Below are 57,671 nucleotides of genomic sequence, written 5' to 3' on the forward strand. Positions count from 1 at the left end.
GAACTGCACCACGCCGGCGTGGTTGGTGGTCGACGAGACCTGTCCGAGCACGATGCCGCGGTGCGTCCACGGTCCCATCGGGTTGGTCGCGGTGGCGTAGCGCTGGCACGCGTAGCTCGACGAGGTGACGCAGCCGCCGGTGTCGTTGGCCGCGTAGATCATGTAGTAGAGGCCGTTGCGCTTGAACATGAACGGCGCTTCCCAGTAGTTCGTCAGGCCCACCGGGGTCTCGACATTGCCGACCGTGTTGATCATGTCGGACGCGAGCCGCACCGCGCGCGGGCTCCAGTAGCCGCCCCAGTACATGTAGGCCTGGCCGTCGTCGTCGACGAACACCGTCGGGTCGATGTTGAGACCCGACGAGTTGGGCGTGCTGTCGCTGATGATCGGGCCGCCCTTGGCGTCGGTGAACGGGCCGAGCGGGCTGTTGCCGACCGCGACGCCGATGTTCATCCAGCCGGCGCCGTTCCCGTTGACCGACGTGTACCAGTAGTACCTCCCGTTTCGCGGTTCGACCTCGCTGGCCCACGCGTCGGCGCCGGCCCACGGGAACGTGCCGATGCTGGCGCGGGCGCCGCTGTCGGTCCAGTTCGCCGCGTCGGTCGACGAGAGGACCCGCCACTCGCGCATGACGAAGTTCTGCTGGCTGGTGGACGCCTCGTCGCGTCCGGCGTAGATGTACATGGTGTTGCCGACGACGAGCGGCGCCGGGTCGGCGGTGTAGATGGTGGTGACAATGGGATTGGCGGCCTGTGCGTCCGATGGAGCAAGCAGAGTCACGAACGGCGCCGCGACTACCGCGAGCAGAGCGACGAGGAGTCGTTTCATCGGCCCTCTCCGTGGATGGTGGTGACTTCGGTGGCGGTGAGTGCCCGGCTGTAGACCCGGAAGCCGTCGACGGCGCCGTCGAGGTACGGGTCGCCGGCGTACTGGGACCGGCCGATCCAGGTGGCGGTGGTGTTCGCCGGACGGTTGGTCAGCGCGGTGTTGCGGGCGACCTCGACGCCGTTGACGTACAGCACGCCGAGGGTGCCGGTCGAGGTGACGGCGACATGCGTCCACGCGCCGGTCGGCAGCGCCGCCGGTGCGTCGATGCGTTGCTCCGCACCGGATCCGGATGTGGTGATCGCGAACCGGGCGGTGCCGGCCGACGAGCGCGGGGTGAGGAACAGGTACGCGCTCGTGCCGGTGCCGAAGTCGAAGATCCGGGACCAGGTGGTGAGCGTGTCGATACGGACCCAGGTGGTGATGCTGAAAGCCGTTGCGCCGGCGAGGATCCCGCTGGGGAGGCTCACGTAGCCACCGTTCAGGTCCACGGTGCCGCCGGAGAACAGCGCGCCGCCGGCGAGCGTCGCGGTGCGGCCGTTGCCGGTGGCGTCGGCCGCGGTGGTGCCGCCGGTCTCGTTGAAGAGGTAGTGCGCGACGAACGCGGGCAGCGGGGGAGTGCTGCCGACCGTCCAGTAGACCGTGTACCGCTGCCCGTGCATGCGGTAGAACGGCAGCAGCCGCACCGATCCGGTCGTGTACTCCAGGGGCGTGGTGGTCGGCGCGATCGTGGCCGGATTCAGGGTGGGCAGCGCCGACAGGTTCGTGGTGCCGTACGCACCGGCGAGCACGACGGGCCCGACGAGCACCGCCTGCGTGGTCGCACTGTCCGGTGTGGACTCCCGGCGCACGGCCATCGGCAGGCTGACGTCGACGACGTCACCGGATGTCCAGGTGCGGTTCAGCACCGCGAAGGCGCCCGCGGCGACGGTTTGCGCCGCGCCGTTGACCGCCACCTGCGCACCCGTTGCCCAGGACGGGATCCGGATTCTGAGATCGATCTGACCCGACCCCGTGATCGTGAACCGCGTCGACGCGGCCGACGGGTAGGTCGTGTCCTGCCGGACCGTGATGCCGCGCCCCGGCCAGGTGAGCACCGACGGGATGAACAGGTTGACGTACAACGTGTTTCCACCGTTGTGGAAGTAGATGCTCTCGCCGTACTTGGTGTTGCTCTCCATGCCGGTGCCGTGACAGCAGACGAAGCTGTTGTAGTCGTTGCTGTAGGTCTTGATGCCGCCGGCCCGCAACGGCACGTAGTAGCACTGGAAACCGTGCGTGGAACTCGGGTTCTGCGAGGCGAGGATGTGGTTGTAGAGCGTCCGCTCGTAGTAGTCGAGGTAGTCGACGCGGGTGGGGTCGGTGAAGAACAGCTGCCGGGTCAGCTTGAGCATGTTGTAGCTGTTGCAGCACTCGGCCGTGGTGTCGCTCAGCTCCGACGCGATCCGGCGCGGCGCCTTGAAGTACTCGCCGTTGGAGTTGCCGCCGATCACGTACGTGTGGTCGCGCGTCACGATGGTCCAGAAGTTGGACGCGATCGTGCGGTACCGGGTGGTGCCGGTGGCGTGGTACTCGCGGATCGCGCCGATCGCCTTCGGCACCTGCGTGTTGGCGTGGTAGTTGTTCAGCGCGTCGGTTCCGGCGGCGAGCGGGTCGAAGATCTCGGCGTGGTCGAAGTGCTGGGCGGCGGCGAGGTGGTTCGGGTCGCCGGTCACCTGGTACAGGTTCGTCAGCACCTCGTTCATGCCGCCGAACTCGGTGTCGAGCATGTTCTGCCGCTGGGTCAACGTGAGCCGGTCGTTGCGGAACCTGCTCCACGCCGCCATGCCGGTGAGCACCGTGAGCGCCTGTGCGTTTCCGGCCAGCAGGTGCATGTCGAGCAGCCCGGCCATGATCTTGTGGAGCGTGTAGTACGGCGCCCACACCGACTGCCGCGCCTCGACCCGGTCGATGAAGCTCTCCGGGAACGCGCTCAGGTACCCGGTGTTGAAGCCCGCCGTGCCGGCCCGGGCCTGGCACTGCGCCAGGACCGTGACGATCGCGTCCCCCTTGGTTCTGAACGACGCGTCGCCGGTGCTGGCGTAGGCCTGGGCCAGGGCGCTCAGCCAGTGGCCGGTGGAGTGCCCGCGCAGTTCGGTGGTCGGCGACTCCCAGCCACCGCACGGCGTCGCCGCCGACGACAGCCCGACGTTGACCCGGAACATGTGCAGCATCCGGTCGATGTCGAGGAAGCTGATGTAGGCGTGCGTGCGCGCCTGGTTCTCGGCGAACGGGCTACCGGTCAGCAGCCGGACGGCCGTCAGGGGAAAGGCATAGGCGGAGACGCCGATGTCGGCGCGTGCCGCGACAGCGGGCGCACCGGGAGTGGTGGCCGCGACGGAACCCGCCGCGACGGCGGCGCCGGTCCGGAGCAACGTGCGACGCGATACAGGCATGGTGAAACCCCTTCACGGATACCGGTGAAAGAGAAGGGCGCGGGGAGGGCGCCGGGCGCGCCCTCCCCGCACGACTCACGGCCCGTAGGCCTTGACCTCGAGCAGCCCGACGGAGCCGGCACCGCTCTGCAGCACCACGCGCAACCGCGTCGTGGAGACCTGGGTGTACGTCACCCGGTTGTACTGGTTCAACCCGATCGGGTACCCGGCGGCGGACACGTCCACATAGGACGATCCATTCCAGTACTGCAGCCGGTACGACGCCGGCACCCGCACGCCCCCGTTGTCGTCGAAGAAGTACACGTCGGCCGCGTTGAGCGTCTGCGCCGACGACCACGTCAGCTCGGCCCACTGCTCACCGGTGTTCGGCCAGGTGCCCCAGCGCCGGTTCACCGTGTCGTTCGACGACGGCGGGTCGATGCCGTCGTTCAGCGCCAGCACTGACTCCCACGACGAGGTGTAGGACGCCGACGGGGTCGCCGATCCCGCCTTGTTGACCGGTTGCGGATCCGGGTCGGGATCCGGGTCCGGGCCACCGCCGCGGCCGTACGCCTGCACCTCCGTCAACCCCGTCTTGAACCCGGACGCGTGCGTCACCTGCACCCGGATCCGTTGCGTGCTCACCGACGCGAACCGCACCAGGTTGTAGTTCGCCCGTGGCGAGCCGGGCGTCTTCACCTGCGATCCGGCGTTGACGAACGCGCTCCCGTTCCAGTACTGGATGTTGTAGGACGCCGGTTGCCGGTACCGGTTGGTCGCCCGGTCGTTGCGGAAGTACAGCCGCAGTTCGTCCACCGTGCGCGCCTGGCCGAAGTTCACCTCCAGCCAGTCGGTGGCGTTCGGCGACTGGTAGGTGCCCCAGATCGGTTCGTTGATCGGGTACCCGTCGACGGCGTTGGCGCCGGCCGTCCCGGACGCCGTGTACGAGGCGGTGGTGGTGACGCCGCGCGCGTAGTTCGGCAGCGTCGACGTGAGGTCGGTGCCCGCCTTCGCGAACATGTCGACCATGCGCGGGCTGTCCTGCACCACCTGGGTCGGCGCGCGCATCCCGGCGATCGCCGTGCTGAACGTCGTGGTGCCGCCGGCCGGCAGCGACACGGCGCCGGTGGCCGGGTTGTAGACCACGCGGGTCAGCCGGTCGACGGTGAACGCGCGGGTGCCGTTGACGTACACCGAGTAGCCCTGCGGCACGCCGCTGTAGCGCGTCACGCCGTCGGCCGGATCGTCCCAGACCACCGACAGGTCGGCGCCGCGGTACCGGATGTTGTTGGCCGCGAAGTGCGTCCACCCGATGTTGATCGGCGAGAGCTCGATCTGCGCGTCGTTGCGCGGACGCAGGCCCATCACGTCCTCGATGACTGTCCAGTTGCTGCTGCCGAGGATGTTGTGGTGGATCCAGGACCGGTACGTGATCGCGGATCCGTTCCAGTCGGCCCAGAACTCGTTGGCGTCGGGCCACTGCGTGTTCCCGCCGACGTACTGCGCCCAGGCGTTCCAGTACAGCAGCTTCTTGTAGTCGTCGTTCGTCATCCACTGGTTCGGGTAGTTGCGCAGCACGTTCGAGTAGAGGCGGAACTGCACCGTGGAGTTGATCGTCGAGAAGTTGTTGCTGCCGGGCTGGCCGGCCGCCGCGGCCGCCGCCTTGTCGACCTGGTTGGCCGTGTAGAACGGGAAGATCGGGTACTGGGCCGGGTCGGCGAACAGGCGCAGCGCCTGCTTGTACTGGTCGGTGTTCGGGATCGCGCCGACGGAGAACGGGTAGTAGTTGTTGATCTCCTTCCACGGCACGAACGCGTTCGTCGACACGTGGCGGTGCTCGAACAGTTGCCGCGACGGGTTCCAGAGGACGTTGACGATCGCGCTTCGCACCCGCTCGGCGATCTGACGCATCTCGGCGGCCTTGGCGGTGTTGCCGACCGCGTCGTACGCCTGTGCCGCGGCGAGCGCCCCGCTGTAGACGTAGGCCGACTCGGCGCGGTCGAGGTTGCCGGCCCGCCAGTGGAACGAGACGGCGTCGGCGTCGTTGCCCGTCAGCGCGCCCCAGTCGTACTCGATGAGCCCGTTGTTGTCGTGGTCGTAGAACGCCAGCTGGCCCTTCACGTCGCCCTCGGCGTACCGCGCGAGGTTGCCGGCGATCGCGGGCTGCCCGCCGTGGATCTGGTACGCCCGCCAGGCGGCCTCGGCGATGTACTGGGTGTAGCTGTTCGACCAGTTCTCCGGGTCACCCGGGTTGTCCATGAACCGCGCGCCCTTCGACACCTGGCCCACCGACACCCACGGCCCGTACGAGTACTCCGGGTTGCGCAGGTACTTGAGGTCGTCGATGTGCATCGGCTGCGTCAGCACGATCGCGTTGTTGTAGCCCAGCGCGCCCTCGACCGAGATCGGGAACTGGTAGTCCTGGCCGGGGATGTCGACGTCGAGGTAGTTGAAGCGCATCAACCACCAGCGGTAGTAGAGGTTCTTCTTGATGGCCGGTTCCGGCACGTCGAGGTAGGGCACGTTCTGCGCCCACCACCGGTTGTACTCGCGAACGTGGGTGCTGAACGCCGTCGACGCGGAGAAACCCTTGTAGGAGTTGTACTCCGTCAGCGAGTCGGGCAGTTCGTTGGCGACGAAGCCCATCACGACCTTGGTGGTGACGGTCGCGCCGGCCGTCACGGTGATCGACCGGTTGAGGCCGCCGCTCGTCACCGTGAACCCGTCCGCGGACAGCCGCGGGAAGAGGGTCGTCAGGTTGTTCTTGACGTTCACCTGGCCGGTGAGTTCGTTGCCGCTGCCGGAGGTGGCGTACGGCGACGTCACCCGCAACGACACCGTGGTCGAGGCGCTGCCGTTGTTCGTCACCGCGAGGTTCGCGACCGCGACGTTGTTGTGGGTGATGAACTTCGTCTGGTCGATGCGCACGGAACCGCTGGTGTGCACCGACTTCCAGTGGCTGGGCGCCTGCCACCGCTGGTTCACCTGCTCGGTGAACGTCCCCGGCGAGGCCGCGACGGTGAACGCGCTCTGGTTGTTGATGCTCTCCCAGTACGCCACCTGGCCGGCGAACCCGAGCGTGCCTGGCGTGTGGGTCTTCATGAACAGGCCGCGGCCGCGCGACATCAGCCAGGTTCCGGCGGGGTCGTTTCCGGGACGCGCGAGCAGGCGGTCCATCCAGTAGTCGGTGCCGCCGCTCTCCGCGTCGAAGATGGCCTGCATCGTGTTGCCGGTGCTGAAGCCGACGGGGGGTGCGGGTACGGACGGGCCGTTGAACGTCGGGAAGCCGATCGTCTGTGCGGCCTGTGCGGGGAGAGTGGGCACTGTGGACAGTGCCACGGCGAGGACGGTTGTCAGGGCGAATGCCAGGCGGCGGGATGGCATCGCGTCACCTCCGGTTCAGGGTGGGGTGGTGGGGAGCCACACCCGCATGGTGGTGGGGCCGCGGCGGGCCCAGCGGTGGTAGGGAATGAGGGGGACCACGCGTGGCGAACGCGGTCCGCTCTCGAACTCGGATCCGTAGGGCCACGGCCGGTCGGCCGATGGGATGAACCAGCCCTTCACCGCGCCGTCCTCGGGGGCGACCGAGGTGTCGACGGCGAGGCTGTCGAGGTCGGCGGACGGCGTCTCCAGGTCGACGGACTCCGCGCACATCACCAGCGGGCCCGCCTCCACGGCGACGCAGCCGCGCACGGCGTCGATGCGCGGGTCCGGGAACGTCCACCGTGGACGGACGGGGAGGTCGAGGCGGAGCGTCTCGCCGGGCGTGAACCGCCGGGCGACGCGCACCTGGCCGGGGTGAACGGGTCGGGTTGACCCGTTCTCGGTGAGCGTCGCGCCGGCGGCCCAGGCCGGTACGCGCAGCGTGAGCTCGCGTGCCGGAGAAGATGACCCAGCCGGGCCCGGGTCGGTGACCGTGATCGTCACCGAGCCTTCGTCCGGGTAGTAGGTGCGCATTTCCAGACCGAGACCACCGGCGGTGACGTCGAGGTCGGCGTACTGGTGCACCTGCGCGCCGGCGTCGTTCTCGGTCACCAGGTACGTCTCCAGGCTGGCGAGCAGCCGGCCGACGTTCGGCAGGCAGCAGGACACCTCGAACCAGGGCGCGCGCGGGCCGCCGCCGAAGCGCAGTTGCGGCCGGTCGGTCGGCACGATGACGGTGGGCGTGCGCTGGTGCAGCGTGTTGGCGTAGAAGAAGCTGCGACCGTCGTCGGCGACCGCGGTGGCGATCACGTTGAACAGCACCCGTTCCACGATGTCGCCGTAGCGCGTCTCGCCGGTGGCCAGCAGCAGCCGGTGCGCCAGCATCACGGTCGCGACGCCCGCGCACGTCTCCACGTAGGAGCGGTCGGCGGGCAGCACGAAGTCGTCGCCGAAGGACTCGTCGAGGTGCCGCGAGCCCATCCCGCCGGTGAGATAGGTGCGCCTGCTGAGCGTCCGATCGAATTGCCTTTGCACGGCGGAGAGCAACTCGCCGTCGCCGGTCTCGACCGCGACGTCGACCGCGCCCATGGCCAGATACAGCGCGCGGACGGCGTGCCCGCGGAACACCTCGGCCTTGCGCACCGGAACGTCGTCCTGGAAGTAGGCCCAGCCGAACTCGTGCTCGGGAAGGCTGCGGTGGCCGCGCCGCTCGACGAACCGGCGGGCCTGGTCGAGGTAGCGCTCCTCGCCGGTGACCCGGTACAGCTCGACGAGACCGGGCTCGATCTCGGGATGGCCGCAGACGCCCGGGTTCCCGCCGTCGGCGAATTCGGTGCAGATGTGGTCGGCGGCCCGCCGGGCCACGTCCACCAGTTCGGGGGACGCGCCGGTGCGCGCCGCCGCGGCCGCGGCCTGGAGCAGGTGACCGGCGCAGTAGAGCTCGTGGCCGAAGTTCAGGTCGTGGTAGCGGGGCGGCTGGCCGGGGCGGCCGTACGCGGTGGACAGGTAGCCGTCGGGCGCCTGCGCCGATCTCGCCAGCCCGGCCAGTTCGGCGATCTCGGCGGTGTGGTCGTTGCGAACCGAGTCCCAGCACAGCGCCTCCGTGAGCTTGTAGATCTCGGAGTCGGCGAACTCGCGGCCGCGGCGCTCCGTGGGGGACGCGGTGAAGTTGCCGGCCCAGCCCTCCCGGCGCATCCAGGCGAAGCAGTGCGCGAGCGTGTCGGTGCTGTTCACGGCCTGCCGGCGGCCCCAGAATCCGCCGGTGAGGCGGGCGGCGGTGAGCGGGACGGGCCGAAGGGTGCCACTGGTCGGAACGACCGGCCCGACGGAATCGATCATATGCACTCCTCCGAGCGTGAGTCCGACCTCCGGCTGCCGCCCTCCGGCTGCCGCCGAAACGACCGAAAACCTTTTCGGAATGTTCGCATCGATGTGCGTAAGTGTCAACGGCTCGCCGCGCGAGCGGCTGTCGGAATGGTTGATCGGAAACTGTGCATGCGCGGCTATGCTGGCCGAAACGTTTTCGGCCAGGGGCAGGCCGTGGTGCGGGTGGGGGCGCGGATGGCGCGGCAGTGGTCCGGTGTGACGTTGTCCGACGTCGCCAAGCGCGCCGGTGTCTCGGTGGCGACGGCGTCGAAGGCGCTCAACGCGCGCGACGAGGTGGCACCGGCCACCCGGCAGCGCGTCCTGCAGGCCGCCGACGAGCTGGCGTTCCAGCCCAACGTGCTGGCCCGGGGGCTGATCTCCGGCAACACCCGCACGATCGGGCTGCTCACCGACGAGCTGGCGGCCGCCCGGTTCACCATCCCGGTGCTGCTCGGCGCCGAGAACGCGCTGGGCAACGAGCAGATGAGCGTGCTGCTGTGCGACGCCCGCGGCGACGCGATCCGCCGCCGCCACTACATCCGCACCCTGCTCGCGCGGCAGGTCGACGGGTTCATCGTGGTCGGCGACCGCAACGACGTGCGGGCGTCGCTCACCCGCGACATCCCGGTGCCGGTCGTCTACGTGTACTGCGAGTCCGACGATCCGGACGACCTGTCGATCATCGCCGACGACGAGGGCGGCGCGCGGCTGGCCGCCGAGCACCTGGTGTCGCTGGGCCGCCGCCGGATCGCCCACATCACCGGTGACCCGGCCTACCGGGCCGCCCGCGACCGGGCGTCGGCGGCGCGCGCCGTGCTCGACGAGGCCGGGTTGGAGCCGGCCGGCGAGCCGCTGTTCGGCCAGTGGTCGCAGCGGTGGGGCCGGCACGCCGTGGGCGCCCTGCTCACCGCGCAACCCGACGTCGACGCGATCTTCTGCGGCAGCGACCAGGTCGCCTACGGCGTCCTCGAGGGCCTGCGCGACTTCGGGCGGGCCGTCCCCGACGACGTGGCCGTGGTCGGGTACGACAACTGGGAACTGCTCGCCACCGAGTCGCGCCCGCCGCTCACCACCGTCGACGTGAACCTGGAGCAGTTGGGCGCCGCTGCCGTGCGTCACCTCTTCGCCGCCCTCGACGGCCAGGCCGCGACCGGCGTCATCCGCCACCCGGGCCGCCTGATCGTCCGCGAGTCCACCGGCGTCGCCCTACCGCCCGGGCCGTATTCGTAAAGATCACTGAGCGCTAGGCTCGGCGCCATGGACGAGCCACTGCTGAGCCTGCGCAGCTTCATCGACGCGGTCGACTCCTTCGGCGAGCTGAAGCGGGTGCCGGGCGCCCACTGGGAACTGGAAATCGGTGCCATCGCGGAACTGAGTTACCGCGCCCGGAAGCCGCACGCGTTGCTGTTCACCGACATCGAGGGTTACCCCGGCGGCGGCCGGGTGCTCACCGGCAGCACGGGTTCGGCCCGCCGGCTCGGGCACACGCTGCGGCTCGGCGACGACCTCGACAACGCCGGCGTGGTCGCCGCGCTGCGCGGCAAGCCGTCGCAGTGGGCCGCCGGCGCGAAAAACTTCCCGATGCTGCCGGTCGACGACGCGCCGCTGCTGGCCAACGAGGTCACCGGCGAGAAGGTCGACCTGCTGTCGTTCCCCGTGCCGCGCTGGCACGGCAACGACGGCGGCCGGTTCATCGGCACCGGCTGCCTGGTGATCACCAGCGATCCCGACACCGGCGTGCACAACGGCGGCTGCTACCGCATGGAGGTGCAGGACGACGGGCGCAGCACCACGATCGCGGCCGTACCCGGCAAGCACGGTGCCCAGCACATCCAGAAGTGGTTCGACAAGCACGGCCGGGCCCCGGTGACCGTCTCGTTCGGGCACGATCCGCTGCTGCTGGCGCTCGGCGGCACCGAGGTGCCGGGCGGCGTCTCGGAACTGGAGTACGCCGGTGCCGTCCTCGGCGAGCGGGTGCCGGTGGTGATCGGCCCCGACACCGGGCTGCCGATCCCGGCCGGCAGCGAGATCGCCATCGAGGGCTGGCTGCGTCCGGACCTCAAGCGCGACGAGGGTCCGTTCGGCGAGTGGACCGGTTACTACTCCGGCAAGCGCCGTCCGTGCCTCACGATGGAGATCACCCGCCTCTACCACCGGGACGACCCGATCCTGCTCGGCGCGCCCCCCGGCCGCCCGCCGCACGACTACTCGTACATGCGCACCGTGATGAAGTCCGCGATGATCGAGGACGAGCTCGTGAGCTCCGGCGTGCAGGGGGTCCGCGGCGCGTGGGCGCACGAGGCGGGCGGCGGCCGGCTCTTCGTGGCGGTGTCGGTGGAGCAGAAGTACCCGGGCCACTCCCGTCAGGTCGGCTACCTCACGGCGCAGGGCCCGGCCGCCGCGTACATGAACCGGTACGTGGTGGTCGTCGACCACGACATCGACCCGTCGAACCTCGAAGAGGTCGTGTGGGCCATGTCGACCCGCAGCGACCCGGCCACCGACATCGAGGTGATGAAGCGCAGCTGGGCCAGCCGCCTCGACCCGATGCTCCCCGAGGACGCCCCGGCGACGTTCAACAGCCGCGCGGTGATCGACGCCTGCCGCCCGTTCGAACGCCTGAAGACCTTCCCCAAGGTCGCCGAAAGCCCCCCGGAGTACCTGGCCGAGATCCGCGCGAAGTGGGCCTCCGCCCTGGACTGAGCCTGCCCCCGGCGTGGATCTTGGACTCCCTGCGGTGCTGGAGGCCCTCAGGGAGTCCAAGATCCACGAACTGGGGTCACGTCACCGAGAGGGGGTTGTCGGAAGGACGGTAGCGATATATCGTTACTGCCATGAGAGATATCTTTGGAGACCCGCGTCAGCGGGATCCACGCGAAGGATGGGCGCGGTTCCCGCGTCGCCATCACCACCACGAGTTCCCCGAGCACCCGGCGCGACGTCTGCGCGAGGTGCACAGGGAAATGCGCCGTCACCGCGGTAGGGGCAGGGTGCCCCGCGGCGATGTCCGCGCCGCCGTGCTCCTGTTGCTCAACGACGGGCCGATGCACGGCTACCAGCTCATGCAGGCGATCGCCGACCGCACCCAGGGGCGCTGGCAGCCCAGCCCGGGCGCGATCTACCCGACGATCAGCCAGCTCGAGGACGAGGGCCTGCTGACGCTGCTGGCCAGCGCCGGACGCAAGCTCGCGACGCTCACCGACGCCGGTCGCGAGTACGTCGCCGACAACTCCAGCAGCTGGGCCGACCCGTTCGCCCCGTTCACCGGGGAGGAGCAGACGGTCGACCTGCGCGAGGGGCTGGAGCAGTTGCACGCGGCCGCGCGTCAGGTGGCCCGCACCGGAACGGCCGCGCAGGTCGAGGCGGCCGGCAAGGTGCTCGCCGACGCCCGGCGGGCGCTGTACCTGCTGCTCGCCGGCGAAGCCAGCGAAACCGCCGGCGAACCCGCCGAGCCCGAACAGGAGACGAACAGGGACGAGACCGCCGGCTGATCACGGCCGGCGGCCCCGCCCCCGACTCAACCCCGGTGCGACCCGACCGGCTCGGGCTTCGCCAGGCTCGTCGGCGCCGGCCGCTCCAGTGCCGCGCCCTCCACGTCGAGCACCGGCAGCCACCGCAACCACGACGGCAGCCACCACGCGGCCCGGCCGAGCAGGCTCAACGCCGCCGGCACCGCGATCATCCGGACCACCACGGCGTCGAACAGGATGCCGACGGCCAGCGCGAACGCGATCGGCTTGATCGTGGCGTTGCCGTCCGGAACGAAGCCCGCGAACACCGCGAACATGATCGTCGCCGCGGCCAGCACGACCGGCGCGGCCTGCCGGAAGCCGGTGACGACGGCGTCGCGCGGAGACGCGCCGTGCGCGTGCGCCTCGTGCATCCGGGATACCAGGAACACCTGGTAGTCCATCGCGAGGCCGAACAGGATGCCGATCACGATGATCGGGGCCAGGCTCAGCAGCGGTCCGGTCGTCTCCGCGTTGACCACGGCCGTGAGCCAGCCCCACTGGAACACCGCCGTGGTCGCGCCGAGCGCCGCGCCGATGGTCAGCAGGAAGCCGAGCACACCGGTCACCGGCACCAGGATCGAGCGGAACACCAGCACCAGCAGGACCAGTGCCAGCCCGACCACCAGCACCAGGTAGCGGGGGAGGGCCCGGTCGAGGGTCTGCGCGACGTCGACGCTGACGGCGGTCTGGCCGGTCACGTAGACGCCGTCGGCGTCCTCGAACGTGTCGCGCAGCGCGTGCACGAGGTTCACGGTCTCCTCGCTGTCGGGCCCCGATTTCGGGATCACCGTGACCAGCGCGGCGGTGTCGTCGGCGTTCGGCCGCGGCGGCGACACCACCGCGACGTCGGCCAGGCCACGCGCCTGGTCCGCGACGGTCGCGGCCCGTCCGGCGGCGTCGGCGCCATCGACCAAGATCAATAGTGGACCCGCGAAGCCCGGCCCGAAGTTCGCCGAGATGATCTCCTCGGCGCGGGCCTGGGTGCTGCCCTCGGGTGTCGGCTGGATCAGCGAGGTGCGCATGTCGAGCACCGGGATCGCGACGACGGCCAGCGCCACCACCGCCACCAGCAGGCTCGCCCAGCGCCAGTGCGTCACCACGCCGGCCCAGCGCCGGTAGATCTTCCGCTGGGTGTCCTCCTCGGTGAACGCCGTCGGGTCCTTGCGCATGCGGCGCGGCAGCGCGCGCGTCCCGATGAAGGCCAGTACCGACGGGACCAGCGTGACCGCGACCAGCACCGCGACCACGATGGTGGCCGCCGCCGCCATACCCATCTCGGCCAGGAACGGGATGCCGGCGATGGCGAGCCCGGCCAGCGCGATCACCACGGTCAACCCGGCGGTGACCACCGCGGACCCGGCCGTGCCGACCGCCATCGCGGCCGCCTCCTCCCGGGGCCGCCCACGCAGCAGCTCGTGCCGGTACCGCGTGACGATGAACAGCGTGTAGTCGATGCCGACGGCGAGCCCGAGCATGATCGCGAGGATCGGCGTGGTCGACTGCAGGTCGACGAACCCGGTGAGCGTGGTGATGCCGAGCGCGCCGATCGCGACGCCGGCGAGCGCGGTGAGCAGGTTCATGCCGGCGGCCACGAGGCTGCCGTACGTGACGGCCAGCACCAGCAGCGCCACCACCACGCCGATCGCCTCGGCCGGGCCGCCGATGTCGGCGCCGCTCTCCTGCGACGCCTCGCCGGTCACCTCGACGGTGAGGCCGTCGGCGGACGCCGCCGCCAGCAGCGCGTCGCGCTCCTCGGGCGTGATGTCGGGCGGCTGCACCGCGTACGTCACCGTGCTGAACGCGGCCCGCTGGTCCTGCGACACCGTGGGCGCGGCCGGGTCGAGCGGGTTCGACGCGTCGGTGACGCCGGGCAGCGACTTCAGCTTCTCCACGAGCTGCGCGACCCGGGCGGCGCGGTCCGGGTCGGTGACCTTCGTGCCCTCGGGCGCGAGCATCACCACGCGGGCGGTGGCGCCGCTGCTGCCCGCGCCGAAGCGCTCGTCGATGAGGTCGAGCGCCGTCGTCGACTCCTGGCCCGGGATGCTGAAGCTGTTGACGGTCTTGCCGGACAGGGCGTACGCGCCCACGCCGAGCCCGACCAGCGCCAGCAGCCAGATCGCCAGCACGATCGCCCGGTGCCGGAACGACGCCCGGCCGAGGCGGTAGAGAACGGTTGCCACTTCAGGGTCTCCTTGCGGTTGTCAGCCCTTGCGGGCTGACGGGATCTGCGCGTGCTGCGCGTGGCCGAGGGTGTCGTAGGCCGCGGCGATCAGGTGGTCGCGCACGTCCTCGGGGGGCGCGTCGCGCAGCGCGATGCCGGCGACGGCCAGCGCGCCGAGCGCGCCCACCACGCGGACCCGCCGGGGCAGCGCGGCCGGTGACGGCGGTTCGGGGGTCAGCGGCCCGTCGCCGAACGCGCCGATCACCGATTCGCCGATGTCGAGCAGCAGCGGGGTGTCCTCGACCCGGTCGATCGTGCTGAACACGCTGAGCAGGAGCGCCACGACGCCGGGGCGGCGCAGGGTGAGGTCGACCAGGGCGGTGAGCACCGCCCGGTCCCGGTCGGGCCCGACCGGCAGCGCGGCGACGTCGTCGGCGATCTGCCGGCACAGGCCGACGCAGTGCTCGACCACGGCCGCCCAGATGGCCTCCTTGCTGGGGAAACGGTGCAGCAGGCCGGTCTTCGAGTAGCCGGCCGCGTCGGCGATGCTCTGCACCGACGTCTCCTTGAACCCGTGCCGGGCGAAGAGGGTCGACGCCTGCTCGACGATCTCGTCGTCGATCTGCTGTTTCGTGGGCCGGGGCACCGGACCATCTTAGTCCGCTGCGGACCACCTCGGTCCAATGCGGACCATCGTGGTCCTCGTCACGCCGGGTCGAACCGGACGAACGCGCGCAGCGTTCCGGCACCGAGATCGCGGGTCTCCGCGTAACCGAGGCTCTCGTAGAAGGCGCGCTGGCCGGGGTCGTCGTCGGTGAGCAGCACCTTCTGGCGGACGCCCGCGTACCGGTCCAGCACGGCGGTGGCCAGGGCGCGGCCGACCCCGGTGCGGTGCTCGTCGGGCCGCACCAGGATGTCCTGGAGGTAGCAGATCGTCGCGCCGTCGGAGACCGCCCGCGCCAGCCCGACGAGCCGGCCGCCCCGGCGCGCCGTCACCACGAACGAGGACCCGGCGACGGCGGCGCGGAGCACGTCGGGTTCCGCGGTGTACGCCGTCCAGCCGACCGATCCGTAGAGGTCGAGCAGCTCGTCGAGCGGCACGTCGGTGGTCTGTTCCACGGTCAACTCATTCATCAGACGGGCTCCGCGCGGGGTGGGACGGGTGAGCGGGCGGCGGTGGCGTCGGTCACCGGGACGGCGCCCTCCGTGAAGCGGTCCAGGGCGGCGCCGTGCACCACGCGGGCCGGGAACACGTCGCGGGCGGCCGACACCCCGAGGTCCACCGCGGGCAGGTCGGCACCGGCGAGCAGCACCACGTTGCCGAAGCGCCGTCCGCGCAGCACCGCCGGTTCGGCGATCAGGAGTACGTCGGGGAACGCGGTGCGCAGCGTCGCCACCTGGTCGCGCACGTACGTGAGCTGCCCGCCGTCGGACAGGTTGGTGGCGTACCAGCCGCCGGGGCGCAGCACCCGCGCGAACGCCGCCGCGGCCGTCACCGGGCTCAGGCTGGCCGGGACGCTGGCGCCGTCGTACACGTCGGCGACCAGCAGGTCGAAGGCGGCCGCGGGCAGGTCGTCGAGGGCGGCGCGGGCGTCGGCGGTGTGTACCCGGATGTCGGCGCCGGCCGGCAGCGGCAGCACCCGGCGGACCAGGCCGGTGAGCGTCGCGTCCCGTTCGATCACGAGCTGGGCCGAGCCGGGCCGCGTCGCGGCGACGTAGCGCGGCAGGGTGAACGCGCCGCCACCGAGATGAAGGGCGTCGATGGGACGCCCGCGGGGCGCGACGACGTCGACGACGTCGCCCAGCCGCCGCATGTACTCGAACTCCAGCCGCGTGGGGTCGGCGGTGTCCACATGGGACTGTTGCGTGCCGTCGATGAACAAAGTCCACCCGGTGGGGTCGTCGACGTCGGGAACCAGCGCGGCGAGGCCGAACTCCACCCGCTCCGCGTGCCCGACCGGTTCGAGCGGCGGGTCGGCGCGGTTCTCGATCACCGCCCGGCCAGCTCGACGGCCGCGGCGACCATCGCGGCGGTCGCGGCGTCGTCGCGCATCCACAGCGGGACGGCGCGCACGGGCACCCCGTCGACCACGGTGCCCGCGTCGACGGTGTCGACCAGCCAGCCGTCCAGCAGTCCCCCCGACGACCGGGCGCCGTACAGGCCGCCGACGCCGGCGGCGCTGCACTCGACGCCCACCGCGCGCAGGCAGCGGTCGGCCATGCCGAGCACGGGCGCGTCGCCGATGATCCCGGACACGCCGATCACCGGCGCCGGCGATTTCACGATCGCGTCGCGCACGCCCGGCACCGCCAGGATCGGCCCGATGCTCACCACCGGGTTGCTCGGCCCGATCAGCACCAGGTCGGCGCCGGCTATCGCCGCCAGCACGCCGGACGCGGCGGTCGCGGTGGCGGCGCCGTCGAACTCGAAGCGGACGACGCCGGGCGCGCCCCGGTGCCGCACCCACCACTCCTGGAAGTGCATCGTGCCGTCGTTCTCCGTGACGACGTGCGTCTCGAAGTGGTCGTCGCTCGCCGGGAGCAGCTCGACGCCGAGGTCCCAGCGGCGGCACAGCTCGGCGGTTGCCTCCGACAGCGTGCGGCCGGCGGCCAGCATCCCGGTGCGGACGAGGTGCGTGGCCAGGTCGCGGTCGCCCAACCCGAACCAGCTCTGCGGGCTGCCGTAGGCGGCGAGCTCCTCCTTGACCACCCAGGTCTCGCCGGCCCGGCCCCAGCCGCGCTGGCGGTCGTTGCCGCCGCCGAGCGTGTACATCACCGTGTCGAGGTCGGGGCAGATCGTCAACCCGTGCATGGTGACGTTGTCACCCACATTGACGACCGCGGTGACCGACCCGCCCGGCCCGGCCCAGGCCTTGACGCCGGACAGGAAACGGGCACCGCCGACACCCCCGGCCAGCACGACAATCCGCATGCGGACCATCCTCGCGGATGTCGCGACCGGCGATCGTCGAAGGGGTGCCGATGGGCGTGACGATCCTCCACCGGTGATGAAGACGGAGCGGAATGTAACCGCTGAATATCAGTGTGGCGATACCCGCAACCGGGGATGGATCCTTGAGCGTCAAGCGGGTACATGTGGATACAACGTGACGAGCCGCCCATGCCCCGGGCACTCGTCACCGGCACGACAAAGGCGGTGGCTCGGGGATGCGTAGACGAAGCCGCAGGCGTCGTGACCGGAACGTGTTCGTGAATCTCATCGCGCTGGTGCTGTGCAGTGCGCTCGCCGGTGTCATCGTGGCCGCCCTGGTGTTCCCGGTGGTGGCGATGGGCGGCCTCACCGCGCGCAGCGCCACCGACGCGTTCGAGGAGCTGCCCACCGACATCAACGTCCTGCCGTCGCCGCAGGTCAGCTACGCGTACGCCAGCGACGGGAAGACGTTGCTGGCCCGCTTCTACGACGAGAACCGGCAGGACGTGCCGATCACCGCCGTGGCACCGGTGATGCGGCAGGCGGTGGTGGCGGCCGAGGACGCCCGGTTCTACCAGCACAACGGCGTCGACCTGAAGGGCATCGCGCGCGCGTTCGTCAACAACCAGCGGGGCGGCGACACGCAGGGCGCGTCGACGTTGACGATGCAGCTGGTGCGGCAGATCTTCTCGTACTCGGCGAAGACCCCGAAGGAGGTCATCGCCGCGACCGAGGACACGCCCGAGCGCAAGCTCGCCGAGATCAAGCGGGCGCTGGCCCTGGAGAAGACGCTCACCAAGGAGCAGATCCTCGAGCGGTACATGAACATCGCCGCGTTCGGCAACGGCGCGTACGGCGTCTACGCCGCGAGCCTGGTCTACTTCGGCAAGGCGCCCGCCGACCTGACGCTCGGCGAGGCGGCGCTGCTGGCCGGCCTGCCGAAGGCGCCGGGTTCCTACAACCTCGCCAACCCGAAGGGGCTCACCGCGGCGCTGGCCCGCCGCGACAACTACGTGCTGCCGCAGATGGTCGAGCTCGGCTACATCACGCAGGCCCAGGCCGACGAGGTCGTCGCGGCCGGCGCGCCGAAGATCGTCGGGCAGCGCACGCCCGAGGGCTGCACCGAGGTCCAACCGCCGCAGTTGAACGGCGGGTTCTTCTGCGACTACCTCAAGCGCTGGTGGGAGCAACAGGCGGCGTTCGGCGCCGACACCTACGAGCGGCTGAACAAGCTGCACTCGGCCGGCTACCGCATCGTCACCACGCTCGACCTGCAGGCCCAGAACGCCGCGATGGCCAACATCCGCAAGGTGATGGACAAGAAGAAGGACCAGCACCAGGCGATGATGCTCGCCGCGGTGGAGCCGAACACGGGACGCGTGCGCTCGCTGGCCGTCAACCGCGTGTTCAGCAACGACCAGCGCGGCAACGGGCTGAACACCAACCCCGACAAGCGGGGGATGAAGGGCAACTACCCCAACACGACCGTGCCGCTGCTCAGCGCCGGCGGCGAGGTGCAGGGATACCAGGTCGGGTCGGCGATGAAGATCTTCACGGTGGTCGCGGCGCTCGAACAGGGCCTGCCGCTGTCGACCGAGATCGACACCGTCTCGCCGTACCACTCGAAGTACCCGGTCGACCGGAACAGCCCGGCGAAGTGCCCGGAGGGGCCCTACTACTGCCCGGAGAACTCCGGCGGGAAGCCGATGGGCAAGCGCGACATGTGGACCGGGCTCGGCTCGTCGGTGAACACCTACTTCGTGCCGTTGCAGGAGCGCATCGGCGCGGAGCACGTCGTCGAGGTCGCGCAGCGCATGGGGCTGCAGTTCCACAACGACGAGGACCGCAAGCTGGCGGCGCGCCCGCACCAGTGGGGCGCGTTCACGCTGGGCGTCACCGACCAGACGCCGCTGGAGATGGCCAACGCGTTCGCGACGCTCGCCGCCGACGGCAAGTACTGCAAGCCGATACCGGTGCAGGAGATCAAGGACGACAAGGGCAAGCCGATCCCCGGCGCCGAGACCGACTGCAAGCAGGTGATCCGGCCCGACGTGGCCCGCGCCGCGATCGACGCCGCCCGCTGCCCGGTGGGTGACAGCTCGCAGTTCGGCAAGTGCGGCGGCACCGGCACCGCCCCCGACAGCCGGGGGATCATCGGCTACCCCATCTTCGGAAAGACCGGCACCACCGACGACGAGCGGTCCGCGACGCTGGTGATCTCGACCCGGCAGCTGACGTTCGCCGGCTTCTACACCGACCCCGACTGGCCCCGCACCCACGAACGGTTCAAGCACCCCGCCCCCGGCGGCGTGAACCCGGTGGTCCAGGGCGCCCTGCGCGACGCCATGAAGGGCAAGCCGGCGCAGGGCTTCCCGCGCCCCAGCAACCGGATCGCGCTCGGCACGTAGAAATCCGTCCCGCGCGCGCAGCGGATCGGCCCCGTTTTCCATCTGTACAGGTGAGATCACGGATGACCGGGGGAACGGATGGGGTTCGAGGAGTTCGCGGCGGCGCGGTTGCCGGCGCTGCTGCGGTTCGCGTTCCTCCTGTCCGGCGACCGCGAACTCGCCCGCGACCTCGTCCAGGAGACCCTGACCAGGGCCCTCGTCCGCTGGTCCCGGATCGAGGCCGCCGACCAGCCGTACGCCTACGTACGGACCATGCTCACCAACGAGTTCCTGGCCTTCCGCCGCCGCAAGCGGCTGCCCACCGTGCCGCTCACCGACGAGCTCGCGCCGTCGCCACCCGGGGACGAGCGCGACCCCGAGCTCTGGCAGCAGCTCGCCGGCCTGCCGAAGCAGCAGCGGGCGGTGCTCGTCCTGCGCTACTACGAGGGCCTGTCCGACGCCGAGATCTCGGAGGTCCTGCGCTGCCGCCCGGGCACCGTGCGCGCCTACGCCGCCCGGGCGTTCGCCACCCTCCGGGTGGAGCTGACCCAACCCAGCCACAGCGAGGGAGGCACGCGATGAGAAGCGTCGACGACATCCGGCGGGTCCTCCTCGATCACGAGTCTTTCGCCCCCGACGGCACCGGCCTGGTCGAGGCGGCGCGGGCGGGCGCGGTCCGGGTCCGGCGGCGCCGCCGCCTCACGGTCGCGGCCGCGGTGGTGGTCGCCCTGGTCGTTCCGGTCGCCGTTGTCGCGGCTCTGCGGGGGACGGGCACCGCGCAGTCCGCCGTGACCCCGGCGTCGCCGCCCTACCGGAGCACGCTCCAGGTGAGTGTCGGCGTGGACCCGAACAGCGGCTACTCCGTGCTCAAGTACTGGGTCAACCGCGACCGTCAGCAGTTCACGCTCCGTCCACGCGTCGGGATCCGCGACGCGACCGTGCTCGTCCACAACCCGGCGACGTTCGACTCGGCCCCGGTCCGGCGCGGTCAACCGGTGACGGTGGCCGGCCACGCCGCCCGGTACGTCCCCGATCTCGACCTGGGCACCACCGCGTGCTGGGCGTCGACGCCGGGCGGGGTGAACACCGATCCGGCCCGGAAAGGGCGGGAGGGCACGTGCTCGGTCCGGAACGAGACCGGGGGACCGGTGCGGATGCCGGCGATCGGCTGGGTCGAGCCGTCCGGTGCCTGGGTGGTGGTGTTCGTCTCGGAGACGGCCGGCTGGTTCGAACTGCTCGCCGCCGCGTCCGCCGTCCGGGTGTCTCCGCCGCGCGGTCTCCGCCTGCCCTACCATCTGGGCCATCTCCCGGCGGGGCTGTCCGGCGTGTACGTCGCCGCGATCGACTCCGGGCCGTGGATGCCCGACTCGACGCTCGCTCTCGACCCGGATCCGGCGATCCCGGTCGCCGGGGAGGACAACGCGACCGGGTGGATACCCGCCGTCGATACCGCGCTGACGATCCGCGCGATCGTGCGCCAGCCGTACGTCGACGAGAAGGCCGCCCAACTGGTCGGGCCGACGAAGATCGCCGGGCTCGACACCTACTTCACCGACCGGAACGTCGGGGAGTGGCGGCTGCGGTTCGGCTCGTCGGTTCTCGTGGTGGTCAGCGGCGGGTGCCAGTACCACTTCACCGTCCGTGACAAGGACCTGATCCCGTACGCCGAACTGGCGCGGATGGTCGAGAACGCCACGTTCGCGGACTGCGCCGACCCCGCGACGTGGACGACCCCGCTGACCTGAGGTGGACCCGGTGACAGTGACGGCGCCGGCCCCCGCCGTCATCACGGCCGCACCCGTCGCCCATGCCTGGCGGCGGGCGCTCGCGGCGGCGGGCCTGGTGTGGCTGGCCGGCCACGTCGGGTACCTCGCCGTCACGATGGTGTCGCGGATGGCCGACCCGGGCTGGATCGGGCTGCGGTCGGCGCTGGGCACCTGGCAGCAGTCCGACACCCACTGGTACCTGATCATCGCCGCCGAGGGCTACGGGCCGGGCGACGGAAACGGCTGGTCTGTCGCCGAAAGAGGCGACGAGCGCGTCACGGCGTTCTTCCCGCTGTACCCGATGCTGATCCGGGTCGCCGACCCGGTGCTGCCCGGCGGCGCGCTGGTCGCCGCGCTCGCCGTGTCGAACGCGGCGCTGTTCGGGGCGCTGGCCGTGCTGCACCGGCTGGTCGAGCACGAGTTCGACGAGCCGACCGCCCGCCGGGCGATCTGGTACCTGATGCTGTTCCCCACCGCGTTCTTCCTGGTCGCCGGCTACCCGACCAGCCTGTTCCTGCTGCTGGTCGCCGGCGCCGTCTACGCCGTGCGGCGGGAGCACTGGTGGACGGCCGGCCTGCTCGGCGGGTTCGCCACCGCCACCCGGCAGTCGGCGCTCCTGCTGGTGGCCGTCTTCGGGTACGAGTACCTGCGCCGCCACGGCCGGCACGTCCGGTGGGACGCCGCGGCGGTGCTCCTCGTGCCGACCGGCCTGCTCGCGTACATGGCCCACCTCGCCCACGTCCGCGGCGACCCGCTGGCGTTCCTGACCGCCCAGAACTCGTGGCTGCGCACCGCCGCACCGCCGTGGGACGGGCCGTACCGGGCGGTGCTCGCGTTCCGACGGCTGCCGCTGGTGACCAACCAGAACAACACCCTCGAACTCCTGACCGTGCTGCTGCTGGTCACGTTGCTGGGGCTCAGCCTGGCCGGCCCGTGGCGGCTGCGCCGCGACCAGTGGGTGCTGCCGCTGTTCGGCGCCGCCCTGCTGCTGTTCTACCTCTGCTACCCGACCACGAAGCCGTTCCAGCCGCTGATGTCGATCAGCCGGTTCGCGCTGGAGGTGTTCCCCGCGTTCGCCCTCCTCGCCCGGCTGGGCCGGTCCGCCGCCGTCGACCGGACCTGGACCTTCCTGGCGCTGGAGGTGCAGGCGGTGCTGCTCGTCCACTTCCTCCACGGCGGCTGGGTCGCCTAGGGCTACTCGTACGCGATCGCGCGGAGCACGTCGGTGCGCGCGGCCCGCACCGCCGGCAGCACCGCCGCGAGCACGCCGATCACCGCGCCGGCCACCAGGTAGGCGCCGAGGTACCCCCACGGCAGGGCGATCCGGTCGACGCCCTCGCCGGCCAGGGCACGGGCCACCGCCGCACCCAGCCCGACGCCCACCGCGAGCCCGAGCACCGCACCGAACAGCGAGACGACCACCGCCTCGACCGTGATCATCCGGACCGCCTGCCGCCGGTCGAGGCCCACGGCCCGGAGCAGCCCCAGTTCCCGGGTGCGCTCCAGCACCGACAGGACCAGTGTGTTGACGACCCCGAGCGCCGCGATCAGCATCGCCAGCCCGAGCAGCACGTGCAGCAGCCCGATCACCGTCCGGAAGATGCCGAAGACGTTGTACAGGAACCCCTCGACGTCGGTGACGACGATCTCCGGTTCGTCGGCGAGCAGCCCGGCGATCCGGCCGCGCACCTCGGACTCCGACGCGCCCGGCGCCAGCCGCACCAGCCCGCGGTTCGGCTGCCGGTAGCCGAGCTCGGGCACGATCGACATCGGGAGGATCCAGCCGCCGGCCCAGTCGTTGCCGGCGAAGACGCCCGACACGGTCATCGTGCGGGTGCGTCCGCTGGTGAACGTGAACGTCACCGGCGAGCCGAGCGCGACACCGTGGTTCGCGGCGGTCGCGGCGTCGACGATCACCTGGTCGGCGCCGATCGCGTCGATCGTGCCCGCCCGCGGCGTCACCCGGGTCATGCCGCGCCAGGCGGCCAGGTCGTCGATCGCGAGGAACGCGCCCCGGTCGCCGTCGACGAGCCCGTAGTCGGAGTACTCGCCCGTCACCGCCGCCACGCCGGGCAACGCCCGGACCCGGTCGAGCACCGCCGGGTCGAAGCTGACCGGCCGGGTTGTGCTGGCGACGCTGCACAGCACCAGGTCGGCCTTCATCATCGCGAGGCCGTCGGCCGTCAGGCTCACCGTCGCCGAGGTCAGCACCACGTTCACGCCAGTCACCAGCGCGACCCCGATCATCAGCGCCGACGCGGTGACCGCCGTGCGGCGCGGGTTGCGGCGCGCGTTGAGCCGGCCCAGCCGCCCCGGCACCGACCAGGCGAACAGCCGCCCGATCAGCCCCACCGCCGGCCGTGCCACCACCGGCGTGAGCAGCGCCGCGCCGACGAAGCTGACCAGCACGCCGCCGAACACGAGCCCCTGCGGGATCTCGTCGCCGCCCGCCGCGAACGCGCCGATCAGCATGGCGGCGCCGGCGGCGGCGACCACGCCGCCGGCGATGGTCATGCCGGTGATCGGCCGGTCGGCCGCCGCGGTCTCCTGCAGCGCCGCGATCGGTGGAATCCGGGACGCGCGCAGCGCCGGCATCAGCGCGGCGCCGATCGTCACCAGCAGGCCGACGACGAACGACGCGACGAGCGGGCCCACCGGAACGGTCGCGCCACCAAGGCCGGCACCGGGCCCGGCACCGAGACCGAGGTCGGCCACGCCGGTGCCGCCGGCGATCCGGGGCAGCAGCACGCCCGTGCCGGCGCCGAGCACCACGCCGAGCGCCGACGCGGTGACCCCGACCAGCGTCGCCTCCAGCAGCACCGAGCCGATCACCTGGCGGCGCGCGGCGCCCAGCGCCCGCAGCAGGGCCAGTTCCCGGGTCCGCTGGGCCACCAGGATCGAGAACGTGTTGAGGATCAGGAACGCGCCGACGAACAGCGCGATCCCGGCGACGAACAGCAGGATCTGGCTCAGCACGCCCACCTCGTCCTGCGCCGACGCCGACTGCGCCGCGCGCAGGTCTTCACCGAGTTGCACCTCGTAGGCGTCGCCCAGCGCGGCCCGTACCCGGTCGCGGAGCGCCGCCGGGGTGACGCCCGGTGCCGCCCGCACGTCGACGGCCGAGTAGACGCCGGGCCGGCCCAGCATCAGCTCCGCCGCGACCGACTCGTGGAACGCGATCTCGTGGGCACCGCCGAGGCTGTCCCGGCCGCCCGTGTAGCCGAAGATCCCCACCACCGTGAACGAGCGCTTGGGACGCTGGGTGAGCACGCTCACGGCGTCACCTGTTCTGATCTTCGCGATCCGGGCGAGCGTCGCGTCGACGGCGATCTCGTCGGGGCGCTCCGGGCCGCGGCCGGCGCGCAACCGCCATCCGCCGCGTTCGCGTGTTCGATTCGTGCCGAGGCGCGGGCGGCCGAGGCTGGTGGTGACCACCCTGCCGCCGGGTCCGATCAGCCGGGCGCCGTCCTCGCTGACCACGCCGGTCGCCGCCGCGACCCCGTCGACCGCGGCGATCCGCGCGACGAGGTCGGCCGGCACGGGCGTGGTCAGGACGTCCTCGCCGGGGCTCAGCACCTGCTTCGCGACCACCCGCACCTCGGTGCCCTCGTACAGGCTCGTGTAGATGCCGTCGAAGGAGCGGTTCAGCGTGTCGGTGAGCACGAACGCGGCCGACACGAACATCACGCCGAGCACCACGGCCAGGCCGGAGGCGAACAGGCGCAGCTTGCGGGCGCGCAGACCGGTGAGCGTGGTCCGGACCATCGTCATGGACGTAGGAAACCGGCCGGCCGGGGCGGCGGCATTGGCCCGAGGGGGAGTTCGGGGGTATATCCAGCACTACTTTTTCGCGGGCGCCGCACCGGTAGCGTTGACCGACATGGCGGTCCGCACCGCGCTCGACGCGCTCACCCTGCGGCCGACCCGGTTGGTGCGCGGGTGGTGGCCCTGGCGGTCGTTGCTGTACCTGGTCACCGGTGCCCTCTTCGCCGGCCCGGTGATGCTGCTGCTGTTCGGGTACACCTTCGACGGGCCGCTGCCCGCCGTGGGCATGGTCGCGCTGGCGGCGACGCCCGTGTTCGGCGTCTTGGTGGCCAAGGTGGAACGGTGGCGGCTGCGACTGGTCGACAACGCCCCGCTGCCCGATCCGCACCTGGCGCTCGACCGGCCGGGCCTGCGTCGATGGCTCCGGGTCCGGTTGCGTGAGCAGGCCACCTGGCGGGAGGTCGGGCACGCGGCGCTCACCGTGGTCGTTCTCGGCTGGCTCGACTTCATCCTGGTGCTCTGCCTGGTGTTCTTCCCGGTGGTGTTCCTGTGGACGCCGATGGCCGAACCGTGGCAGGGCGACGTCCCGACGGCCACCACCATGCTGCTCGGGATCGCGCTCGCGGTGGCCGCGCCGTTCGTGGTCACCGCGTGGGCCGGCGCCCGGGGCGCGATGGCCCGCGCGATCCTCGCCCCGCGCGAGTCCGACCGGCTGGGGGAGCGGCTGATCGAGGTCACCCGGTCGCGGGCCCGGCTGGTCGACGCGTTCGAGGTCGAGCGCCGGCGCATCGAGCGCGATCTCCACGACGGCGCGCAGCAGCGGCTCGTGGCGCTCAACGTGCACCTCGGCCTGGCCCGGCTGGAGACGCCGCTCGACTCCGCGGCCGCCGAGCCGCTGGCCCGGGCGCACGACCTGGCCAAGCAGGCGCTCACCGAGCTGCGCGAGCTGATCCGCGGCGTGCACCCGAAGGTGCTCACCGACCGGGGGCTGGTCGCCGCGGTGCACGACGTGGCCGGGCGGTCGCCGGTGCCCGTCGACGTCTCGCTGGCCCTCTCCGGGCGGCTGCCGTCGGCGGTCGAGGTCACCGCGTACTTCGTGGTGGTGGAGGCGTTGACGAACGTCGCCCGGCACGCCGGCGCGTCCCGGGCGTCGGTGACGGCGTCGGTGGTCGACGGGCGCCTGGTGCTGCGGGTCCGCGACGACGGCGCCGGCGGTGCCGACCCGGCCCGGGGCAGCGGCCTCGCCGGGCTCGCCGACCGGGTGGCCGCGGTCGGCGGGACGGTCGCGCTGTCCAGCCCGCCGGGCGGGCCGACGGTGGTGCAGGTCTCCTTCGAGATGGCACCCGACCTTGTCCGGTAGGCGGGTGATCGTCGCAGAGGACGCGCTGCTGACCCGCGAGGGCATCACCGGCGTCGTCACGCGGTTCGGGCACGAGGTGGTGGCCGCGGTCGGTGACGCCGACGCGCTCCTCGTGGCCGTCCGCGCGCACCGGCCCGACATCGTGGTCACCGACGTGCGGATGCCGCCGTCGTTCACCGACGAGGGCCTCCAGGCCGCGTTGCGGCTCCGGCGCGGCGACCCGGACCTGCCGATCCTCGTGGTGAGCCAGTACGTGGAGCAGACCTACGCGGCGGAGCTGCTGGAGTCGGCGCGGCCGGGCACCGCCGGGATCGGCTATCTGCTCAAGGACCGCATCGGCGACATCGTGGAGTTCGTCGAGGCGTTCGACCGGGTCGCCGACGGGTACACCGTGGTCGACCCGGAGGTGGTGCGGCAGCTGCTGAGCCGGCGCCGGGACCCGTTGACCCGCCTCTCGCCCCGGGAACGGGAGGTGCTGGGGCTGATGGCGGAGGGCCGGTCGAACGCCGCGATCGCCCGCACCCTGTTCGTCACCGAGGCCGCGGTCGCCAAGCACATCGGCAGCCTGCTGGCCAAGCTCGACCTGCACCCCGACGAGGACGACCACCGCCGGGTCCGCGCCGTGCTCGCCTATCTCCGGGGTTGATCCCGGGCGTCCACGGGTACCGTGATGCCATGGCTGGCCCCGCCGACGTGATGGTGCTCGATGCGGGCGATCCGGTGGCGGTCGCGGCGGTCGGCGCGATCCACGCCGGTGAGGTCGCCCGGCTGACCCGGTTGCTCGCCGAGAATCCCCGGCTGGCGACGGCCCGGCTCGGCGACTACGACGGCCGCCCCGACGGCGGCATCTCCCGCACCCTGCTGCACGTGGTGGCCGACTGGCCGGGTCACTATCCCAACGGCGCGCAGACCGTGGCGGCGCTGGTCGCGGCCGGCGCCGACGTCAACGCCCGGTTCACCGGCCCGCACCAGGAGACGCCGCTGCATTGGGCGGCCAGCAACGACGACGTCGAGCTCCTCGACGCGCTCCTCGACGCCGGCGCCGACATCGACGCGCCGGGTGCGGTGATCGGCGGCGGCACGCCGTTGGCCGACGCCCGCGGCTTCGGGCAGTGGCAGGCGGCGAACCGGCTGGTCGCGCGCGGCGCGCAGGTCACCTGCAACGACGCGGCCACATTGGGGATGATGGACCGCCTCACGGCGTTCTTCGACGCACCCGTGCCGCCCGCGCCGGCCGAGGTCGACCTGGCGTTCTGGGGCGCCTGCCACGGCGGCCGGCAGGAGGCCGCGGAGTACCTGCTCGCCCGCGGCGCCGACGTCAACTGGGTGCCGCCGTGGGAGGACCGCACCCCGCTCGACGCGGCCGCCCGCAGCGGCGCCGATCACCTGATCGGATGGCTGCGCGGGCACGGCGGCGTCCACTTCGCCGAACTTGACCGCTGAGGTTTCAACCACGGGGCGGCGGGAAGGGCGACACTGTGCCCGTGGACGAGGTGGTCTTCCGTACCTGGCGTGCCGGCGACACCGGTGTCGTGCGGGTGGCGGGGGTGCTCGACTTCGCCTCCGCCGTGCGGCTGCGGCTGACGCTGTACCGGTGCTGCGACGCCGGCGTCTCCGACATCGTGGTCGACCTGTCCCGGGTGCGGCTGATGGACGCGAGTTCGATCAGCGTCCTCCTGGCCGTTCACGCCCGGCTGGCCCAGAACGATGGCGGTCTCGTGGTCACCGGCGCCGCCCGGCTGGTGCTCGACGTCCTGGAGATCACCGGCGCGGCCAAGGAACTGGGTGCCTACGGCGGCGTCGACCCGGCCCTGCTGGAGCCGTCCGGCCGGCCGATCTCCGACACCGAGGTGCACGGCCGGTGGGGCGACGACGTCAACGAGCTCGCCGCCCGCATGCACCGGGAGTCCGACCCGCACGAGCGGGTCCGCCTGCGCGACGACCTCATCGGGCGGTGCCTGCCGATGGCCGAGCGGCTCGCCGTCCGGTTCACCGGGCTCGGCGAGCCGGCCGACGACCTGCGCCAGGTCGCCGCGCTGGCCCTGGTCCTGGCGGTGGACCGGTTCGACCCCGGCCCCGGCACCGACTTCGCCGCGTACGCGACACCGACCGTCGTCGGCGCGTTGAAGCGGCACTTCCGCGACCGCGGCTGGGCGGTCCGGCCGCCCCGGCAGGTCCAGGAGATGCGGCTGGCGGTCAACCGGGCCCGGGCCGATCTCTCGCAGGACCTCACCCGCACACCGACGTCCGCCGACATCGCCGCCCGGCTGAACACGTCGGAGCGCCGGGTGGTGGAGGCCGTCGGCGCGTCCGCCGGCTACCGCGCGGTCTCCCTGGACGCGCCGCTCGGCGCCGACCCGGACGCGCCGAACCTGGTCGACCGGCTGGGCGGGTTCGACGATGGGTACGAGAGCGTCACCAACCTCGAGTCGCTCCGGCCGTTGATCGCCGAACTGCCCGGCCGCGACCAGACGATCCTCGCGATGCGGTTCTACGAGAACCAGACGCAGCAGGAGATCGCCGCCCGCCTCGGTGTGTCGCAGATGCACGTGTCCCGCCTGTTGACCCGGATTCTCGGCCGGCTCCGGGCCGAGTTGCTCAGTGACTGACGGGGACGCCACCATGCGATCGTCCGTTTTCGACGGGGTGTATCCGCTGTCCCAGGTGAGCGCGGCGTACGCGCCGACGCCGGACGCCGTGCGGCACGCCCGCGCGCTGTCCGTCGACACGTGCCGCGCCTGGCACCTGTCCGAGGCGTTCGCCGGCCTCGTCGAACTGGTGGTGTCGGAGCTCGTCGGCAACTCCGTGCGGCACGCGTGGACCCGGGTCGACGTCACGCTCGTCCGGTCGCCGGGCCGGGTGAACATCGCGGTGCGCGACTACGTGTCGGCGCCGGCGCACATCGGCGGGCCGGGCGGAGACGGTCGCGGCCTGCTGATCGTCGACGCCGTCGCGACCCACTGGGGCTGCACGCCGATCGAAACGCCGACCGGTCGCGGCGTCGGAAAGGTCACCTGGGCGACGCTCACCGCCTGATCGCCGCAGGCCCTAGCCTGTGCGGGTGCGATTCGGGGTGTTGGGTCCGCTGGCCGTGTGGAGCGACCTCGGTGAGCCCGTCACCGTGCCCGGCCGAAAGGTGCGGGCGCTGCTCGCCGCGCTGCTGGTGAACGAGGGGCGGCCGGTGTCGGCCGACCGGCTCGTCGAGGACCTGTGGGGCGCCACCGACGCGCGGCCGGCCGACCCGACCGCGGCGCTGCACGTGCGCGTCTCGCAGCTGCGCCGGGCGCTCGCCAGCGCCGGCAGCGCCGGCGCTGCCGGCGGCGCGGGTGCCGGTGGCCGGGGACTGGTGGTGTCCCAGGCGCCCGGCTACGCCCTGCACCCCGACGCCCGCGTCGACGCCGCGGAGTTCGCGACCCTGGTCGCCGACGCGCAGCGGGTCGCCGATCCGTCGACCCGCGCGAAGCTGCTCGGCGAGGCGTTGGGCCTCTGGCGCGGGCCGGCGCTGGCGGACTTCGCCGACGAGGAGTTCGCCCGGGTGGCCGCCGCGCGGTGGGAGGAGCGGCGGATCGCCGCCGTCGAGGCGTACGCGGAGGCGCGGCTGGCGCTCGGCGAGCACGCGGAGGTGGCCGCCGAACTGGCCGCGCCGGTGGTCGAGCATCCGTTCCGCGAGCGGCTGCGCGCGGCACACCTGCGGGCGCTGTACCGCTCCGGGCGCGTCACCGAGGCCCTGGACGGCTACCGCGAGCTCCGCTCCCGGCTCGCGGACGAACTCGGCCTCGAACCGGGCGCCGACCTGGTCGCGCTGCACCGCGCGATCCTCGCCGGCGACCCGGCCGAGGACGCGCCGGCGGCGCCTCAGGAGCGGTCGGTGGTCCGGCTCCCGGCGCCGGTCACGGAACTGCTGGGACGCGCGGAGGCGCTCGCCCGCGTCCGGGAACTGCTCGCCGCCGGGCGGCTGGTGACGGTCACCGGCCCGGGCGGCGTGGGCAAGACGAGCGTGGCGCTGGCGGTGGCCTGGTCGGTGGCCGACGCGTATCCCGACGGGGTGTGGCTCGTCGACCTGACCACGTGGGACGGCCGCGGCGACCCCGCCGACCCGGTGCTGTCGGTGCTGCCGGTCCCGGAGGCGCCGGGCGGCTCCCAGCCGCCGGGGGAGCGGCTGGCGGCGGCGCTGCGCGAGCGGCGGGCGCTGCTGGTCCTCGACAACTGCGAGCACGTGGCCGAGCCGGTGGCCGACCTGGTCGGCGGGCTGCTGGCGGCGGCGCCGGGGCTGCGGATCCTGGCCACCGGCCGGGAACCGCTCCGCGTGCGCGGCGAGGCCCGGTTCGACCTGCCGCCGCTGGAGGTCCCGGACACCGACGACCCGGCCCGGCTCGCGGACTCGGCGGCCGTGCGCCTGTTCCTGTCCCGGGCGGGCGTTCCGTCGCCGGACGATGCGACCGTGGCCGGCGCGGCGGAGGTGTGCCGGCGGTTGGACGGGCTGCCGCTGGCCCTGGAACTCGCCGCGACCCGCGTCGCGGGGCTGGGCATCCCGGAGCTGGTGGCCCGGTTGAGCCTGCCGCACGACCGGTTCGGGCTGCTGGCGACCGGGCCGCGGGACGCGCCGGCCCGCCAGCGCACGCTGGCCGCGGTGATCGACTGGAGCTGGCGCCTGCTGTCCGGACCCGAGCAGGTGGTGCTGCGGCGGCTGTCCGTCCACGCGGGCGGGTGCACGCTGGCCTCCGCCGAGGCGGTGTGCGCCGACGGGCCGGTACTCGACCTGTTGACCGGGCTGGTCGACCGCTCCCTCGTGGTCCGGCGCGAGGGCCGGTACCGGCTGCTGGAATCCGTCGCCGCGTTCTGCCTCGACCGGCTCCGCGAGGCCGGCGAGGAGGGCGCCGTCCGCCGCCGCCACGCCGACCACTTCCTCGACCTCGCCGAGCGGGCCGACCCCGAGCTGCGCGGCCGCGACCAGCGCGGCTGGCTGGACCGGCTGGAGCCGGAGGCGGCGAACCTGCGCGCCGCCCAGGACACCTACCACCGCACCGGCGCCGCCGGTCGCGCGTTGCGCCTGGCGACCGCGCTGGTCTGGTACCGCTACCTGCGCGGACGGCTCACCGAGGCGCGCCGTTCGCTGGCGGCGGCGCTCGAACTGGCCGCCGCCGCCGAGGTTCCCGCCGACGTGCGCGCCGTCGCCCGTGCCTGGCACGCCGGTCTCGCCCTCCGGCAGGGGCTCGCCGGTCCGGAATGCGTCGCCGAGGCGCTGGGCGGGTTCGACGCGGACGCCGATCCGCTCGTCCGGGCCCGCGTCGAGTGGTTCCTCGCCGGCGGCGTCGTCGAATTCGGGGACGGGGCGGCGACCGGCGCGCTGCTCACCGCGTCCCATAAGGTTTTCACCGGCGCCGGGGACCGCTGGGGCGAAGCGGCCGTGCTGAGCACGCGCGCGATGCTCGCCCACATGCGCGACGACGCCGAGGCGCTCGAGCACGACGCGCGCCGGGCCGCCGCGGTGTTCCGGTCGATCGGTGACGAGTGGGGCGTGCTCCAGGCGACCGACTGGCTGATCGGCCTCGCCGACCTCACCGGCGACACCGCCGAGGCGGCGCGGCTGAGCCGGGCCGGGCTGGAGTCGGCGCGCGACCTGGGGCTGTGGGCCGAGGTGGCCGGGCGGCTCGGCTGGCTCGCGTGGACCTCGACGCAGGCCGGCGACCACGTGGCCGCGCGTGGTCACGGCGAGCGGGCCCGCCGGCTCTCGGCGGAGCAGGGCAACCGCGCGGGCGAGGTGTTCGCGACGATCAGCGTCGCGTTCGCGGCCCGGCGGGACGGCGACGAGGAGGCCGCCGCCGCGCATCTCGACTGGCTGCTGGCGACCGCGCGGGAGCAGACCACCGCCGGCGCGAGCCCGCCGTACCTGCCGATGGTGCTGGTCGAGCGGGGGCTGCTGCTCTCCGGGCAGGGTGCGGCGGCGCGGGCGCTGGCAGCGCACCGGGAGGCGTTCGAGCTGTCGCGGGCGCAGGGTTCGCCGCGCGGAACGGCGTGGGCGCTGGCGGGAATGGCCGCCGCGGTGCTCGTCACGGAAAGGTCCGATCTCGCGGCGGAACTGCTCGGAACGGCGGACGCCGTGTGGCGCGGCACGGGGCAGCCGATGTCGGACTCCGACCGCGCCGAGCTGGCCCGCACCACCGAAGCGGTGCGGGCCGGGTCGCCGACGTTCGACGCGCTGTTCGCGGCGGGTGCCGCGCGGACCCCTTCGGAGGCCGTCGCCCTTGTTCAGCGGGGCGTGTAGACGTGCACGACGATCCCGGAGTCGAACCGGTGGAGGTCGGCGAGCTTCAGGTGCGTGGTGTCGAAGCCGGCGCCCTCGAACAGGTGCTGGCCGGCGCCGACGATCACCGGGAAGTACCAGAAGTGGAACTCGTCGACCAGGCCGTGCTCGACCAGCGTGCGGTCCAGCTCGCCGGTGCCCCACTTCATGATGTTCGCGCCCGGCTGCTCCTTGATCTTCGCGACCTCCTCGGCCACGTCGCCCTGTATGACCGTGGTGTTCCAGGTGGCGCTGGTCAGCGTGCGGGAGGCGACGTACTTGGGCATCGCGTTCACCCGGTCGGCGAACTCGTTCGACTGGCTCGACCAGGCCTCCGCCATGCCCTCGTAGGTGACCCTGCCCATCAGCAGGGTGTCGGCGTCGGCGGCGAGGGCGGCGCTGTAGCCGTTGTGCTGGTCGTCCCAGTACTTGTTGCCCCACATGTGCGGGTCGGACCGCGACGACGTGGAGGGGTGGGTGTCGGAGATGATCCCGTCCAGGGACACGAAGGTCGACTCGATCAGCTTGCGCATGTCAGTTCCTCTCGTTCGGTGCTCTCGAGCCTTCCCGGGTGCCCTTACGGTTTTCTTCTGGATCTTTTGCGGTCGCGCCCATAAAGTTAGGTAAGCCTTTCTTAAGATGGGGGACCGGGTGTCGCTTTCGAAGCAGCTGCGCACGTCGGGTCGCGACGACCACCGGCGGGCCGAGCGGATGCCGTACCTGGCCGCCCTGGTCGACGGCTCGCTCGACCGCGCCGGGTACGCCGCGATGGTGGCCCAGCACTACTTCATCTACGAGGTGCTCGAACAGGCGTCGGCGGTGATGCGGGCCGATCCCTTCGTCGGCCCGCTGGTCACCGACCGGCTCACCCGGCTGCCGGCCCTCGAACGCGACCTGCGGTTCCTGCTCGGCCCCGCGTGGCGGTCGGCGATCTCGCCGTCGTCCGCGACGGCCCGGTACGTCGACCGGCTGCGCGAGGTGTGCTTCGCCTGGAACGGCGGCTTCCTCGCCCACCACTACACCCGCTACCTCGGCGACCTGTCCGGCGGCTTCTACATCGCCGAGGCCGTGCGCCAGGCGTACACGCTGCCCGGCCGCGCCGGCACCGAGTTCTACGTGTTCGACGGCATCCCCGACCCGGCCGGCTTCAAGGCGGCGTACCGCGACCGGCTCGACGCCACCGACTGGCCGGCCGACGAGCGCTCCCGCATCGTCGACGAACTGCGGGTCGCGTACCGGTTGAACATCGACGTGCTGGCCGACCTGGGCCACGCCGTTCGCGCAGAGGCGGCCTGACGGTGACCTTCGGCCCCGAGGTGGTCGCCGCCGTGTGCCGCCACATGAACGACGACCACCCCGCCGACAGCCTGCTGATCTGCCGCACCCTGGGCGGCCACCCGGAGGCGACGGCCGCCCGCATGACCGGCCTCGACGCCCATGGCGCCGACTTCGAGGTGACGCTCGCGGGCGGCGTCTCCCGGGTGCGGTTGGCGTGGAGCACGTCGCTGACCGAACGCCCCCAGATCCGCGCCGAGGTCGTGCGCATGTACGCGGAGGCGTGCGCGCTGGCCGGCATCCCGCCGAGGAGCTCCACCGGCTGATCACGAGCCAGTACGTCCGCGTTGTACAGGTACGCGGCCGACCGGTGGCTCAACGCCGCGCCCGGTGGCTCAACGCCGCGCCCGGTGGGAGCACCAGCGCCACCGCCCGGCACAGCGTTACGTGATCGACCGTCGCCGACCCGTCGAGGTATACGCCGCGAAAGAGCCGCCGGAACCGTGGCCCGCGCAATTGGGCGGGCGTCACGAGACCGGCGGCCACGGCCGTGGATCCCAGGAACGGAGACACGCCGACCAGCGTGGGGCACCGCGCGTTCCCGGCGCTGCCCCTGTGGACAACGCTCGGCCGCCCTGTGGACGACCACCCACGGCCGTCCCCTGTGTGCTATGAGGCCTTCGCCCCCGCGCTGACGGCGCCTGCGCCGACCGTCGACGCGTCCGGGTCGGCGCGGACGACCACCGTCGAGCCGACCTCCAGGCCCAGGCCCAGGAACGCGTTGCGGGTCGTCGTCACCGTCACCGGTCCGCCGTCGACCAGGACCTCCAGCCGCATCTCGAAGCCGATCCGGGTGATGCGGGTGACGGTGCCGGTCACGTCGCCGGGTTCGGGGTCGCCGCCGTGCAGGTGGAGGTCGTGCGGGCGCACCAGCTGGTCGCCGAGGGTGGTGACCGGGCCGAGGAAGCGCATCACGAAGTCGTTGGCGGGACGGTCGTACAGGTCGTCGGGGGAGCCGATCTGCTCGACCCGGCCCTCGTTGATGACGACGATCTCGTCGGAGACCTCCAGCGCCTCCTCCTGGTCGTGCGTGACGAACACGGTGGTGACGTGCACCTCGTCGTGCAGGCGGCGCAGCCAGTCGCGGAGTTCCTTGCGTACCTTGGCGTCCAGCGCGCCGAACGGCTCGTCGAGCAGGAGCACGGTCGGCTGCACGGCGAGCGCGCGGGCCAGCGCCATCCGTTGCCGTTGCCCGCCGGACAGCTGTGACGGCAGCCGGTCGGCGAACTGCTCCAGGTGCACGAGCGCCAGCAGCTCGTCGACGCGTGAACGGATCTCGTCCTTGGGCCGCTTGCGGATCTCCAGCCCGAACGAGACGTTGCGCCGCACCGACAGGTGCTTGAACGCGGCATAGTGCTGGAACACGAACCCGACGTTGCGCTTCTGCGGCGGCAGCTTGGTGGCGTCGACGCCCTCGATCTCGACACTGCCGCTGTCGGCGGTCTCCAGGCCGGCGATGATGCGCAGCAGCGTCGACTTGCCGCCGCCGGACGGGCCCAGCAACGCGGTCAGCCGGCCGGACGGGATGCTCACCGACACGTCGTCGAGCGCCACGAAGTCGCCGAACCGTTTGTTCACACCGGAAATCTCGATGCTCACGACTTCTTCTCCCTGGGTCGGAGGATGGACACGACGACGATCGCGGCGACCGCCACCAGTGCGAGGAGGAACGCGGTCGCGTACGCGCCGCCCTTGTCGAAGTTGAGGTACTTCTCCTCGACCACGAGCGTCGCGGTGCGCGTCTCGCCGAGGACGTTGCCCGACACCACCTTCACCGCGCCGAACTCGCCGAGCGAGCGCGCCAGCGAGAGCACCACGCCGTAGATGACGCCCCACCGGATCGCCGGCAACGTGATGCGCCGGAACGTCTGCAGCGGACCGGCACCGAGGCTGCGCGCCGCCTGCTCCTGCTCGTCGCCGACCTCTTCGAGCACCGGCACCACTTCACGGATGACGAGCGGCAGCGCGACGAACGTGGTCGCCAGCACCATGCCCGGCGTGGCGTAGATGATCTGGAACCCGGCGTCCTCGAGGGCCGGGCCGAACCAGCCGGTGCGCCCGCCGTACACGAGCACCAGCGCCAGGCCCACCACGATCGGCGAGACCGACACCGGCACGTCGAGCATCGCGCTCAACAGCCGCTTGCCGGGAAAGTCGTACCGCACCAGGAGGATCGAGATGCCGACGCCGAACACGGTGTTGATGATCACCGAGATCACCGCCACCTCGATGGTCAGCCGCAAGGCGTGCGTGGTGTCGGGGTCGGTGAGAATCGCCCGCAGGTCGGTGAGCCCGTCGCCGAAGGCGTTCTGTACCACCAGAAACAGCGGCCAGGCGATGAGCATCACGAGGTACCCGACGACGATGACGCGCGACACGTACCTAGCCACGGCGCATCACCCGCCGTTGGATCACGTCGAGCAGCACGATCACCGTGAACGAGATGGCCAGCAGCACCACCGCCACGGCGGCCGCGCTGTCGAGGTTGTCGTTCTCGATGCTGCCGAGGATCCGCACCGACGTCACCTCGGTACGCATCGGCAGGTTGCCCGACAGCAGCACCAGCGACCCGTACTCGCTCACCGCGCGCGCGAACGACAGCGCCGCCCCGGCCGCGATGGCCGGGGTGAGCGACGGCAGGATGATGCGCCGGAACGTCGTGAACCGGCTCGCCCCCAGGGAAGCCGCCGCCTCCTCGACGTCGCGGTCGAGTTCGGCGAGCACCGGTTGCACGGTGCGCACCACGAACGGCAGCGTCACGAACAGGAACGCCAGGAACACGGCGATCCGGGTGTTGGCGATGTTGATCCCGAGCGGGCTGTCCGGCCCGTACAGCGACAGCAGCACCAGGCCGGCGACGATCGTCGGCAGCGCGAACGGGATGTCGATCAGCACCTCCAGCGCGCGCTGGCCGAAGAACCGGTCGCGCACCAGCACCCAGGCGATCAGCGTCCCCATCACGATGTCCACGACGGTCACCAGAAACGCCGTGCCGACGGTGAGCCGGATCGCGGCGGCGGTCTGCTCCGACGTCACCGTGTCCCAGAAGTTGCTCCAACCGCCCTGCGACGCGGTCACCACGACCGCCGCCAGCGGGATGAGCACCAGCAGGCTGAACCAGATCATCGCGGCGCCGAGGGCGAGGCCCGGTCCGCGCGTCAGGCGTCGCCCACCCCGGCGCGCCCGGCGGGTGACCGCCGGGCGCGCTGGAGGCTCGGTGAGAGCGACCGTCACTGCGACTTCCCGGACGCGGCGATGATCTTGTTGATGATGCCGTTCTTCTCGTCGAAGAACTTCTTCGACAAGGCCGACCAGCTCTCGAAGTCCTTCTGCACGGTGAGGAGTTTCTCCGGCGTCGGGAACGGGTTGTTCGGGTCCTTGGCGCCCTTGACGCCCTTGGTGTCGACACCGGAGATGATCGGGCGGAAGCCCTTCAACGCGAACTGGCGCTGGCCCTTGTCGCTGAGCACGAAGTCGAGGAACGACTGCGCCTTCGCGTGCGCGTTCTTGGTGATCGCGCCCGGGTTCTCGATGAGGATGGTGGTCTTCGGCACCACCCATTCGAGTTCCTCGCCGTTCTGGGTGGCGAGGATCGCCTCGTTCTCGTAGGCGAGCAGCACGTCGCCGGTGCCGCCGATGAAGCTCGTCGTGGCGTCACGGCCGCTGCCCGGCAGCGAGACCACGTTGGCGAACAGCTTGGTGACGTACTCGGTGGCCTGCGCGTCGGTGCCGCCGTTGGCGGAGATGTGACCCCACGCGGCGAGCGCGTTCCAGCGGGCGGCGCCCGAGGAGGCCGGGTTCGGCGTCACGATCTTCACGCCGGGCTTGATCAGGTCGTCCCAGTCCTTGATGTTCTTGGGATTTCCCTTGCGGACGGCCAGAACCACGATCGACGACGACACGATGCCCTTGTTCGGGCCGTCGTCCCAGGCACCGTCGACCAGCCCGGCGTCCACCAGACGGGTGACGTCGCTGCTCACCGAGAAGTGCACGTAGTCGGCCTTCAGCCCAGCGACGACCGCGCGGCTCTGGTCGCCCGAGGCGCCGTACGACGTCTTGAACTTGACGCCCTTGCCGTCGGAGGTCTTGGTCCACTCGGCCTGGATCGCCTTGTTGGCCGCCTCCGGCACCGCGAAGCCGACGATGTTCAGCGTGCCGGCGTCACCCGAACCGCTGTCGCCACCACCCCCACAGGCCGACAGGGCCAGTGCGGCGGTGACTGCGAGAGCGATGGTTGCCCTGGCCCGTCCCATTCTTTCCCTCTATCCCTATAGAAGAACTTATTCCTATGGAACCAGTAGAATATATGTGCAGCGTAGGTATGGTGACGACCGTCGGTCAATGGGACGTTCGTCCTACTCCGATGGTGGTGCGACGAGGTGCGCGAGCATCACACTGTCGACGACGTCGGTGATCGCGGTGTCGAGCGAGCGCCACATCTCGCGCAGCCCGCGCGTCACCGCCGGATGGTCGGTGCGCCCGCCCACGGTGGTGAGCGCACCGTCGGCGACGCGCAGGATGTCGCCGACGCTGATCCTCTCCGGCGGCCGGGCCAGGCCGTAGCCGCCGTTGCTGCCGCGGAGGCTGCTGACCAGCCCGCCACGGCGCAGATCGACCAGGATCGTGGTGAGAAACTTGACCGGAATCTGTTGCGCCGTCGCGATCTCCGCGGCCTTCACCAGCCGCGGATGCGCGTCGGCGATGACGAGCATGGCCCGCACCGCGTAGTCGGTCCGGGCGGAGATGTGCACGGCGCTGTGCCCCCGATCTTTCCTATAGAAACAGTAGAGATAGTAGATTTGCGCGCCGCGCGCCGTCAACCGCCCCCGGGTGTGAGGTGAATCCGGACGCGCGGCGTCCGCGGCCGGTGATATATGACGCGCGCGGTGCGCCAGCCGCTCGGAAATCCGTGCCGCACGGGCCTCGGCGGCCGTCAGCCGCTTACCGGCAGCCGGTCGCCAGCAACGGTTCCACGTCGTCCGGGCCGACCACCGCTGTTCCGCCGCCGGTGCGAACGTCATAGGCGGTCGGCGGGCCCGACGCGGTCCACCGTGCGCCCACCACGATCGCGCCGGTGCCGTCGGCGAGCCGGACCCGGGTCCCCGGCGCCAGACCCGCGTCCGCTCCCGCTTCGGTTCCGGCTTCGGTTCCGGCGAGCACCGCGTCGAGGATCTGGCGCGCGCCGTCGACCGAGTGCCGGAGCACGACGGTGCGGAACTCCCGGTCGAGCGTCCGGGCGGCGTCGCGCATTCTCCGGTCGGCGCCGGCGATCGCCGTGCCGAGCGCGGCCTCGACCCGGGTCCAGAGCCGCCAGTGCCCGCCGCCGTGCCCGCAGCGGCCGCCGTCGCCTCTGTCGCTGCGTTCGCCGCGCCCGGCGCCACGGTCGCCGCGGTCGCCGTCGAGGAGGAGGCGGGCGGCCCGGTCGGGTGCCGCGCAGGCGATGTCGACCGCGGTCTCCTCGCCGAGTTCGGCCACCCACGCGAGCTCGGCCGGGCTGGGCAGCATGGCCGGGGACTCGACCGCGATCACCGCGTACAACACGCCGAGCACCGCGGCGCGGTCGGCGCCGTCGAACAGGGCGGTGCCGCCCAGCGCCGGGTCGCGCAGCGGCGGGAACCGCTCGGTGAGGTGGGCCGCGCGGCCCAGCGGAAGGTCGGCCGCCTGTCGGGAATCCGTTACGCGGACAGCGAACCGGCGCTGTTCGCGCACGGCGAACAGCCACGCGCGGTGGTCGTCCGAAAGTTCTTCGGGACGCCGGGCCGCCGGCGCCCTGAGCAGGCGCGCTGCCACCGAATACGGCACACCCAGCCGGGCGGCGTGGGCCCGGATCTCCCGCCGGCGGGCCCGGTCGGGTACCGGTGAACGGTGCTTGTCACGGGTCATGGCGGCCTCCTTCGGCACATCGTAAGGCCGCCGCGGGGGTACTCTCGTCACAGCCGCCGCGCCGGCACGAGCGTAGCGAGGTCCCCCACGCGGGCCTGGCCACACGCCAAGAGGCTCCGACTCAGCGCACACACCACAGTCCGTTTCCGCGCGCCTGCCTTCCGTCGGCAGCGCGTCCTTCGGGTGGGGTGCGTGGGGCCTCGCCGCATGAGGACGTGAGTGCAGTGTTCGAACGGTTCACCGACCGGGCGCGTCGGGTGGTCGTCCTGGCTCAGGAAGAGGCCCGGCTGCTCAACCACAACTACATCGGCACCGAGCACATCCTGCTCGGTCTCGTGCACGAGGGCGAGGGAGTCGCGGCGAAGGCGCTGGAGAGCATCGGCGTCTCGCTCGACGGCGTGCGCCGGCAGGTCGAGGAGATCATCGGTCACGGGCAGCAGGATCCGGGCGGCCACATTCCCTTTACGCCACGGGCGAAACGGGTGCTGGAGCTGTCGCTGCGGGAGGCGCTGCAACTCGGTCACAACTACATCGGTACGGAGCACATCCTGCTCGGGCTGATCCGGGAGGGCGAGGGCGTCGCGGCGCAGGTGCTCGTGAAGCTCGGCGCCGACCTCAGACGGGTGCGCGAGAAGGTGACGCAACTGTTGTCGGGCGCGGAATCGGCCGTGGCCGGTGCGGCGGTTGCCGATCCGCCGGCGCACACCGCGTCACCGACCCTGGACCAGTACGGCCGCAACCTCACGCGGGCCGCGATGAGCGGCGAGCTCGACCCGATGATCGGCCGCGAGGCCGAGGTGCAGCGCATGGTGGTGGTGCTGTCGTGCCGGCGGAAGAACAACCCGATCCTCGTCGGCGAGCCGGGCGTCGGTAAGACGGCGCTCGTCGAGGGGCTGTGCCACCGCATCGTGGGCGGCGACGTGCCGCGGTCGTTGCAGGGCAAGCAGGTCTACACGGTCGACCTCGGCGGGATGGTGGCCGGTTCCCGCTACCGCGGCGACTTCGAGGAGCGGCTCAAGAAGGTCATCAAGGAGTGCCGCACGCGCGGCGACGTTATCCTGTTCATCGACGAGATTCACACCATCATCGGCGCGGGCGCGGCCGAGGGCGCGATCGACGCGGCGTCGATCCTCAAGCCGATGCTGGCGCGCGGCGAACTGCAGACGATCGGCGCGACGACGCTCGACGAGTACCGCAAGCACTTCGAGAAGGACGCCGCGCTCGCGCGCCGGTTCCAGCCCGTCACCGTCGACGAGCCCACCCACGCGCAGACGATCGAGATGCTGAAGGGCCTGCGCGACGGCTTCGAGTCGTACCACAACGTCACCATCACCGACGCCGCGATCGTCGCCGCGGTGACCCTGTCCGACCGCTACGTCTCCGACCGGTTCCTGCCCGACAAGGCGATCGACCTCGTCGACGAGGCGGGTGCCCGCATGCGCGTGCGCCGGCTCGCGTCGCCGCCCGACATCCGCGAGTTCGACGAGCGCATCACCCGCGTCCGTCGCGACAAGGAGGGCGCCATCGACGCGCAGGACTTCGAGCGGGCGGCGCGGTTGCGCGACAAGGAGAAGCGGTTGCAGGGCGAGCGCGACCGCAAGCTCGACGGCCTCGACGTGGTGTCCGAAGTGGACGACGAGCAGATCGCCGAGGTGCTGGCGAACTGGACCGGCGTCCCCGTGTACCGGTTGACCGAGGAGGAGACCACGCGGCTGCTGCGCATGGAGGAGGAACTGCACAGGCGCATCGTCGGCCAGAACGCCGCGGTTTCCGCCGTCTCCAAGGCGATCCGCCGTACCCGGGCCGGTCTGAAGGACCCGAAGCGGCCGTCGGGGTCGTTCATCTTCGCGGGTTCGTCGGGCGTCGGCAAGAGCGAGACGGCCAAGGCGCTCGCCGAGTTCCTGTTCGGTACGGAGGACGCGCTGATCCAGTTGGACATGTCGGAGTTCCACGACCGGTACACGGTGTCGCGTCTGGTTGGCGCGCCGCCCGGATACGTGGGTTACGACGAGGGTGGTCAGCTGACGGAGAAGGTGCGCCGGCGTCCGTTCTCGGTGGTGTTGTTCGACGAGATCGAGAAGGCCCACCCGGACGTCTTCAACACGTTGCTGCAGATTCTGGAGGACGGTCGGCTCACCGACGGTCAGGGCCGGATCGTCGACTTCAAGAACACGGTCGTCATCCTCACCACCAACCTCGGCACCCGCGACCTCGCCAAGCCCGCGATCGGCTTCGGCGGCGACTCCGGCTCCGACCGCATGCGCGAGAAGGTCGACGACGCGCTGAAGCAGCACTTCCGTCCCGAGTTCCTGAACCGCATCGACGACACGATCGTCTTCGACCGCCTCGACGAGGCCGAGATCCTGTCGATCGTCGACCTGATGATCGTCCGGATCGAGGGCCAACTGAAGAACAAGGACATGACCCTGGAGCTGACGCCCGCGGCCAAGCGCTTCCTGGCGACGAAGGGCTACGACCCCGTGCTGGGCGCCCGCCCGCTGCGCCGCACCATCCAACGCGAAATCGAGGACGCGCTCTCGGAGAAGATCCTGTTCAACGAACTCCGCCCCGGCCAGACCGTCACCGTCGACCACGAGGCCGACGGCCTGGTCTTCCGCCCCACCCCGGTCCCCGCCCCCGCCTGAGCTGATCTTGCAGTTGTGGTGCCGGGTTCGGGGCCGTTTGGGCGGCTTTGACAGGCACCACAACTGCAAGATCGGCGCCGGGTTGCGGGCCTCGCGCGGGCGGTGCATAGGGTGGCGGGGAGTGCGGGGGAGGTGGGGTTTGTCGATGCGGAAGGGTGCGAACCTGGCGGTGCCGGCTGCCACGGTGCGGGTGGTCATGGGCTGGCAGGGCGGCGCCGGCGTGCCCGACGCGGACTGTTCCGCGCTGCTGCTGGCCGGTGGCAAGGTCCGCGGCGACCACGACTTCGTCTTCTACAACCAGCCGGACCACCCGAGCGGCGCCGTGCGGCACGAGGGCAAGCAGCAGGCGAACGGCGGCGTCACCGACACGGTGTCGGTCACCCTGTCGTCGGTGGAACCCGCGGTCGAGCGGGTGGTGCTGGTGGCGTCGAGCGACGGCGGCCCGTTCGGCCGGGTGCCGGGCCTGCACATCCGGGTGCTCGACGGCGGCTCGGGTACGGAGATCGCCCGGTTCGACAGCACCGACGCCACCACCGAGACGGCGTTCGTGCTCGGCGAGCTCTACCGTCGCGACGGAGGGTGGAAGTTCCGCGCCGTCGGCCAGGGCTTCGACAACGGCCTGCGGGGCCTGGCCACCAACTTCGGCGTCTCCATCGACGACGACCCACCACCCCCGCCACGCGCACCGGCGCCGTCGCCCGCGCCGTCGCCCGCGCCGTCGCCCGCGCAATCCCCGCCCGCCGCGCCACCCGCGCGGGGCGGGGGATTCGTTCCCGGCCCGGGGCAGCCGCCGGCCGTGTTCGACACCTCGGGCCTGGAGGAGGTCGCCCCGCACACGTGGCGGGACGGGAACGGCGACGTGATGCAGGTCGTCCCCATTGATCTTGTGCCGGATCTGCCGGCGCCGCTCCACGACCTTGCCGGGCTTCGCCGCGGGCTCGCTCTCACCTACGCGCGCGGAGGTGGAGCGCTGGTCGAGTGTGATCCGATCGAGCTCGACGGGGTGCCGGCCGTGCGGCAGATCATCAAGATCAAGTTTCCGAACCAGCCGACCGGGCTGGTGTTCACCGGCGTGCTGCTCGCGCCGAAGGCGACCGGCGCCGTCATCCTGAAGGCGCAGTGTCCGGAGTACGGCACCACCGGCATGCGCGAAGCGATGACGATGGCCCGGGTGGGGCCGCAGGCGTTCTTCGTTCCCAGCCCGTTCGCACCCGACGTCGACCTGCAGGGGATGGGCGGCCTCCCGAGCAACGTGGCCGACCGGCCCGAGTATGACGCGCAGTTCCCGCAGCATCCGTTGACGCGCCTGCGCCTCCTGCTCGCCCGCATGCAGGCGACCGCCCGGGTCGGCGACCCCTTCCGGAATCTGCCCCCGTTCCCCGGACCGCAATAGCCCCCACCGCGATGTGACGCTCCGAATTCGTAGAACTGCAACCAGTGACCTTGCTCACGTCCGGCTTGTCCGAAAGCGGGATCCCGCGTGGCCGATGGGCCACTAAGGGTCTGACTGCAACGACCGGATGGAGATGGGCTGATGCGGAACCTCGGTGTCGCGCGACGGTTGACGTTGCTCGTCGCGGTCGCGGTGGTGACGCTGGGCGTCGTGGTGATCGTGGGGCTGCTGGCTCAGGACAAGGTGGCCGATCAGGGTCAGGAACTGGCGAAACTCGAGGGCGCCAAGGCGGCGCTCAACCATCTTGACACCCGCGAGAGCGAGCTCAAGGTCGACGCCTACCGGTCGGCGCTCGGCCACGACGTCGTCGACGACGTCGTCGAGGACGTCGAGTCGGTCGTGGAGGCGGTGGCCGACGTCGACGCGGCCGGGATGCCGGCGGACATCGCCGCGAAGTTCGAGCCCATCCGCGCCGACGTCAAGGATTTCAGCGCGTTCATCGACGCCTTCGTGCGGGCCGGCGTGGCCGACCCGGCCAGCGTCACCGGCCGGCTCGACGAGGTCCAGGAGCGGAACAACGTCGTCGACGATCAGCTCGACGCCCTGCACGAGGACCTGGACGCGGCGATCGTGGCGGAACGCGCCGACATGGACTCGACGGTGGCGTCCGGGCAGTGGACCGCGATCGTGGTGGGCGTCCTCGGTCTGGCGCTGCTGATCGGGTTCGCGATTCCGCTGGTGCGCTCGATCCTGCGCCCGGTGCGCGAGGTGGGCCGGGTGGTCGACGCCCTCGCCAGCGGCGACCTCACCCAGCGCGCGGCCGTCAACTCCCGGGACGAGATCGGCCGAATGGCCGCCGGCCTGGACCGGGCGATGGAGAACATCAGCGCGTCGATGCACAGCATCACCGCCCACGCCGAGCAGCTCGCCGGCGCGGCGACCGAGCTGTCGGCCGTCTCCTCGGAGATCGCCTACACGGCCGACACGTCGAGCGCGCAGACGTCGCAGGCCTCCACCGAGGCGGCCGAGATCTCCCGCAACGTCGCGACGGTGGCGACCGGCGCCGACGAGATGAGCGTGTCGATCCGCGAGATCTCCACGAACACCAGCCAGGCCGCGGGCGTCGCGTCGTCGGCGGTGCACGAGGCGAGCCAGGCCACCCAGACCGTCGAGAAGCTCGGCCAGTCGTCGGCCGAGATCGGCAACGTCATCAAGCTGATCACGTCGATCGCCGAGCAGACCAACCTGCTCGCCCTGAACGCCACCATCGAGGCGGCCCGCGCGGGCGATGCCGGCAAGGGCTTCGCGGTCGTCGCGTCGGAGGTCAAGGACCTGGCCCAGGAGACCGCCCGGGCCACCGACGACATCGCCGCCCGCGTCGCCGCCATCCAGGACGACACCGAGAGCGCCGTCGGTGCGATCCGCCGGATCAGCGACGTCATCTCCGACATCAACACCTACCAGGCGACGATCGCCGCGGCCGTCGAGGAGCAGACCGCGACCACCGCGGAGATGGGCCGCAGCATCGCCGAGGTGACCGGCGGCAGTTCCCGCATCGCCGGCCACATCGCCGACGTCGCCGAGGCGAGCGCCGCGTCGGTGCAGAGCGTCAGCCAGGCCAAGGACGCGAGCGCCGACGTCGCCCGTACGGCCGAGGAGCTCCGCGGCCTGGTCAAGCAGTTCCACCTGGGCTGACCCCACCCTCCACAGTGGAGGACGCACACCGTTAACCCGCGCGTTTCCGGCCGGAAAAACCGTTCGCAGGATCGGGTCGTACCATCGGCGCCGACGACGCGGAGGGGGTGACGCGGATTGCGGCGTGACGTCGTGGCCGGGTTCGACGCGGACGGGTCCCGGCCCGGGCTGCCCGCGCTCGACCCGGCCGATTTCAGCCGGTTCAAACACGGCGCGGCCGACGCCACCTGGCGCCTCGGCCGGCACCTCGCCGACCACCTGCCAGCGGCCGTGAAGAGCGCGGAGCGCCTCGTGCTCACGGCGTCCTGCTACAAGTTCGTGCCGTTGGCGTCGGTGTCGCTGGCCCGGGTGGTGGCGCACCGCCTCAACCGGTGGCGCGCCGACGCGAAGCTGAGACCGGTCACCCGGACGCAGTTCTACCGCGAGCAGCTCATCGAGGGCGACTACTCCACGATGACGCTGGCCGAGCGCGAGGCGTTCATCGCGACGGACGTCATCCGGGTCGACCCGGAACCGCTCGCGGGCGCGGCGGTGCTCGTCGTCGACGACCTGCGGGTCACCGGGTTCCACGAGGGGCGGCTGGCGGGCGTCCTCGCGGAGCACGGCGTGCCGGCGGCGACGTTCGCGTACCTCGCGGTGATCGACGGCACCGGCGACCCGACCGTCGAACGCCGGATGAACACGGCGGCGATCGGAAGCCTCGACGCGCTGGCGGACCTGGCCCGCGGCACCGGTTTCATCCTCAACTCCCGCGTCTGCAAGCTGATCCTCGGCGCCCCCGAAAAGGATTTCGCGCGCTTCGTCGCGACGCTGCCGGCCGGTCTCAGACAAGAACTGGTGACCGCGTGGGAGTGCAACGGCTACGCCGTGATGAGCCGCTACCGCGCCGCGTACGAGGCGCTGATCGCGTCATGAAGGTGCTCGCGGCGTACGAGGTCGCCGAGGCCGGGTCTGCCCTGGACGCGGTCCGCTACAGCCGGTACAAGCACGGCTCGGCGGCGGCGGTCGCCGCCTTCGCCGAAACCCTCGCGGGCCTGGCGGTCGCGACGCTGCCGGGCCTTCTCGACGGTCCGGTGACGATCACAGCGCCGGCGAGCAGGTCCGTTCCCATCGGCGCCGACCTGCTCGCCGACGGCGTGCTGCGAGCGGTCAACCACGAGCGGGCGCAACGGGGCACCGGGCCGGCCGTGCGGGCCAAGCTGCACCGGTTCGCCGTTCCGGCCGGCGACTACGGCGGCCTGAGCGGGGTCGACCGCCGGGCGCTGCTCGCCGCGGAACGGATCAGCGGGATCCCCGAGCTGTTCGCCGGGCGCGACGTGGTGATCGTCGACGATCTGTGGGTGACGGGCGCGTCGGCCGAGGTGACCGTCGACGCGGTCGCGAGGTATGCGCCGCGCTCGGTCACGTACCTCGTCATCGCGACGGTGGAACCGGGTTACGCCGCCCGGCGTCCCGAGGTCGAGGCCGAGCTCAACCACGCGGCCGTCGACAGTCTGAAGGCGCTCGGCGACCTGGGGCCGATGACCGTCAACCAGCGGGTGTGCAAGTTCGTGCTGCGGCAGGAGCCCCGGGCGATCGGCGAGTGGCTGGAGCACGTACCGGCACACACGGCGTGGCAGCTCTACGCGGCCGTGCTCGCCGAGGGATTCCTGGCGGAGCCCGGCTTTGCCGACGCTGCGCGCGTCATCGTGAATGTCGCCGACGGCCGCGACCTCGACGCGGCCGCGGCCACGCATGGCTGGGGCCTTGGCGGATGAACGTCGTGAGCTTCGATGTCTGGGGGACGCTGTTGCGCGGCAACCCGGACTACAAGGTGCGCCGGGTCGCCTGTGTGGCCACCGCGCTGGGCACCGACCCGGAGGCGTCCGGCCGCGCCCTCGACGACGCCGACGACGCGCTCGACGGGGCGACGCTGCGCACCGGCACCCAGTACGGCGTCGCCGAGCGGTTGGCCCACGCGGCCGGCGCCCTCGGCGTCCCCGGGCCCGACGACGCGGCGTTCGCCGCGCTCGAAGCCCGCCTCGCCGCCGAGTTCCGCCGCCATCCGCCGACCCCGACGGAGCCCGACCTGCTCGCGACCCTGGCCCGGTTGCGGTCGGCCGGCCTGCGGCTCGCGGTGGTCAGCAACACGGGTTTCGTGCCGGGCCGCGAGGTGCACCGCGCGCTGGTGCGTCTCGGCCTGCGCGTCGATCACCAGATCTTCTCCGACGAGGTCGGCTTCGCGAAGCCGTCGCCGCGCGTGTTCGCCCGGCTCGCGACGGTGGCCGCGTGCCGGCCGGCCGGCATCGTGCACGTCGGCGACAACGAGTGGGCCGACGTCGCCGGCGCGGCCGGCGCGGGCCTGGGCGCGCTCTGGTACCGGCCCGGCCACCCGACCGACGAGGGGATCCTCGGCCGCCTGGCCGACCTCCCCGATCATCCGATGGTCACCGGCCGTCACCGGGTGTCCTGATTGGCTGCGGGGCGATCCACTGGCATGCTGGGGTCCGGGGGTGAGCCCGAAGTGCCGGTGGATCGATCACCAAGGCCGCCGTCCGGCGACGGCCCGACCGCCGCTCGGGTCCAGGTGGGTGCGCACCTCCGCAAGCTGCGGGAGGAGCGGGGACTCACCCGGGCGCAGGCGGCGGCGCCGATCCGCGCCTCCGAATCCAAGATCAGTCGCATCGAGCTGGGCCGCGTCGGCTTCAAGGAACGCGACCTGCTCGACCTGCTCACGCTGTACGGGGTCACCGACCAGGCCGAGCGGGCGGCGCTGGCCGGCCGCGTGCGCGAGTCGAGGGCGCCGGCCTGGTGGCACCCGTACGCCGACGTGGCGCCCCCGTGGTTCCACCGCTACCTGGGCCTCGAACCGACCGCGGCGCTGATCCGCACGTTCGAGGTGCAGTTCGTGCCGGGGCTGCTGCAGACCGAGGACTACGCCCGGGCGGTGGTGCGGCTCGGTCACCCCGACGCGAAACCCGCCGAGGTGGAGAAGCGCGTGCGGCTGCGGCTGGAACGCCAGCAGGTGCTCAACCGGCCCGACCCGCCGCGGCTGTGGGCGGTGGTCGACGAGGCGGCGCTGCGGCGCGCCGTGGGCGGGCCCGCGGTGATGCGCGACCAGTTGGAGGCGCTGATCGCGGCGGTGACCAAGATGCGCAACGTGCGGCTGCAGGTGCTCCAGCTGGCGAGCGGCGGCCACGCCGCGAACGGCGGCTCGTTCACGATCCTGCGCTTCCCCCACCACGACATGCCCGACGTGGTCTACAGCGAACAGTTGACGAGCGCGCTGTACCTGGAACGCCCCGACGACGTCGACAGCTACTTCGACGCGGTGAGCCAGCTCTTCATCGACGCCGCCCCGCTGACGGAGACCGTCCCCATCCTCGACCGGCTCATCGAGGAACTCCCGGGATAGCGTCGGGTTCCGGCGTTGACATGGAACGGTATTTCACATTACGTGGGTGCCGTGAAGCTCATGACCGTGTACGCGCACCCCGCCGACACCATCACCAACTGCGGCGGCACGCTCGCTCGGCACGCGGACGCCGGTGACGAGATCGTCGCGCTGATTCTCACCCACGGCGGGCGCATCCACGCGAACCGCTACGCCGAGGAGTGGCGCAAGGACCGGCCCGACGAGGCGATCGCCCGCGCCGGCCTCGACGACATCGTCGCGTTCAAGAAGGCGGAGTTGCAACGCGCCGCCGACATCGTCGGCATCGGCAAGGTGATCACGCTGGACCACGACGACAGCAGCGCCACGCTCCAGGACGCGCTGGTCGACCAGGTGGCCGAGCAGATCGCGAACGAGCGCCCCGACGTGATCATCTGCGACTACCCGCAGAACCCGGTGATGGCGGCGAACACGCACACGGTCGCCACCACCACGGCGCTGGCCGCGATCGGTCGCGCCGGCACGTTCCTGCGCAACCTCGACGGTCAGGCCGAGTTCCACGTCAAGCAGGTCTTCCTGACGTCGCTGCCGGTCTACCCGACCGACGGGCTGAGCCTGTTCGGCGTGCGCAACGACGTCTTCGTCGACATCACGCCGGTGGTCGGGCGCAAGATCGCGGCGATGGACTGCTTCGACAGCCAGGGCTATTCGGGCCTGTTCGCCCGCAAGCTGATCGAGTCGGCCAACGGCGAGGCCGGCCGCGCGGCGGGCGTGAACTTCGCCGAGGGCTACTACCGGCTGCACAACGAGACCCACGCCACCCTGCCGGTGACGGCGGCCGCGATGGAGGTGGACCCGCTCACCCGTCACGTGTCCTACAGCCGGATCGACCTCCGCCGGGAGTATCCCGTTCAGGGGTAGGCCGGTGCGTTCGCGCCCCGAATTCTGAAGGATCGAGGACGGCGAGAGCGCGCCACGCCTCGCCCCGCACCCGCGCCGCGGGGTGGTCGAGGAACGGCACGACGCGCGCGGCGTCGCCGGCACCGCCCATGTCGGCGAGGCCGGCGAGCGCACCGGTCACGTCGTTCCGGCTCGCGGCGGGGTCGGCCAGGGTCGCCCGGTAGACGTCGGCGGACCCGGTCTCGCCGAGCGCGCGCAGGCTCACCCGGGCGAGGTACCGCACCCGCGCGTCGGGGTCGAGGCGGGCCCGGCGCAGGTACGGTCCGCTGTCGGGGAGCCGGGCCCGGGCGCGCAGCGCCTGCCACCGCACGCGCGGGTTGGTGTCGGCTTCGAGCAGCGGCAGCAACTCGCGCTGGTGGGCGGGATCGGTACCGGCCGCCGTCACGACGCCGGTGGCCCAGTGCCGCAGCGCGGGATCCCGGCCCCGCCGCGACTCCCGCAGTGCCTCCCGCAGCGCCGGCACCGGCTCGACGGTGGCGAGCAGACGCAGGCACCCGGCGCGCACCGCCGGGTCGTCGCCCCGGGCACCGGCCCACAGCGCCGCGCGTCCCGCGTCCCCCTGAAGCAGCGACCCGTGGACGGACCGCACGACCGGCCCGGCGCGCACCCGCGTCCCCAACCCGAGGAGCACCGGGACGAGCCGCACCAGCACGGCCGGATCGCCTGTGCCGGCGGCGATCCGGTCGCCGACCGCGCCGATGGCGAGATCCCGCACCGCCGCGACCGGATCGTTGAGGCGCAGCAGCAGGAACGTCAGCGCGTACCGCTCGGTGCACCCGGCGAGGTGCCGCACGCCGGCCTCGCGCAGGTGACCGTTCCGGTCCAGCGTCAGCACCGCGGCGACGGCCGCGTCCCGGGATCCGTCGGTGCCGAGCAGACCGACCAGGGTCCGGTGCCGGCGCCGGTAGACGGTCTCCAGCCACACGATCGCCCGCGGATCGGCATTGTCGAGCAGCGCGTGCAGCCGCTCGGGGGTGCGGCGCGGCTCCTCGGTCCAGCGCAGCAGCGCGTCCTCGACGCCGGCCACCAACCGGTCGGCGTTCCACCGCTCGGCCCAGCCGGTCACGTGCGGACGGGGGCGACGGGCGCGCTCAGGCCGGCCGTGAAGAGGAGGCGGTCGATCTCGTTCAGGGCCAGCCGCAGGGCGCCCAGGCCCACGCCGTCGGCGCCGAGCGTCGAGGCGCGCACCTCGGGCACGCGCAGCACCAGCTTCTCCAGTTCCTGGCGCAGCGGGTCGATGACCAGGTCGGCCGAGCGGGAGAAGCCGCCGCCGTACACCACGATCTGCGGGTCGAGGGTGAGCACCAGGGCGGCGGTGCCGATCGCCAGGTCCTTGACGTACCGGCGGACGGCCGTGCGGGCGTCGCGGTTGCCGTCGCGGGCGGCGTTGAAGACCCAGGCGGCGGCCTCGTCGGGGCCGACGGTCTCGGGGACGCCGGGGCAGCGCTGCAGGTGCGACGGCGCCTCGAGCCAGCGGACCGCCTTCAATGCCCCGATCTCGCCGGCGGCGCCGCCGTACCCGCGCCGTAGCACCCCGTCGATGATCAGCCCGGCACCGTTGCGCATGCCGCCCTGGAGGAACACGATGTCGTCGGCGTCGCGCGCGGCGCCCCGCCAGCGCTCGGCGAGCGCGCCGAGCTTGCAGTCGTTCTCGACGATGACCGGGCACGTGAACCGGTCGCTGAGATGCTTGGCGAGGTCGACGTCGGTCCAGCCGGGCAGCGGGGTGAACAGCGACGTCTTGCCGGTGGCGTCGACCGGACCGGTGACGCCGACGGTCAGCGCCCAGACGTCCGATGTGGACTTTCCGGTCTCGCGCAGGCACGCGGCGAGCACCCGGTCGAGGGCGGCGAGGCGTTTCTTCGGGTCGGCCTCCGCGGCGACGGCGGTGCGGGCGGTGTGCACGACGTTGCCGTCGAGGTCGGCCAGCAGCGCCAGGACCTTGTGGCCGCCGACGTCGACGCCGAGCACGTAGCCGGCCGTGGCGCGGAACCGGTACCGGCGCGCGGGCCGCCCCACGGTGCTGCTGGCGCCCGGTTCGACGATCGTGGCCCAGCCGCCGGTGACGAGTTCCTGCGCGATGACGTCGACCGCCGGGCGGGACAGCCCGGTGACCTTGGCCAGTTCGGTGACGGTGGCCGGCGGTTGCTCGCGCAGCGCCCGCACGATCGTGAGCGAGTTCAGCTCGCGCAGCCGCGACAGGTCGGCTCCGGTGTTGACCGGGTCGGTCACGGCATCCCCCTGGGGTGGTGGTCTCTCCAATATCACTACAGAGTTTAGGAAGTGGATGGGAAGACGCCAACACCGGCACGGGCCTCATGCGGACCCGTGCCGGTGTCACGCGGTCACACGAACGAGATGCTGTCGATGACCACGGTGCCGCTGCCGCCGTACCAGAAGCCCATCGCGAGCTGGCCGGGGCTGGTGCGGCTGATGCCGTTGGCCACCATCGGGATCCGGATGTCCTGGAACTCGGCGGTCAGCGCCGGATGCCCGCCGCCGTCGAGCGTGTAGTCGGCGAACACCTTCGTCACGCCGCCGAGGCTCAGGTTGAAGTGGGTCGGGTCGCCGCCCCTGATCCTGATCACCAGGTAGGTGCGGCCGGACACGTCGGTGCCGACGTCACTGCCGAACCAGCCGCAGTTGGCGTACCGCAGCGTCAGCGCCCCGCCGGACACCACGCCGCTGCCGCCGCCGTCGCCGAAGCAGTTCCCGCCGGTCCACCGGCCGAGGTCGTTCTTCGCCGCCGACGGGTACGCCGGTGTGCCGTCGAAGTCGTCGAGCACCAGGCCGGGCGCGGCGGTTGCCGCGGTCACCGCCGCCGACGCGGCCGAGACGTTGCCCGCGGCGTCCCGCGCGCGCACCGTGTACGTGTACGACCCGGCCGCGAGACCCGTGTCGGTGTACGACGTCACCGTGGGCGAACCCACCAGCGTGCCGTTCCGGAACACCTGGTACCCGGTGACGCCCACGTTGTCGGTGGCCGCGGTCCAGGAGAGCGCGATCGACGTCGGTGTCGTCGCGGTGGCCGCGAGCCCGGTCGGTGCCGACGGCGGCGCGCAGTCGGTGCAGCCGACCCCGGCGGTCACCGCGTTGCTGGGCGGCGACTCGTTGCCGGCCGCGTCGCGCGCGGTCACCGTCCACGTGTGCGATCCGATCGGGACGCCGCTGTCCACATAGGACGTTCCGGTCACCGTCGCCACCGCGACACCGTCCCGGAAAACCCGGTACCCGGTGACGCCGACCGCGTCGGTCGCGCCGCTCCACGACAACGACACCGACGTTCCGGTGACGGCCGGCGCCGCCAGCGTCGGTGCGGTGGGCGGCACGCAGTCGCCGCCGCACGCGCCCACGGTGACGGCGTTGGCGAGCACGTTGTATCCCGTGCCGGCGTCCCACGTCCCGGTGTTGGCGAACCGCACCGAGTACGCCGGGTTGCCGCGCAGCCCGCTCGCCTGGTCGGGCAGCCACAGCGCCAGCCTGTAGGTGCCGGCGGCCATCGCGGGCAGCACCACCGTCTGCGCCGGAACCGTTGTGGCGCCGGACTTCCACGTGCGCGGGTCGAGACCGGTCAACGGGACGTTGTAGCGCTGCGTCCCGTTGTCGAAGACCAGGAACACGGGACGCGGCTTGATGATCCCCGCGTAGCCGTCGTTGGCCAGGTGCGCGGAGAACGTGAACGCGCTCCCGGCCATGGCCGACGTCGCGAACGTGGCGTCGACCATCCGCAGCCGGTAGCCGAGCTTGCGCTCGAACCGGTGGAACGCCGTCTCCGCCGGGTCGGCACCGGACGCGGCCAGCTGCGCGGCCTTCCACAGATCCGTGTTGACGGCCGCGTAGTCCTCGTTGATCTCCGTCCAGTGCTGGTGCGACAGCTCGTACTGCGCGTTGACGCCGGCCGCGTCGTTGCCGCCGGACGAGTTGCACGTCTCGCCGCCGACGAGCTTGTTGCCGCCGGTCGAGGTCGCCAGGTCGTACACCCACTGCTTCTTCGTGGGCACGTCGAACCAGCCGAGCCAGGAGTTCTGGTCGTACGTGCCCATGTCGGCGGAGTCGGCGAGGAAGCAGTCGTTGTGGAACCCGAGCCGGTCGAAGTCCTGCGTCGTCATGAGGCAGTTGTCGGGCAGTGGGCAGCCGGGCGGGGGAGTGGTGCGTTGGGCGAACTCGTAGAGGAAGATGGGGTACCGGATCGCGATCGGTATCGACGACGGCGTGCCGCTCAACAGTTTCTTGACGAGCCGGTACCGCACCGGCGCCTGGCTCTCCTCCGACGCCGCGGTGTACGGGCTGGAGTGCCACTCGCCCCAGGCGCCGAAGAAGCCGGCCTCCAGGTGCATGATGACGTCGGCGTTGGCGGCGAACACCGGTGCCAGCTGGTCGATGTGCCGTTCCATCTGGCTGGGCGTCACCGCGGAGTAGCCGTCCCACACGTACGCGGTCCGCAGCACGATCTTCATGCCCTGCGCCCGGATCGCGGCGAGCCCGCTGCCGAGATTGGTCAGCAGCGCGGGTGGGAGGTCGGCGGTCTGGTACTTGTCGAGGTGCAGGTAGCTGTGGATGAGCGTGTTGCCGCTCGCCCGGGCCCGGGCGAACGTGCGGTCGAGCATGTCGGGGTTGAAACCGGGGATCGTGTTGCTGGCGTAGTCGTTGACGGCCGGGTCGTCGACGATCTCGTAGCGGTTGTGGAAGCCACGTTCGGGGTTGGGGAAGACCGTGGCGTGGTCGGCGGTGTAGGCGACGGTCGCGGCTGCGGCCGGCGTGGGGACCGCGAGAGCGGACACGGCCCCCAGCACGAGCACGAGTAGCCGGCGCATCAGTTCGCGAACCCGATGCTGTCGACGGTGATCGTGCTGTTCCCGCCGAACCAGAAGCCCATCGCGAGCTGGGCCGGGCTGGCGCGGTTGATGCCGTTGGCGGCCATCGGGATCCGGATGTCCTGGAACGACGTCGTGATCGCCGGGTGCCCGCCACCGTCCACTGTGTACTCGCCGAACTTCTTCGTGGTGCCGCCGAGGCTGAGGTTGAAATGGTTCTGCTCGCCGCCGGCCGCGCCCCGGACGCGCACCACCAGGTACGTGTACGCGGAGACGTCGGTCGGCACGTCGCTGCCGAACCAGCCGCAGTTGTCGTACTGCAACGCCAGCGCCCCGCCGGACACCACGCCGCTGCCGCCGCCGTTGAGGAAGCAGTTGCCGCCGGTCCACCGGCCGAGGTCGTTCTGGGCGGCCGACGGGTACGGCGGCGTCCCGTCGAAGTCGTCGAGCACGAGGCCGGGTGGTGTGGTGGTACCGGTGCTACCGGTCACCGCCGACGAGGCGGCCGAGACGTTGCCGGCGGCATCCCGCGCCCGCACCGTGTAGGAGTAGGACCCGGAGATTCCGGTGTCGGTGAACGTCGTTCCGGCCGGGGAGGCCACCTGCACCCCGTTCCGGAACACCTGGTATCCCGTCACGCCCACGTTGTCGGTCGACGCGTTCCAGGACAGTCCGATCGACGTCGGCGTCGTACCGGTCACCGCGAGCCCGGTGGGCGTCGACGGCGCCGCGGTGTCGCCGCCACCGCCGCCACCGACGCCGATCGCGCCGAGCCCCAGCCACCCGTCGGCGTTCTGGGTGGCGTTGCCGAACCGCAGCTTCTTCGCGTTGGCGCTGACCGCCTCCAGCGGGTTCTTCACCCGCATCACGAGCTGGTAGGAGCCGTTGGCGACACCGCCGAGGCTCACCTGCGACTGGAAGTACTGCGGGTAGCCGAAGTCGCGGTACGTCGGGTCGGCTCCGACGCTCCAGTCGGGGAACGCCCGGATCTTCAACGGCATCACGGTGCGCAGGTCCCAGGGCGTGTCCCAGGTCTTCACGACGGTGCCGGCGGAGTCCTTGAGCCCGAGCGACATCGTCCACGGGTAGTAGAACGGCGCGACGCCGTTGTTGACGAGCGTGACGCCCACGGTCGCGTTGCCGGTGACCGAGTTCTGGAAGTACGCGTTCGTGGCGGTGAGGTCGTAGCCCATGAGCCGCACGGCGGCGGCCACGTTGGGGTCGTTCGCGGCATAGCTCTGGCTGCCCTGGTTGATCTTCCACGTGGTGTGTTCGAGCTCGATGCAGGCCTTCATGTTGTCGACCTGTCCGGAACCGCCGGGCCACGCGGCGAACGCGGAGCTCTGGATCTCGGGCCGCACCTCGCCACCCATCGACGCGGTGATCCACTTGTTCTCCACGCCCATGTTCAGGGCGCGCTGGAGTTGTGCGTAGCTTGCGCCGCCGAGCGACTGCGGCAGTGTGACGCCGGCGAGCGGGAAGCCCTCCTTGTAGCAGAACGAGTCGTCGTGGTACCCGATGTCGCGGGCGTTCGCGGCGCCGCCGGCCGAGTCGGGGTACCGGATCTCCAGCTTGGTCCGGTTGAACGCGGCGTCGAACGCCTGCACGATCCGGGCGCCGTTGGCGTCGGTCGGCATCAGGTTCGGGTAGCCGTCGGCCGTGTCGGTGTCGAACGGCCACGTGTGCCACTCGCCCCACAGCCCGACGATGCCCAGGTTGATGAAGCCGATGCGCGGGTCACCGTCGTAGCGGGCGCCGAACGCGGCGACGAAGTTCGAGACGGCGGTCAGCAGGTACGGGCTGTCGTAGTCCGGGGAGACGGTGCCCCAGAAGGTGTTGTTGCGGTAGGCGACGTGCCCGTCGAAGCAGTGCGGGATCGCGTTGCCCGGATGGCTGCCGGTGCCGCCCGGGTACTCCATGTAGAAGCGGATCGCGGCCTGGTTGCCGTACGAGGCGATCTCGGTGAGCGCATTGTCCACAATGGACCAGTCGTACGTCGCGCAGTTCGTGGCGCTCGTCATCACCTCGGACAGGCCGAAGTAGCTCCACGCCAGCGAGCGGGGGTAGCCCTGGTTCTGGTTGTCGCCGGGGAAGTAGAACCGGGCGAAGCCCTTGAGCGGGTTGTCGAGCGGGCTCGGCGCGGCGGTGAGCGGGTGGTTCGTCAGGCCCGGGCTCGGGCTCGCTGGCGGTGCCGGCCGTGCGGGCGGGCCGGCGGGTGCGGCCGCGACGCTTGTTGGCGGTATCAGCGCGACGGCCGTGCAGAGGGCAAGGGCGAGCGTGAAACCACGCCGCCACAGGACGGTTCGCATGGTGTGGGCCTCCGGGACGGGGGGTCGGAGCTCCGGAATCGGGATTTGATACGCGGAGGTGTTGACAAAGTTTCCCTAGGCTTCATCATTATTAGCGATCGACCACCCCCCGCCGCAAGACGTAGATGTCGACCAACTTCGATCAAAGGAACGAGGTCGGAGCGTGACCACCCCAGTGACCGCCCGCCCCCGGGACGACCGGCGGGTCGCCTGGCTGTTCCTGCTGCCCGTGCTCGTCGGGTTCGCGGTGTTCTACCTGTACCCGACGGTGCGCGGCGTCTGGTACTCGGTCACCGACTACAGCCTGCTCAACACGCCGACCTACGTGGGCGCCGACAACTACACCGAACTCGCGGGCGACGCGCAGTTCTGGAACGCGTTGAAGGTCACCGGGTACTACGTCGTCATCAACATCGGGTCGCAGACGGTGCTGGCGCTCGGCCTCGCCGCGCTGATGCACCGGCTCACGAGATCGGTCGTCATCCGGGCGACGCTGCTGCTGCCGTGGCTGGTTCCGAACGTCACCGTCGCGCTGCTGTGGATGTGGCTGCTCGACGCGAACCTCGGCTT

At 71.8% G+C, this 57,671-nt stretch carries 46 protein-coding genes (1 of these 46 running past the window's edge); 24 read left to right on the plus strand and 22 right to left on the minus strand.

Features of this window, described 5'->3' with window-relative positions; translation table 11 throughout:
• The 4 genes from Vau01_RS50175 to Vau01_RS50190 form a co-directional block, all read right to left on the minus strand.
• On the minus strand, positions 1 to 828 hold an 828-nt coding region (locus Vau01_RS50175), incomplete at its 3' end, for a family 43 glycosylhydrolase (protein WP_204008254.1).
• A complete protein-coding gene (locus Vau01_RS50180; protein ID WP_204008256.1) occupies positions 825 to 3,260 on the minus strand; it encodes a glycoside hydrolase family 127 protein in 2,436 nt (811 codons plus the stop codon). The genes Vau01_RS50175 and Vau01_RS50180, both read right to left, overlap by 4 nt.
• 75 nt (positions 3,261 to 3,335) lie before the next feature.
• Entirely contained in the window at positions 3,336 to 6,623 is a 3,288-nt protein-coding gene (locus Vau01_RS50185; RefSeq protein ID WP_204008258.1) for an MGH1-like glycoside hydrolase domain-containing protein, read from the minus strand.
• A gap of 15 nt (positions 6,624 to 6,638) precedes the next feature.
• Positions 6,639 to 8,501, minus strand: coding sequence for a glycoside hydrolase family 127 protein (locus tag Vau01_RS50190; protein ID WP_204008259.1), 1,863 nt, complete (start codon positions 8,499 to 8,501; stop codon positions 6,639 to 6,641).
• A 222-nt stretch (positions 8,502 to 8,723) separates the two neighbouring features.
• Here Vau01_RS50190 and Vau01_RS50195 point away from each other — a divergent pair, with 222 nt between their 5' ends.
• The 3 genes from Vau01_RS50195 (at position 8,724) to Vau01_RS50205 (ending at position 12,019) form a co-directional block, all read left to right on the plus strand.
• Positions 8,724 to 9,758, plus strand: coding sequence for a LacI family DNA-binding transcriptional regulator (locus tag Vau01_RS50195; protein ID WP_204008344.1), 1,035 nt, complete (start codon positions 8,724 to 8,726; stop codon positions 9,756 to 9,758).
• Positions 9,759 to 9,785: 27 nt separating this feature from the next.
• Entirely contained in the window at positions 9,786 to 11,231 is a 1,446-nt protein-coding gene (locus Vau01_RS50200) for a UbiD family decarboxylase (protein WP_204008261.1), read from the plus strand.
• 287 nt (positions 11,232 to 11,518) lie between these two features.
• The gene (locus Vau01_RS50205) at positions 11,519 to 12,019 is read left to right on the plus strand and encodes a PadR family transcriptional regulator (RefSeq protein WP_204008263.1); all 501 of its coding nucleotides are present in this window, start codon (positions 11,519 to 11,521) and stop codon (positions 12,017 to 12,019) included.
• 26 nt (positions 12,020 to 12,045) lie between these two features.
• Here the strand turns inward: Vau01_RS50205 and Vau01_RS50210 are convergent, their stop codons facing one another.
• From Vau01_RS50210 to cofD, 5 genes are read right to left on the minus strand one after another with little or no spacing between them, the layout of a single operon-like run.
• Positions 12,046 to 14,220 carry an MMPL family transporter gene (locus Vau01_RS50210; RefSeq protein ID WP_204008265.1) on the minus strand — a complete coding sequence of 725 codons (2,175 nt, stop codon included), beginning with the start codon at positions 14,218 to 14,220 and terminating at the stop codon, positions 12,046 to 12,048.
• Positions 14,221 to 14,241: 21 nt separating this feature from the next.
• Positions 14,242 to 14,847, minus strand: coding sequence for a TetR/AcrR family transcriptional regulator (locus Vau01_RS50215; RefSeq protein WP_204008267.1), 606 nt, complete (start codon positions 14,845 to 14,847; stop codon positions 14,242 to 14,244).
• A gap of 59 nt (positions 14,848 to 14,906) precedes the next feature.
• Entirely contained in the window at positions 14,907 to 15,335 is a 429-nt protein-coding gene (locus tag Vau01_RS50220; RefSeq protein ID WP_204008269.1) for a GNAT family N-acetyltransferase, read from the minus strand.
• The gene (locus Vau01_RS50225) at positions 15,335 to 16,195 is read right to left on the minus strand and encodes a spermidine synthase (RefSeq protein ID WP_308440519.1); all 861 of its coding nucleotides are present in this window, start codon (positions 16,193 to 16,195) and stop codon (positions 15,335 to 15,337) included. Before Vau01_RS50225 ends, Vau01_RS50220 begins: the two co-directional genes overlap by 1 nt.
• A complete protein-coding gene (cofD, locus tag Vau01_RS50230; RefSeq protein WP_204008271.1) occupies positions 16,192 to 17,133 on the minus strand; it encodes a 2-phospho-L-lactate transferase in 942 nt (313 codons plus the stop codon). Before cofD ends, Vau01_RS50225 begins: the two co-directional genes overlap by 4 nt.
• A gap of 236 nt (positions 17,134 to 17,369) precedes the next feature.
• Between cofD and Vau01_RS50235 the strand changes: the two genes are divergently transcribed.
• From Vau01_RS50235 to Vau01_RS50250, 4 genes are all read left to right on the plus strand, one after another.
• Positions 17,370 to 19,541 carry a transglycosylase domain-containing protein gene (locus Vau01_RS50235; protein WP_204008273.1) on the plus strand — a complete coding sequence of 724 codons (2,172 nt, stop codon included), beginning with the start codon at positions 17,370 to 17,372 and terminating at the stop codon, positions 19,539 to 19,541.
• Positions 19,542 to 19,619: 78 nt separating this feature from the next.
• Positions 19,620 to 20,102 (plus strand): SigE family RNA polymerase sigma factor, encoded by a 483-nt coding sequence (locus tag Vau01_RS50240; protein WP_204008275.1) that lies wholly within the window; start codon positions 19,620 to 19,622, stop codon positions 20,100 to 20,102.
• On the plus strand, positions 20,099 to 21,265 hold the full coding sequence (locus tag Vau01_RS50245; RefSeq protein ID WP_204008277.1) for a hypothetical protein: 1,167 nt from the start codon (positions 20,099 to 20,101) through the stop codon (positions 21,263 to 21,265). The genes Vau01_RS50240 and Vau01_RS50245 overlap by 4 nt, the downstream gene beginning before the upstream one ends.
• Before the next feature lie 10 nt (positions 21,266 to 21,275).
• Positions 21,276 to 22,478: a glycosyltransferase 87 family protein gene (locus Vau01_RS50250; RefSeq protein ID WP_204008279.1), complete on the plus strand. Its 1,203-nt coding sequence runs from the start codon at positions 21,276 to 21,278 to the stop codon at positions 22,476 to 22,478.
• Positions 22,479 to 22,480: 2 nt separating this feature from the next.
• Here Vau01_RS50250 and Vau01_RS50255 read toward each other — a convergent pair whose 3' ends face one another.
• Positions 22,481 to 25,057, minus strand: coding sequence for an ABC transporter permease (locus tag Vau01_RS50255; RefSeq protein WP_308440520.1), 2,577 nt, complete (start codon positions 25,055 to 25,057; stop codon positions 22,481 to 22,483).
• Between the two features lie 109 nt (positions 25,058 to 25,166).
• Between Vau01_RS50255 and Vau01_RS50260 the strand changes: the two genes are divergently transcribed.
• The 6 genes from Vau01_RS50260 to Vau01_RS50285 are packed head-to-tail and all read left to right on the plus strand — an operon-like array spanning position 25,167 to position 32,676.
• A complete protein-coding gene (locus tag Vau01_RS50260) occupies positions 25,167 to 26,411 on the plus strand; it encodes a sensor histidine kinase (RefSeq protein ID WP_204008281.1) in 1,245 nt (414 codons plus the stop codon).
• Positions 26,412 to 26,415: 4 nt separating this feature from the next.
• On the plus strand, positions 26,416 to 27,057 hold the full coding sequence (locus tag Vau01_RS50265; protein ID WP_373320434.1) for a response regulator: 642 nt from the start codon (positions 26,416 to 26,418) through the stop codon (positions 27,055 to 27,057).
• A gap of 29 nt (positions 27,058 to 27,086) precedes the next feature.
• Complete coding sequence (locus Vau01_RS50270; protein ID WP_204008285.1) at positions 27,087 to 27,854, plus strand: ankyrin repeat domain-containing protein; 768 nt, start codon at positions 27,087 to 27,089, stop codon at positions 27,852 to 27,854.
• A gap of 41 nt (positions 27,855 to 27,895) precedes the next feature.
• Positions 27,896 to 29,020, plus strand: coding sequence for a SigB/SigF/SigG family RNA polymerase sigma factor (locus Vau01_RS50275; RefSeq protein WP_204008286.1), 1,125 nt, complete (start codon positions 27,896 to 27,898; stop codon positions 29,018 to 29,020).
• A 13-nt stretch (positions 29,021 to 29,033) separates the two neighbouring features.
• Positions 29,034 to 29,447, plus strand: coding sequence for an ATP-binding protein (locus Vau01_RS50280; protein WP_204008287.1), 414 nt, complete (start codon positions 29,034 to 29,036; stop codon positions 29,445 to 29,447).
• A gap of 25 nt (positions 29,448 to 29,472) precedes the next feature.
• Positions 29,473 to 32,676: an AfsR/SARP family transcriptional regulator gene (locus Vau01_RS50285; RefSeq protein ID WP_204008288.1), complete on the plus strand. Its 3,204-nt coding sequence runs from the start codon at positions 29,473 to 29,475 to the stop codon at positions 32,674 to 32,676.
• Here Vau01_RS50285 and Vau01_RS50290 read toward each other — a convergent pair.
• Positions 32,661 to 33,227 (minus strand): dihydrofolate reductase family protein, encoded by a 567-nt coding sequence (locus tag Vau01_RS50290; RefSeq protein WP_204008289.1) that lies wholly within the window; start codon positions 33,225 to 33,227, stop codon positions 32,661 to 32,663. The genes Vau01_RS50285 and Vau01_RS50290 overlap by 16 nt on opposite strands.
• 118 nt (positions 33,228 to 33,345) lie before the next feature.
• Between Vau01_RS50290 and Vau01_RS50295 the strand changes: the two genes are divergently transcribed.
• Together Vau01_RS50295 and Vau01_RS50300 are read left to right on the plus strand one after the other, a co-directional pair.
• Positions 33,346 to 33,990 (plus strand): biliverdin-producing heme oxygenase, encoded by a 645-nt coding sequence (locus tag Vau01_RS50295; protein WP_239152598.1) that lies wholly within the window; start codon positions 33,346 to 33,348, stop codon positions 33,988 to 33,990.
• 2 nt (positions 33,991 to 33,992) lie between these two features.
• Positions 33,993 to 34,295 (plus strand): DUF2470 domain-containing protein, encoded by a 303-nt coding sequence (locus Vau01_RS50300; RefSeq protein WP_239152599.1) that lies wholly within the window; start codon positions 33,993 to 33,995, stop codon positions 34,293 to 34,295.
• 49 nt (positions 34,296 to 34,344) lie between these two features.
• On the opposite strand, the gene Vau01_RS50305 is transcribed toward Vau01_RS50300, so the two are convergent.
• From Vau01_RS50305 to Vau01_RS50335, 7 genes are all read right to left on the minus strand, one after another.
• Positions 34,345 to 34,542, minus strand: a complete 198-nt coding sequence (locus Vau01_RS50305) for a hypothetical protein (protein ID WP_204008291.1) — start codon at positions 34,540 to 34,542, stop codon at positions 34,345 to 34,347.
• Positions 34,543 to 34,638: 96 nt separating this feature from the next.
• Positions 34,639 to 35,628, minus strand: a complete 990-nt coding sequence (locus tag Vau01_RS50310) for a sulfate/molybdate ABC transporter ATP-binding protein (RefSeq protein WP_204008292.1) — start codon at positions 35,626 to 35,628, stop codon at positions 34,639 to 34,641.
• Positions 35,625 to 36,419 carry a sulfate ABC transporter permease gene (locus Vau01_RS50315; protein WP_204008294.1) on the minus strand — a complete coding sequence of 265 codons (795 nt, stop codon included), beginning with the start codon at positions 36,417 to 36,419 and terminating at the stop codon, positions 35,625 to 35,627. The genes Vau01_RS50310 and Vau01_RS50315 overlap by 4 nt, the downstream gene beginning before the upstream one ends.
• A complete protein-coding gene (gene cysT, locus Vau01_RS50320; protein WP_204008296.1) occupies positions 36,412 to 37,263 on the minus strand; it encodes a sulfate ABC transporter permease subunit CysT in 852 nt (283 codons plus the stop codon). The genes Vau01_RS50315 and cysT overlap by 8 nt, the downstream gene beginning before the upstream one ends.
• Positions 37,260 to 38,282, minus strand: a complete 1,023-nt coding sequence (locus Vau01_RS50325) for a sulfate ABC transporter substrate-binding protein (protein WP_204008298.1) — start codon at positions 38,280 to 38,282, stop codon at positions 37,260 to 37,262. Before Vau01_RS50325 ends, cysT begins: the two co-directional genes overlap by 4 nt.
• Positions 38,283 to 38,384: 102 nt before the next feature.
• Positions 38,385 to 38,780, minus strand: a complete 396-nt coding sequence (locus tag Vau01_RS50330; protein WP_204008300.1) for an RrF2 family transcriptional regulator — start codon at positions 38,778 to 38,780, stop codon at positions 38,385 to 38,387.
• A 190-nt stretch (positions 38,781 to 38,970) separates the two neighbouring features.
• Complete coding sequence (locus Vau01_RS50335; protein WP_204008301.1) at positions 38,971 to 39,912, minus strand: hypothetical protein; 942 nt, start codon at positions 39,910 to 39,912, stop codon at positions 38,971 to 38,973.
• A gap of 224 nt (positions 39,913 to 40,136) precedes the next feature.
• Between Vau01_RS50335 and Vau01_RS50340 the strand changes: the two genes are divergently transcribed.
• From Vau01_RS50340 to Vau01_RS50375, 8 genes are all read left to right on the plus strand, one after another.
• Positions 40,137 to 42,557, plus strand: coding sequence for an ATP-dependent Clp protease ATP-binding subunit (locus tag Vau01_RS50340; RefSeq protein WP_204008352.1), 2,421 nt, complete (start codon positions 40,137 to 40,139; stop codon positions 42,555 to 42,557).
• Between the two features lie 145 nt (positions 42,558 to 42,702).
• Positions 42,703 to 43,950 (plus strand): TerD family protein, encoded by a 1,248-nt coding sequence (locus Vau01_RS50345; RefSeq protein WP_204008303.1) that lies wholly within the window; start codon positions 42,703 to 42,705, stop codon positions 43,948 to 43,950.
• A gap of 141 nt (positions 43,951 to 44,091) precedes the next feature.
• Positions 44,092 to 45,645: a methyl-accepting chemotaxis protein gene (locus Vau01_RS50350; RefSeq protein ID WP_204008305.1), complete on the plus strand. Its 1,554-nt coding sequence runs from the start codon at positions 44,092 to 44,094 to the stop codon at positions 45,643 to 45,645.
• A 117-nt stretch (positions 45,646 to 45,762) separates the two neighbouring features.
• Positions 45,763 to 46,560: a phosphoribosyltransferase family protein gene (locus Vau01_RS50355; protein WP_204008307.1), complete on the plus strand. Its 798-nt coding sequence runs from the start codon at positions 45,763 to 45,765 to the stop codon at positions 46,558 to 46,560.
• A complete protein-coding gene (locus Vau01_RS50360; RefSeq protein WP_204008309.1) occupies positions 46,557 to 47,402 on the plus strand; it encodes a phosphoribosyltransferase family protein in 846 nt (281 codons plus the stop codon). The genes Vau01_RS50355 and Vau01_RS50360 overlap by 4 nt, the downstream gene beginning before the upstream one ends.
• A gap of 5 nt (positions 47,403 to 47,407) precedes the next feature.
• A complete protein-coding gene (locus tag Vau01_RS50365) occupies positions 47,408 to 48,097 on the plus strand; it encodes an HAD family hydrolase (RefSeq protein WP_204008311.1) in 690 nt (229 codons plus the stop codon).
• 24 nt (positions 48,098 to 48,121) lie between these two features.
• Positions 48,122 to 49,039 (plus strand): Sco1979 family transcriptional regulator, encoded by a 918-nt coding sequence (locus tag Vau01_RS50370; protein WP_204008313.1) that lies wholly within the window; start codon positions 48,122 to 48,124, stop codon positions 49,037 to 49,039.
• 60 nt (positions 49,040 to 49,099) lie between these two features.
• Entirely contained in the window at positions 49,100 to 49,939 is an 840-nt protein-coding gene (locus Vau01_RS50375; protein WP_239152611.1) for a PIG-L deacetylase family protein, read from the plus strand.
• On the opposite strand, the gene Vau01_RS50380 is transcribed toward Vau01_RS50375, so the two are convergent.
• From Vau01_RS50380 to Vau01_RS50395, 4 genes are all read right to left on the minus strand, one after another.
• Positions 49,878 to 51,044: a HEAT repeat domain-containing protein gene (locus Vau01_RS50380; RefSeq protein WP_204008316.1), complete on the minus strand. Its 1,167-nt coding sequence runs from the start codon at positions 51,042 to 51,044 to the stop codon at positions 49,878 to 49,880. The two genes, Vau01_RS50375 and Vau01_RS50380, sit on opposite strands and share 62 nt — an antisense overlap.
• Positions 51,041 to 52,210 carry an ROK family transcriptional regulator gene (locus Vau01_RS50385; protein WP_204008317.1) on the minus strand — a complete coding sequence of 390 codons (1,170 nt, stop codon included), beginning with the start codon at positions 52,208 to 52,210 and terminating at the stop codon, positions 51,041 to 51,043. The genes Vau01_RS50380 and Vau01_RS50385 overlap by 4 nt, the downstream gene beginning before the upstream one ends.
• 113 nt (positions 52,211 to 52,323) lie before the next feature.
• Positions 52,324 to 54,792, minus strand: a complete 2,469-nt coding sequence (locus tag Vau01_RS50390) for a DUF4832 domain-containing protein (RefSeq protein ID WP_204008319.1) — start codon at positions 54,790 to 54,792, stop codon at positions 52,324 to 52,326.
• Positions 54,792 to 57,101, minus strand: a complete 2,310-nt coding sequence (locus Vau01_RS50395; protein ID WP_204008321.1) for a DUF4832 domain-containing protein — start codon at positions 57,099 to 57,101, stop codon at positions 54,792 to 54,794. Before Vau01_RS50395 ends, Vau01_RS50390 begins: the two co-directional genes overlap by 1 nt.
• A 163-nt stretch (positions 57,102 to 57,264) precedes the next feature.
• Between Vau01_RS50395 and Vau01_RS50400 the strand changes: the two genes are divergently transcribed.
• On the plus strand, positions 57,265 to 57,671 hold the 5' end (the start) of the coding sequence (locus tag Vau01_RS50400) for a carbohydrate ABC transporter permease (RefSeq protein WP_239152603.1). Its footprint extends 484 nt past the window's final position; 407 of the gene's 891 nt are visible here — the first part of the coding sequence; it begins with the start codon at positions 57,265 to 57,267; its stop codon lies off the right edge, out of view.

It is taken from the genome of Virgisporangium aurantiacum (genome assembly GCF_016863635.1).
Taxonomy (GTDB): domain Bacteria; phylum Actinomycetota; class Actinomycetes; order Mycobacteriales; family Micromonosporaceae; genus Virgisporangium; species Virgisporangium aurantiacum.

Coding starts and splice junctions, on each gene's coding strand:
- cofD (WP_204008271.1), bottom strand. CDS start 17,133: ATGCGGATTGTCGTGCTGGCCGGGGGTGTCGGCGGTGCCCGTTTCCTG.
- Vau01_RS50290 (WP_204008289.1), bottom strand. CDS start 33,227: ATGCGCAAGCTGATCGAGTCGACCTTCGTGTCCCTGGACGGGATCATC.
- Vau01_RS50350 (WP_204008305.1), top strand. CDS start 44,092: ATGCGGAACCTCGGTGTCGCGCGACGGTTGACGTTGCTCGTCGCGGTC.
- Vau01_RS50240 (WP_204008275.1), top strand. CDS start 19,620: ATGGGGTTCGAGGAGTTCGCGGCGGCGCGGTTGCCGGCGCTGCTGCGG.
- Vau01_RS50335 (WP_204008301.1), bottom strand. CDS start 39,912: ATGACCCGTGACAAGCACCGTTCACCGGTACCCGACCGGGCCCGCCGG.
- Vau01_RS50375 (WP_239152611.1), top strand. CDS start 49,100: ATGACCGTGTACGCGCACCCCGCCGACACCATCACCAACTGCGGCGGC.
- Vau01_RS50185 (WP_204008258.1), bottom strand. CDS start 6,623: ATGCCATCCCGCCGCCTGGCATTCGCCCTGACAACCGTCCTCGCCGTG.
- Vau01_RS50190 (WP_204008259.1), bottom strand. CDS start 8,501: ATGATCGATTCCGTCGGGCCGGTCGTTCCGACCAGTGGCACCCTTCGG.
- Vau01_RS50395 (WP_204008321.1), bottom strand. CDS start 57,101: ATGCGAACCGTCCTGTGGCGGCGTGGTTTCACGCTCGCCCTTGCCCTC.
- Vau01_RS50345 (WP_204008303.1), top strand. CDS start 42,703: ATGCGGAAGGGTGCGAACCTGGCGGTGCCGGCTGCCACGGTGCGGGTG.
- Vau01_RS50235 (WP_204008273.1), top strand. CDS start 17,370: ATGCGTAGACGAAGCCGCAGGCGTCGTGACCGGAACGTGTTCGTGAAT.
- Vau01_RS50370 (WP_204008313.1), top strand. CDS start 48,122: ATGCTGGGGTCCGGGGGTGAGCCCGAAGTGCCGGTGGATCGATCACCA.
- Vau01_RS50390 (WP_204008319.1), bottom strand. CDS start 54,792: ATGCGCCGGCTACTCGTGCTCGTGCTGGGGGCCGTGTCCGCTCTCGCG.
- Vau01_RS50325 (WP_204008298.1), bottom strand. CDS start 38,282: ATGGGACGGGCCAGGGCAACCATCGCTCTCGCAGTCACCGCCGCACTG.
- Vau01_RS50270 (WP_204008285.1), top strand. CDS start 27,087: ATGGCTGGCCCCGCCGACGTGATGGTGCTCGATGCGGGCGATCCGGTG.
- Vau01_RS50245 (WP_204008277.1), top strand. CDS start 20,099: ATGAGAAGCGTCGACGACATCCGGCGGGTCCTCCTCGATCACGAGTCT.
- Vau01_RS50200 (WP_204008261.1), top strand. CDS start 9,786: ATGGACGAGCCACTGCTGAGCCTGCGCAGCTTCATCGACGCGGTCGAC.
- Vau01_RS50195 (WP_204008344.1), top strand. CDS start 8,724: ATGGCGCGGCAGTGGTCCGGTGTGACGTTGTCCGACGTCGCCAAGCGC.
- Vau01_RS50360 (WP_204008309.1), top strand. CDS start 46,557: ATGAAGGTGCTCGCGGCGTACGAGGTCGCCGAGGCCGGGTCTGCCCTG.
- Vau01_RS50220 (WP_204008269.1), bottom strand. CDS start 15,335: ATGAATGAGTTGACCGTGGAACAGACCACCGACGTGCCGCTCGACGAG.
- Vau01_RS50280 (WP_204008287.1), top strand. CDS start 29,034: ATGCGATCGTCCGTTTTCGACGGGGTGTATCCGCTGTCCCAGGTGAGC.
- Vau01_RS50180 (WP_204008256.1), bottom strand. CDS start 3,260: ATGCCTGTATCGCGTCGCACGTTGCTCCGGACCGGCGCCGCCGTCGCG.
- Vau01_RS50260 (WP_204008281.1), top strand. CDS start 25,167: ATGGCGGTCCGCACCGCGCTCGACGCGCTCACCCTGCGGCCGACCCGG.
- Vau01_RS50255 (WP_308440520.1), bottom strand. CDS start 25,057: ATGACGATGGTCCGGACCACGCTCACCGGTCTGCGCGCCCGCAAGCTG.